Source organism: Micromonospora sp. DT68 (assembly GCF_049847245.1).
GTDB classification, from domain to species: domain Bacteria; phylum Actinomycetota; class Actinomycetes; order Mycobacteriales; family Micromonosporaceae; genus Micromonospora; species Micromonospora profundi.
Window position 1 is genome coordinate 20,664 of record NZ_JBNCNZ010000007.1, and the last position, 57,432, is coordinate 78,095.

Here is a 57,432-nt window from a genome sequence, read left to right on the forward strand (position 1 = left end):
GCTCCTCGCGCTCACCGGGCTGGCCTTTCGTTCGCGACTGCGGGGCTCCGCTGCGCTGCGCTCCTCGCGCTCACCGGGCTGGCCTTTCGTTCGCGACTGCGGGGCTCCGCTGCGCTGCGCTCCTCGCGCTCACCGGCCCGTCCGCTCGACCCGCGCCGAACGGGCATCCTTGCGCACCTCGAAGCGGACCGGGATGCGTTCGGCAAGCGCCGGGACGTGGGTGACCACGCCGACCATCCGGTCACCCCGGGCGGCCAGGTTCTCCAAGGTCGCAGCGACAGTGTCCAAAGTGGCGGCGTCAAGGGTGCCGAAACCCTCGTCCAGGACGATCGACTCCAGGCTCGCCGCTGTCGTCGACATGCCTGCCAACTGCTCGGACAGCGCGAGGGCCAACGCCAGCGACGCCTGGAACGTCTCACCGCCGGACAGGGTGCGCACACCGCGACGCAGTCCGGCGTCGTGCTGGTCGACCACGAAGAACTCACCCTTGTCGTGCACCAGCTCGTACTGGCCGGAGGACAGCTCCCGCAGGATGCCCGACGCGCCGTCGACAAGCAGATCCAACGCCTCGGCCAGCAGCCACCGCTCGAAGTTGTTGGCCCGCAGGTGCCCGGCGAGCGCGCGCGCCACCTGAGCCTCCCGCTCGTGCCCGGCCCGCTGCTCCCGCAGCGCCCCGGCCTGCTCGCGCCGCTCGGCCAGCCGGCGCCGGTCACCCTCGGCCCGCTCCACCGCCACCGTCGCGGCACGCACCGGATCGTCGGCGACCGGCACATCTGCGGCGGCGAAGATGGCGGCGATGCCCTGCTGCACCGCGTCGGCAGCCGCCTCGGCCTCCGCGACGACGCTGGCCCGAGCCGCCCGGTCGGCGCGCCGGCGCTCCACCTCGGTGCTCGCCCACCCGGTCAGCGCCGTCCACGCGGCTGCCACGTCGTCCCGGTCGGTGGCGGGCGGTCCGAACCGGGCCAGCCCGTCGCGGGCGGTGTCGAAGGCCCGCCAGGAAGCACGCAACCGCTCCTCGGCGGCGTCCACCCCGGCGCGGGCCTGACGGGCGCTGTCCCGGCCGGCCCGCACTGCGGTCGCCGCCTCGTCAAGGGCGCGCCGCAGCCGGGCGTGCTCGGCCAACTCCCGGTGCAGCACTGCCGGCTCGGCCGCGCCGGCGAGCTGCCCGTCGAGGTCGGCCAGCCGGGCGTCCACCTGCTCCTGCCGGGCACGAGCCTGCACCAGCAGCCGCTCCAGGTCGCGCGCCGCCGCGTCCCGCTGCTGCACCGTCGCCTGGGCGGCCTTGGTGGCGGCCCGCGCCGCCTTGCCGGCCGCAGTGGCGGCGGCCACCGCCGAGTCGGCCGGGACCGCAGGCACCTGCGCCACCGGCTGCTCGCAGACCGGGCAGGGCGCGCCCGCGTGCAGGTGCGCCCGCAGGCTTACCGCCAGGTCGGTGGCCTTCGCCTCCTCGTGTGCCCGGAACGCCGCCTCCAACTGGGCGTCGGCCCGTTCGGCGTCCGCGCGGGCTGCGGCGAGCGCGGCCACAGCCGCCGTGTGCTCGTCGTGCGCCGCGCGCACCGTCGCCCGGACCGTCTCGGCCTCGCCGGTCAGCCGGCCCCGATCGTCGTACGCCCGCAGCAGCAGTCGAAGCGCGCTTTCGTCCCCGGCACGGGCCAGTTCGCCGCGCAGCTTCTCCTCCCGCTCCTCGGCAAGCGACACGGCGGTGGCAGCCGCCTCGGCCTCGGCCCGTGCCGCACTCACCGCGCGGGCGACCTCGGCAACCCCGCGCGGCGCCTTGATCCCGGTCAGCACTGTCAGCTCGTCGTCAAGCGCGGTCAGCGCCGCCGCCGCCTCTCGCGCCCTCGCCCGGGCCGCCGCCAACTCCGGCACAGCGGCGGTCACCGCACCGGCCAACTCGACCATCCGGTCGACCCGGGCGTCGGCCTCGGCCAACGCCTCGTCGTCCACACCCGTCAGGCCGGCGAGCAACTGGTCGACCGCGTCAAGCCGGGCCTCCGCCTGCGCGGCGCGCGCCGACGCCCTCTTCTGGACGTCCTCGTAGACGCCCAGGCCCAGCAGGTTGACCAGGATCTGCTGCCGGGTCGCCGGCTTGGCGTGCAGGAAATCGGCGAACTGGCCCTGCGGCAGCACCACGCAACTGGTGAACTGCTCGTACGGCAGCCCCACCGCCTCCAGCACCGCCTGCTCCATCTCGGCGGGCGTACCGGCCACCACCTCGCCGAGGTCGTCCGGGCTCAAACCGGTGTCCAGCTTCGTCACGTCGAACCCGGCCGGCATCAGCTGCAATCCGGCGTTCGCGGTCTTGACGTTGCCCCGGCCGTCCCGGCGCACCACCCGGGTCGCCACGTACCGGGCGCCGCCGGACTCGAACACCAGCCGCACCCGGGCCTCGGCGGCCGACGGCGCGAGCGCGTTGGCAAGCCCTCGCGGGCCACCCCAACGGGGAACCATGCCGTAGAGGGCGAAGCAGATGGCATCCAGCACAGTGGACTTACCCGAGCCGGTCGGGCCGATCAGGGCGAAGAAATCGGCGTCGGTGAAGTCGATTGTCGTCTCGTCGCGGAAGACCGTGAAACCGGCCATGTCCAATCGCATCGGACGCATCAGTGATCGACCTCCTCGAAGAGCTCGTCGAAGAGTTCCCGGACACCCTCGTCGGAGTGCCCCCGGCTGTCCAGGTAGTCGGCGAACAACTCCCGGGGCGAGCGTCCCGAGCGTTGCGCGATGCGGGCGCCACTGCCCGGCGTGGCGAGCAACTCGGGATCGATCCGGATCTCCAACGCCCGGGGGAGAAGTTCCTGGATCTCCTCGCGCAGGCCGGCGCGGGGCTGCTCCCGCACGAACACGCGCAGCCACGCGTCCGGCGCCTCGATCTCGGCGAGCTGGGCCAGCGTGCCCCGCACTGTGCGCAGCGCGCTCGCCGCCGTCACCGGCACCTCCCGGATCCGGGCGGCGGTGGTGGCGGTGACCTCGACCAACGTTACCGAGGGGACGTTTTCCTGCTCGCCGAAGTCGACAGCGAGCGGGCTGCCGCTGTAGCGCACCGGGCACGGGCCCTCGACGCGCTGCGCCCGGTGCAGGTGGCCCAGCGCCACGTAGTGCGCGTTGGCCGGAAAGACTGTGGCCGGCACCGCGTAGCCGAGCACCGTGTGCGCGTCCCGCTCGCCGCCACCGGCAGCGGCCCCGGTCACCGTCACGTGCGCGGTGACAAGATGCACACGGTCCGGCTCAGTGAAGCCCTCGGTGAGCCGGGCCAACACACGGCCCAGGTGATCGGCGTACGTCTGGTTGGCCTCCGCGGCGGTCAGCTCGTACATCTCCAGCGCGCGGATCGCGTACCGCTGGGACAGGAACGGCAGCGCCGCCAGCTGCCACCGCTCCCCGTCGGCGGTGGTGCCGTCGATCACGTGCTCGTCCGGATTTTCCCGTACGCCGCCACGTAGCGTGATGCCGGCGGCCTCGGCCCACGGCCGCAGCGCGTCAAGCGCCGGACCGTTGTCGTGGTTGCCGCCGATCGCCACCACGTCCGCGCCGGTACGCCGCAGCGCCGTCAACGCACGCGTGACCAACCGGGTCGCCTCGGAGGTGGGCGCGGCCGTGTCGTAGAGGTCACCGGCGACGATCACCAGATCCGGCTGCTCGGCGCGGGCGATGTCGATCACCCCGGCCAGGACGGCCTTGTGCTCCTCGGCCCGGGACTGCCCCTTGAGCACCTTTCCCACGTGCCAGTCGGAGGTGTGCAGGATCTTCATAGCTGCGCTGGCCCCTACCTAGAACGGGATGTCGTCGTCGGTGCCGCCGCCGGAGCCCACCACGGCGAACGGGTCGGCGGACTGGGTGATCGAACGCAGCGTCTCCGATGGTGCCCGGCCCGCCTCGGAGACCCGGGTCGCCCACGCCGGGAAGGGGAACTCCAGGCACAGCGGCACCGGGATGTCCGGCTGGTTGACGAACATGGTGCCCGGCTTGGCCAGCAACGCCCGCTGCCGCTGCGCGGGCGGCAGGAACCCGTACTCCGGGCGGGACGCCTCGGCCGGGTCGAGCCGGCCGACCACCCGGATCGCCGAGTTCGTGACGATGCGCCGCTCCACCTCGCTCGCCGTCTGCTGCGCGCCGATCAGGATCACCCCGAGCGACCGGCCCCGCTCGGCGATGTCGAGCAGCACCTCCTTGATCGGGGACGAGCCTTCCCGTGGGGCGTACTTGTTGAGCTCGTCCAGGACGACGAAGAGCAGCGGCTTGGCGGTGCCCGACTTCTCCTTGCGCTCGAACTCGCTCTTGAGCGTCACACCGACCACGAACCGCTGCGCGCGGTCCGGGAGGTTGTGCAGGTCGACCACTGTGACCTGGGCCGACTCGCTGGTGTTGATCGAGTGCGGGCGGCGGGTGGCCAGGTCGCCGCGGATCAGCCGGGCCAGGTCCTTCTTACTGCCGATCAACCGCCGGGCGAACGCGTTGACGGTGCCCAGACCGACCGCGCTGCCCGCCCAGTCGGAGCGGGTTTCGTCGTCGTTGAGCTGGTCGACGATGTGGTCGACCAGATCGCCGTAGGAGCCGAGCCGCACGCCGTCGATGCTCACCCCGCCGTCTGCCGGCTGCGCGTAGCGGGCCAGGTGCGCGGTGACCGAGTGGACCACCATCGTGTACTGCTGGCGTTCGTCGTCGGCGTCGGCGAACACGTACGGCAGGAGACGGTCGGCGCAGAACTCGCTTAGCGTCCAGTAGAAGCTGTCGACGCCGGTGAGCCGACTGCTCACGTCGGGAGTGCCCGACGAGTCGCCGGGGCGCGGCGGGGCGTACACCCGCACGTCGGGGAACGCGCCGGCGCTCAGCCCAAGCTTCGCGTACGCCGCGCGGGTCGGCTCGTCGAGCCGGGTGTTGGGGTGGTCGAGGAACAGCAGGTCCTCGCCCTTGACATTGAAGATCAGCGCCTTGGCGTTCACCGCGTCACCGCCCAGCACCCCGGAGCGGAACACCGAGTAGAGCAGGAACGTGGCGAAGCTCGTCTTGGTGGCCACTCCGGAGATGCCGGAGATCGAGACGTGCGCGCCACGGCTGCCGTCGAGGAAATCGGCGTTGAGGTAGACCGGCACCCCGTCGCGGCCCATGCCCATCGGGATGCGCCGTTCCATCCGGTCGAAGTGCAGCGCGCGTGCGCGTGCGTCGCCCTCGGCCCGGTGTACCACCGCGCCAGGGGTCGGCGGCACGTAGAGCTCCGGGTCGACACGCGTTGTGGTGACCTCGGCCGCCTCCTGCACCTGCGCCGGCAGCGTGCCGTCGGCGATGGCGAAGACGTCCGAGTCGAACTGCGCGCCCTCGTGGCGGGCACGGACCTGGGTGACCACCCCGGCGATCGTCACCGGCTCCCGGTCGGGCAGGTCCCGTCGGGTGACCACCACGTCGTCGAGCTGGAGGTAGCTGCCGGGCGCCACGGCCGTCCAGAACTGCAACGGGGTCGCGTCGGCGGTGCCCAGCACCCGGCCGACCGCCTCGCCCGGACTGTCGAGGTCGCGGTCGGTCATCGGGCGAGGTGGGTCGGTCGGGCAACACGGTCGGCGCGCATGACGTGCATCCTGCCCGAGGAGTACGACAGGTCGCCACGCGACGCGGCGGACGACACGATGCCCCGTCACACTCACGACTGTGGGTGTGCGGCCGGCGACAGCCCGTACCCCTCTTGCGCCGTTCCTACGGGCGGGCGTGGCGGAGCATGAGGACGCCGTCGTCGGCGGCGAGCACGTGCCGCAGCGGCAGGTGCCGGGGCGCGCTGGCGTCGCCCGCGGTGATCCGGCCGGCGCCGGGGCCGGCGAGCAGTGGCGCGACGGTGAGGCAGAGTTCGTCGACAAGGTCGGCGGCGGTGAGCGCGCCGAGCAGGTGCGGGCCACCCTCGCAGAGCACCTGGGTCAGCCCGCGCCGATGCAGCTCGGCCAGGCCGGCGACCAGGTCGACCCGTCCGGTGCCGCAGCGCAGCAGGTCGACGACGTCGGTCAGGCCGGGCGGCGGCTCGGCCCCGGAGTGGGTGAGCACGATCGGCCGGACCGGCGCGTCGGCGAAGGCCGCCTGCGCCGGGTCCAGGTCCAGCGAGCCGGAGACGACCACAAGCGTCGGGTACGCGGCCAGCCCGTTCGCCCGTCGCCAGGCGCGGCGATTCTCGCTCAGGCGGACCGCGCGGTAGCCCTCGTGCCGCAGGGTGCCGGCGGCCACCACGAGGGCGTCGCAGAGCATCCGCAGCAGGCCGAACACCCGCTTGTCCGGCGCGCCGGAGAGCCCTGCGGAGTAGCCGTCGACGGTGACCGCGCCGTCGAGGCTGGAGACGAAGTTGACACGTAGTCGGGGCTGGTCGGCGCGGCCGTAGAGGGCGGTGAGCGTGGCGTCGTCGAGTGGCTCGGTCGACGGCTCGGGCCAGAGGCGTCGAATCGGGATTCCGACGGTCATTCGCCGGCCGGACCAGTGACGGGAGGGGTCGGTTGGGCGGTACGGTGCTGGCAGTCGCACCAGTTCCGGCCCGGGCAGTCGTCGTGTCGCCGGGCCCGGCACGCTCGGCAGATCATGCTGGCAGCCTAAGCCGCGGGGAGGACAGGACAGCATGCCGCGTCAGATCTTCCAGCTGAAGATGTCCGTCGCAGGTGTCCGCCCGCCGGTGTGGCGCCGGGTGCTCGTCCCCGCCGGCTACACGCTCGACAGGCTGCACCGGGTGGTGCAGCACGCGATGGGTTGGCGGGACTGCCATCTGCACTCGTTCGAGATCGACGCCGTGCAGTACGGCGAGCCCGATCCGGACGGGGACCTGGCGCTGCACGACGAGTTGGACGTGCGGCTGGACGCGGTGCTCGGCAAGGGCAGCCGGTTCTCCTACACGTACGACTTCACCGACTGGTGGGAGCACGACCTCGTCGTGGAGGACGCGCTGACCGCCGACCCCGACGAGCGGTACCCGATCTGCCTGGACGGCGAGTGGGCCTGCCCGCCGGAGGGCATCGGTGGCCCGGTGGGCTACCACGCGTTGCTGGCTGCCCTGTCGGATCCGACGCATCCGGAGCGGGTCATGCTCAGCGACTGGGTCGCCGACGGCTTCGACCCCACGTTTTTCGACCCGGCCGTCACCACGACGTTGCTGCGTCGCTTCTGCTGACGGTCCTGGGCGGCCTCGCCAGGGTATGCATGCCCTTGATCAGCCCTGGGAGTGCCCGCCTGAAACAGGGCGGTAACGATCTGGGAACGCTCCCAATGGTCTATTGACACCCCCGGACCGTGCCGGCAATCTCATGGGAGCGCTCCCGGAGTGGTGCGGGTCACCCGCCGCGCGCCGGGTGCGATCCGTGGCAGCGCCCACCGGGATTCGCCACCAGCACCCCCACCACACCCGACTAAAAGCCTCACCACCGAAAGAGGGGTTACAGATGCGCCTCACCACGCGGCGTACCCGCCTGGCGGTCGCTGCCCTGGCCGCGATCACCGCCGTCAGCGGTCTTACGGCATGCGGCAAGGACGACGACAAGCCGGCGGCCGGCGAGAAGCCGGCCAAGCTGATCGTCGACACCTTCGGCGAGATGGGCTACGACGAGCTCGTCAAGCAGTACGAGAAGGACACCGGCATCAAGGTCGAGCTGCGCAAGACCGCGCAGCTCGGTGAGTACCGGCCGAAGCTGGTCCGCTACCTGGCCACCGGCAAGGGCGCGGCGGACGTCACCGCCCTGGAAGAGGGCATCCTCAACGAGTTCAAGCCCAACGCGCGCAACTGGGAGGACCTCGCCCCGCTGGTCGCCGACCACTCGAAGGAATACCTGCCCTGGAAGTGGGAGCTGGGCAAGGCGCCGGACGGCCGGCTGATCGGCCTGCCGACCGACGTCGGCAGCCTCGCCGTCTGCTACCGCAAGGACCTGTTCCAGGCGGCCGGCCTGCCCACCGAGCGTGACCAGGTGTCGGCGCTCTGGTCGGACTGGAAGGGCTTCCACGACGCCGGTCTGAAGTACAAGCAGGGCAGTGGCGGCAAGGCGTTCATCGACTCGATCACCGCCGTCTCCAACGGTGTGCTCTTCCAGGGCAACGGGGACCTGTTCTACGACAAGGAAGACAACATCATCGCGGACACCAGCCCCGCGGTGAAGAACGCCTGGGACACCGCCACCTCGATGGTGGACATCTCCGCCAAGGCGTCGACCTGGTCGCCGGAGTGGTCGGGTGGCTTCAAGCAGGGCACCTTCGCGGCCACCTTCTGCCCGTCCTGGATGCTCGGCATCGTGTCGGACAACTCCGGTCCGGCCAACAAGGGCAAGTGGGACGTCGCGTCCGTTCCGGGCGGCGGCGGCAACTGGGGCGGCTCGTGGCTCGCGGTTCCGGCGCAGAGCAAGTACCCGAAGGAGGCGGCGAAGCTCGCCGAGTACCTGACCAACGCGAAGAGCCAGGTGGAGGCCTTCAAGGCCAAGGGCCCGCTGCCCACCAACCTGGAGGCGCTGAAGGACCCGGCGTTCCTCGGCTACACCAACGAGTACTTCAGCAACGCGCCGACCGGCAAGATCTTCGGGGAGAGCGTCGCCAAGATCCAGCCCGTCCACCTGGGTCCGAAGCACCAGGCGGTGAAGGAGAACGCGCTCGAGCCGGCCCTGCGGGCGTTCGAGAACGGGCAGGCCGACAAGGCGAAGGCCTGGGAGCAGTTCACAAAGGACGCCAAGACTCAGGGTGCCTTCTGAGTGATTCCCTGCCGGTGGCGTTCGGGGTTTCCCGGACGCCACCGGCCGGTCCCCTCCGCGTAGCACCCTGCGCGAGGGCCCCCGGGCCTCGCCGGAAAAGGAAATTCGCATGAGCCTGTCGGCCACGACGGCGCCGCCGTCGCCAGCAGCACCTCCTTCTCGCGACGTCTCTTCCCGACGTCGCCGGGGAAGGCTTCTCAACCGTCTCGATGTCAAGTACTCGCCGTACCTCTACATCGCCCCGTTCTTTCTGATCTTCGGCGCGTTCGGGTTGTACCCGATGCTGCGTACCGCCTGGATGTCTCTGCACGACTGGGACATGATCGGCGATCGCTCGTTCATCGGCTTCGACAACTACACCCGGCTGATGTCCGACGAGTACTTCTGGAACGCGCTGGTCAACACGTTCGGCATCTTCGCCCTGTCGACCATCCCGCAGCTGCTGCTCGCCCTCTTCCTGGCGAACCTGCTCAACCGGACCCTCCTGCGCGCCAAGACCTTCTTCCGGATGGCCATCTTCATGCCGAACGTGGTGTCGGTGGCCGCTGTCGCGATCGTCTTCGGGATGCTGTTCCAGCGGGAGTTCGGCCTGTTCAACTGGCTGCTCAGCTTCGTCGGTGTCGACCCGGTCGACTGGGACGGGCAGCGGTGGAGTTCCTGGACCGCCATCTCCTCCATGGTCAACTGGCGGTGGACCGGGTACAACACCCTGATCCTGCTCGCCGGCATGCAGGCGATCCCGAAGGACCTCTACGAGGCTGCGGCGATCGACGGCGCCAGCCCGTGGCGGCAGTTCTGGCAGATCACCCTGCCCATGCTCAAGCCCACCTTCATCTTCGTGGTCATCCTGTCCACGATCGGCGGCATGCAGCTCTTCACCGAGCCCCTGCTCTTCGGCAACGGCAACATCATCGGCGGCAACCAGCGGGAGTTCCAGACGCTTGCCATGTACATGTACGAGATGGGCATCGTGAACCTGAACACCGCCGGCTACGGAGCCGCGGTCGCCTGGGCGATCTTCATGATCATCGTCGTGGTGTCGCTGTTCAACTTCCTACTCGTCCGCCGCTCGGCGAAGTGAGGAGAGATCGATGATCTCGGCTTCCCAGCGCCTGTGGCGCACCAGCCCGCTGACCTACATGGCGCTCGTCCTGGCAGCGCTGCTGTCGATCTACCCGTTCTACTACATGGTGGTGATCGGCACTCGCAGCCTGGACAACATCAACGACGTGCCGCCGCCGCTGACCCCCGGCGGGGCGTTCGGTGACAACTTCGGGCGGGTGCTCGACAACGACGCCGCCAACTTCCTCACCGGCATGATGAACTCGATCATCGTCTCCTCGGTGGTCACCGTGTCGGTGGTGCTCACCGGTTCGCTGGCCGGGTTCGCCTTCGCCAAACTGCGGTTCCGGGGCAGCAACGCCCTCCTGCTGGCGATCATCGTCACCATGATGATCCCGACCCAGATGGGCCTCATCCCGCTCTGGGGCATGATGCAGGACCTGGGCTGGTACGACACCCTCTACGCGGTCACCGTGCCGTTCCTGGTCAGCGCGTTCGGCGTGTTCATGATGCGGCAGTACGCCAGCCAGGCGATCTCCGACGAGCTGATCGAGGCCGGCCGCGTCGACGGTGCGAGCACGTTCCGGATCTACTGGAGCATCGTGCTGCCCGCGCTGCGTCCCGCCGCCGGTGTCCTCGGTCTGCTGACCTTCATGGAGACCTGGAACTCGTTCCTCTGGCCGTACGCCATCCTCACCCCGGAGAACCCGACCCTCCAGGTCTCGCTCTCCTTCCTCTCGTACGCCTACTACACCGACTATTCCCAGGTGTTCGCCGCCACGGCGATCGGCACCATCCCCCTGGTGATCGTCTTTCTCGTGTTTGGCCGCCAGATCATTGGCGGGATCATGGAAGGTGCCGTCAAGTCGTGAGCAACCCCGCCAGCCCACCCGCCGTCGACGTCCTCGACGAACGCCCGGGGCTGACCTTTCCACCCGGTTTCCTGTGGGGTGCCGCGACCGCGGCATACCAGATCGAAGGGGCTGCGGCCGACGACGGCCGTACCCCCTCGATCTGGGACACGTTCAGCCACACCGACGGCCTGGTGGTCGCCGGGCACACCGGCGACGTGGCGTGCGACCACTACCACCGGCTCGGCGGCGACGTCGCGCTGATGGCGGAGATGGGCCTCAAGTCGTACCGTTTCTCGGTCTCCTGGCCCCGGGTGCAGCCCGGCGGTACGGGCGCTGCCAACCGGCAGGGCCTGGACTTCTACAAGCGCCTCGTCGACGAGTTGCTCGCCAACGGCATCGAGCCGTGGCTCACCCTCTACCACTGGGACCTTCCCCAGGAGTTGGAGGACGCCGGTGGCTGGCCGTCGCGGGACACCGCCGCCCGGTTCGCCGACTACACGACGCTGATGGCGGACGCGCTCGGTGACCGGGTGCGCTACTGGACGACGCTGAACGAGCCGTGGTGCTCGGCGTTCCTGGGCTACGGCTCGGGCGTGCACGCGCCGGGCCGGTCGAACGGGGCGGACGCGGTCCGCGCCGGACACCACCTGATGCTCGGGCACGGGCTTGCCGTGCAGGCGCTGCGGGCGGCACGGCCCACTGCCGAGGTGGGTGTGACCGTCAACCTCTACCCGGTCGACCCGGCCAGCGACGCCCCCGCCGACGTGGACGCGGCCCGGCGGATCGACGGGCTGGCCAACCGCTTCTTCCTCGACCCGCTGCTGCGCGGGTCGTACCCGGCGGATCTGGTGTCCGACCTCAGTACGGTGACTGACTTCGATCACGTGCACGACGGCGACCTGGCGATCATCTCCACGCCGCTGGACCTGGTCGGGATCAACTACTACAGCCGGCACGTCGTCGCGGCTCCTGCCGAGGGCGCCGAGCCGGAGCCGTACTGGCGGGCACCGTCCTGCTGGCCGGGCAGCGAAGACGTCCGGTTCGTCAGCCGGGGCTTCCCGGTCACCGACATGGGCTGGGAGATCGACGCCCCGGGCCTTGTCGAGACGCTGCGTCGGGTGCACGAGGACTACACCGACCTGCCGCTCTACGTCACCGAGAACGGCTCCGCGTTCGTCGACGAGGTCGTCGACGGGCAGGTCGACGACGTCGACCGGCTGGGCTACTTCGACGCCCACCTACGCGCCGCGCACGAGGCAATCGATGCAGGGGTGCCCCTGAAGGGCTACTTCGCCTGGTCGCTGATGGATAATTTCGAATGGGCCTGGGGTTACACAAAGCGTTTCGGCATGATCCATGTCGACTACGACACCCAGACCCGGATCCCCAAGTCCAGCGCCAGGTGGTACGCCTCGGTGATCCGACGCAACGGTCTGGCCGCACAATAGGCTCGGGCCAGCCATCAGGGCGGTCCTGGTGTCCACCTCCCGCAGGTGGCGCCAGGCCCGCCCGCCGTCGGAGGAGCAGACGATGACAACGCAGCGCACCCGGTCGCTCGGGCGCCCGACCCTCGACGCGGTCGCGGCGCGCGCCGGCGTGGGTCGGGGCACGGTCTCCCGCGTGGTCAACGGCTCGCCTCAGGTCAGCCCGGAGGCCCGGGCCGCGGTCCAACAGGCGATCGCCGAGCTGGGGTACGTCCCGAACAGGGCGGCCCGCGCACTGGTCACCCAACGAACCGACTCCGTGGCGCTGGTGGTGTCCGAATCCGGCGAGCGGGTCTTCACCGAGCCGTTCTTCGCAGGCATCGTGCGGGGGATCAGCTCCGGGCTGCTGGAGACGCCCATGCAGCTCTGGCTGGCGATGGCCCAGTCACCGGTGGAGCGCGAGCGCGTCGAGCACCACCTGACCAACCAGCACGTCGACGGCGTACTCCTGTTGTCGTTGCACGACTCGGACCCGCTGCCGACCCTGCTGGAGGAGCGGAACCTGCCCGCCGTGCTCGGCGGCCGGCCGGCCCGGATGCTGCAACCCGGCGCGCAGCCGGCCTGGTTCGTCGATGTGGACAACGTTGGCGGAGCGCGGCAGGCGGTGGAGTACCTCACCGGCCAGGGCCGCCGTCGGATCGCCACAATCGCCGGCCCGCAGGACATGGGGGTGGGCCTGGCCCGGTTGGCCGGCTACACCGAGGCGGTCAAGGCCACCGGGTCCGGCGTCAACCCGGACCTGATCGCGTACGGCGACTTCAGCGAGGGCAGCGGCGCGACAAGCATGCGCCGGCTGCTGAACGCCTGCCCGGATCTGGACGCGGTGTTCGTCGCGTCCGACCTGATGGCGTTCGGTGCGCTGCGTACCCTGCGGGAGTTCGGCCGAAGGGTCCCCGAGGACGTCGCGGTGATCGGCTTCGACGACGCGCCGGTCGCCCGGCAGGCCGACCCGCCGCTGTCAACGGTCTTCCAGCCGGTGGAGGAGATGGGCCGGCAGATGGCCCGCCTGCTGGTGGCCCGCATCCGTGGCGAAGACATCCCCGCCCAACACATCCTCCTGGACACCCAGCTGATCCACCGAGCCTCCGCCTGACCCACCTCGCCCTGCGCTGCCCCGCCCTCGCGCTGCCCCGTCTCGCCCTCACCCTCGCGCTGCCCGCGCTGCACTGCCCCGCCCGGCCCCACCGCTCGGGTGATCATGAGGTTAGCGGGAGCGTTTCGGGCAAAACGTCCCGTCAACCTCATGATCGTCGGGGTGGGGGCGGCGTGATCGTGCTCGATCCTTGTTGTAGTGATGTTGGGGGTGGGGGAGGCCACTACATCCAGGATCGTGCGCGGCGCGGGCGGCACGCGCGATCGTGCGCGGCACGGGCGGCGCGGGCGATCGTGCGCGGCGCGTGCGGCAGGGGTGGCTCGGGCTGCGCGCTTGGCACGTGGGTGTGCGGCAGGCGGCGGGCTGCGTTTGGGTGCGCGGGATTAGGCGGGGGTGGGGGTCCAGCGGCGGAGTTCGCGTTTGGCTAGGGAGTTGCGGTGGACCTCGTCGGGGCCGTCGGCCAGGCGTAGGGTGCGTGCCTGCGCCCACAGGGCGGCCAGCGGGGTGTCCTGGCTGACGCCCGCGCCGCCGTACCCCTGGATGGCCTTGTCGATCACCCACTCCGCCATCGCCGGCGTGCCGATCTTGATGGCCTGGATCTCGGTGTGGGCGCCCTTGTTGCCGACGGTGTCCATCAGCCACGCCGTCTTGAGCACCAGCAGGCGGGCCTGTTCGATGCGGACCCGCGACTCGGCGATCCACTCCCGGACGACGCCCTGCTCCGCGAGGGGTCGGCCGAACGCGATCCGCTCGTTGGCCCGGCGGCAGAGCAGTTCCAGTGCCCGTTCGGCCATGCCGATCAGCCGCATGCAGTGGTGGATGCGGCCCGGTCCGAGGCGGGCCTGGGCGATGGCGAAGCCGGTGCCCTCGGCGCCGATGAGGTTCTCCGCGGGCACCCGCACGTCGGTGAAGTCGATCTCGGCGTGCCCGCCGTGCGAGCCGTCGGTGTAGCCGAAGACGTGCATTCCCCGGCGCACCGTCACCCCTGGGGTGTCCCGCGGGACCAGCACCATGCTCTGCTGGCGGTGCCGCTCGGCTGCGGGGTCGGTCTTGCCCATCACGATGAAGATCTCGCAGCGCGGGTCCATCGCCCCGGACGACCACCACTTGCGTCCGTTGATCACGTACTCGTTGCCGTCGCGGGTGATCCGGGTGGCGATGTTCGTGGCGTCGGAGGACGCGACGTCCGGCTCGGTCATGCAGAACGCGGAGCGGATCTCGCCCTCCAGCAGCGGCATGAGCCACCGCTTTCGCTGCGCCTCGGAACCGAACTCGGCGAGCAACTCCATGTTGCCGGTGTCCGGTGCCGCGCAGTTGACCGCCTCCGGTGCCAGGTGCGGGCTGCGGCCCGTCAGCTCGGCAAGTGGCGCGTACTGGAGGTTGGTCAGGCCGGCGCCGTAACGCGGGTCGGGCAGGAACAGGTTCCACAGGCCGCGCCTGCGGGCCTCCGCCTTCAGTTCGGCCAGCACCGGGGTACGCGACCACGGGTCGCCGGCTGCCACCTGCTCGGCGTGCACGGCCTCGGCCGGGTAGACGTGCTCGTTCAAGAACCGGGTCAGCTCGTCGCGCAGCTCCTCGGTCCGGGTGTCGTACGAGAAGTCCATCACCGCTCCCTGGCGGCGGTCAGCCCGTGCGCGACCAGCGGTGCCACCATGTCGCCGATGCGGTCGAAGCCCTCGCCGAGCGTCTGGCCGAGGGTGTGCCGGTAGTGGATGCCCTCGCAGATCACAGCGAGCTTGAAACAGCCCAACGCCACGTGCCAGTGCAGCGGGCCGACGTCGACGTCGCTGCGGCCTGCGTACCTGTCGATCAGCTCGGCGCCGGTGGGGAACCCGGCGTGCGGGCCGAGCCCGTCGGCGACCGGGTTGCCGGCGGCCGTCTCGCTGCCACCCAGCACGTCCCAGTACGTCAGCAGCAGGCCCAGGTCGGCGAGCGGGTCGCCGAGGGTGGCCATCTCCCAGTCGAGGACGGCGTGCACGGCCACCGGGTCGGCCGAGGCGAGGAGGTTGTCGAGCCGGTAGTCGCCGTGCACGATCCGGCCGGCGTTGGCGCCCTCCGGTGCGGTCGCCGCCAACAAATCCCGCAGCTCGTCGATGCCGGGCAGGTCGCGGCTGCGCGAGCGGTCGAGCTGCCCGGCCCAGCGGCGGATCTGCCGGGCCAGGTAGCCGTCCGGGCGGCCGAAGTCGTCAAGCCCGACGGCGGCGGGTTCGACGGTGTGCAGCGCGGCGAGCGTGTCCATCATCGCCATGGCCAGTGCGCGGCGTCGGTCGTCGCCGAGCGGGTCGGTCTGAGCGCGGGTGCGGAACACCTCGCCGGGCACCCGTTCCATCAGATAGAACGGCGCGCCGATCACCTCAGGGTCGGTGCAGAGCAGCAGCGCGTCGGGCACCGGCACCGCGGTCGGGGCCAGCGCCGAGATGACCCGGAACTCGCGGCCCATGTCGTGGGCTGTCGCCAGCACGTGCCCCAGCGGGGGCCGGCGGAGCACCACCTCGCGGTCGCCGAGGCGCAGCAGGTAGGTGAGGTTGGATTTGCCGCCGGCGATCAGTCGTGCCTGCAACGGCCCCGCCGCCAACCCGGGCCGGTGCTCCGCCAGGTAGCCGGCGAGTCGATCGAGGTCGAGGCCGGCGGGGGAGGCCGGAACCGCGCCCGTTCGGGGCACATCGACGGCCGGATCGGTCATCCGACTAGTTGATGGCAGCCCGCTCACGTTGTCAAGGTCAGATTTTCCCCTCGGGACATGCCCCTGCAACAGGGGCGAAATGGTCACCTCACAGGCTGTAACCAGCCTGCCGGCCCTCGCCGGCCCGCCGAGCGGAGGGACAGACATGTTGCTGCGAGTTCGGGTCACCCTGCCGGACCGTCCGGGCACCCTCGGCCAGGTCGCCCGCACGCTGGGTGTCTCCGGCGCGGACATCGTCCAGGTGGTGGTCCTCGAACGCCTCGGCGGGCGCGCTGTGGACGACTTCACTGTGGTCTGGCCGGGCGCGGCCCGGGTCGAGCGGCTGCTGGCCGGCCTCGCGGCGATCCCCGGCGTACGGGTGGACGGTGTGTGGCGGGCGATCGGCGCGCCCACCACCACCGGGCAGGACGCGGAGCTGCTGGCCCAGGTAGCGGCCAACCCGGCCGACGGTCTCGCGACCCTTGTCGACGCGGTGCCGGGGCTGCTGGCGGCGGACTGGGCGGTGGCGGCCGTGGTGCCTGTCGACTGGGCTTCGCGGACGGGAGGCGGCGGTGCCACGGTGGGGCACGCGAGTTGGCGTGCGCCCGTACCCCCGCGGTTGCCGGAGGTGACGCCGCTGCGCGGCCGGTCGGTGACCACGCCCGACGGAACCCACCACGCGATCACGCCGTTCGGCCGGGCCGGCCTGGTGCTGGTGGTGGCCCGGGAGTACAGCGAGACGCTCTGCGCCGCGAACTTCCACAGCACCGAGGTCGACCGGCTCACCCAGCTCGTGCGGGCCAGCGCGGTGATCCTCGGCGACCGGCTGGACCTGGTGGGCGCGCCGCCGGTGGTCGCCGGCCCCTGACCGGTCGGAGATTTCCGGGCTCGACACCGCCGGGCAATCGGGCGGCAACAGCCGGGGACGAGGCTCTGACGTGGGGAAGGGAGCCAACCATGACGTTGTGGCGGATCAGGGCCACCGTGGACGACCGGCCGGGTTACCTGTCGGTCCTCACGGCGAGCCTGGCGCTGCGTGGGGTCAACATCCTCACCGTGCAGGTGCAGCCCACCGAACAGGGCGCGGTGGACGATTTCCTCGTCGACGCACCGGACACGCTCGACGAGGCCGAGCTGATCGCCGCCGTCGAGCGGGGTCGCGGCCGGCACTGCTGGGTGGCGCGCAGCGAGGCGCGTGGCCTTGTCGACCAGCCCACCCGGATGCTCGGGCTGGCCAACCGCCTGGTCCGCGACCCGGACGCGGCAGGCGAGGCGCTACGGGCTTTGCTCGGCGCCGACTCGGTCAGCTGGCGGCCGGCGTCGGCAAATGCCGAGCGGGGCATCGTCGACGCGACGATGCTGCTGGCCGACCCGGCGGGCGGCTCGTTCACGTTGCGGCGGGCGGCACCGGCCTTCACCCCGGCGGAGTACGCGCGGGCGCAGGCCCTGGTCGAGCTGGCCGCGACGGTGGCGCGTCGGGCCGCCGAGCAGGTCACATTGGTGCTGCCCGACGGCGCCGAGGTCGCCGTCCGTCCGGCCTGCGCGGACGACCTGTCGGGCGTTCTGGAGTTGCACGAGGGCTGTTCCCCGCGAAGCCGGCAGCGGCGTTACCTGGGCGGAGCGTCGCTGCCCCAGCCGGCCCGGCTGCGCCGTGTGCTGGAGCCGAACCGGGGGTTGACACTGCTGGCCACGGCGGCGGCCTCCGACGGTGCGGCGGAGTCCGTTGTCGCCATGGCCAACCTGCTCGGCGAGGGCGACGAGGCCGAGGTGGCGCTGCTGGTACGCGACGACTGGCAGCGGCGTGGGCTCGGTTCGGCGCTGCTGCGCCGGCTGGCCCGGCACGCCGACGCGGCCGGTTACGAGGCGCTCGTGCTGCACGTGCAGGCCGAGAACACCCCGATGCTGCGTACGCTGCGGCGGCTGGACCGCCCCACGGTGACCGAACGCGACGGCACCCTGCTCAACCTCACAGTGCCACTGGCCGCAGAAAGGAAGGGCACCCTTTTAACGCCTGGTGCATAGGAAGGGCCCCTTGTTAACCGCCGGGGCGGCTTACGGCCGGGTCAACGCGCGGGGGGCTCGCGGCGGCCCGACAGGCAGAACCGGTTGCCCTCTGGGTCGGCGAGGACCACGTACGGCGGTTCGGTCGGGTGGGGATCCGTGGGGTAGTGGCGCCAGTCCACCCGCTGGGCGCCGAGCGCGAGTAGCCGGTCGAGCTCCTCATCGAGGCTGCGTTCGCCAGCGTCCAGGTCGATGTGAAGCCGAGGAAACTCCTGCACCGCGCTCTCGCTGAGGTCCATGGCGATGGCCATGCCCGACGTTCCTGGCGGCGGCTCCAGCACTATCCACTCGTCACCGTCATATCGAGGTGCCCGGCGGCGGTAGCCGAGGGCTGCGGCCCAGAACCGTCCCGCGCGCTCGGGGTCGGACACGCCCAGGGAGAGCTGTTCGATCATCGCCACCGCTCGACGGTACGCGACGCTGCGCTGTTAATGCGGGCCCCCTGCTCTACATCAGGCGTTAACAGGGGGCCCTTCCTTGCATTAGGTGGCGGGGTAGCTGTTGTAGTCGGGGAAGTTGCCGTACAGCCGGTCGTCGCCGCCCACTGTGACGGCCTGCACCAGCAGGTCGCCGCCGACGAACGCGCCCTTCCAGGACGCGCCCCGACCGCCGAACGGCTCGTCCCGGTCGCCGCGCGAGCGTGGCTTGTTGATGCCCACCTTGAACGCCTGAAGGTCCACGGCGAGCTTGCCTGCCTCGTCGGTGTCGTCGCAGGCCAGCGAGGCGACGAGCGCGCCGTTGGAGGCGTTCATCGCGGCCAGCAGCTCGTCGGTGGTGTCGACCACGACGATCGTGTCGACAGGCCCGAACGGTTCGGCGTGCATCAGCCGTGACCGGCCGGGCGGGGCGAGCAGCACCGACGGCGCGACGTACGCGGAGGTGTCCTGACCCTGGAGGAACGGCGCGCCGGTCAGCTTGCCCCGGTGCAGGGGCACCGCACCGCCGCGGACCGCCTCGTCGACCTTGCGGTGCAGCTCGTCGGCCTTGGCGGCGCTGATCAGCGGCCCGAAGTCCAGCTCGGGGAGTGGGTCGCCGGCGGTCCAGTCGTCGCCGACGGCCAGCGGGTGGCCGAAGCGGACCGAGCGTACGACCGGCAGGTACATGTCGAGGAACTCGTCGACCAGGTCGCGCTGGACCACGAACCGGGGGTACGCGGTGCAGCGCTGCTTGCCGTACTCGAAGCCCTTCTTGAGGTGGGTGGCGAGCAGGTCCCACTGGGAGAAGTTCCAGATGCCCCAGGCGTTGAGCCCCTCCTGCTCGATGAAGTGCCGCTTGTCGCTGTCGAGCAGCGCGGCGGCGACCTTGCCACCGTTGGACCGGCCGCCGACGAAGGCCACAGCGCCGATCTCGGGTGCGCGGACCAGCACTTCGGACAGTTCCTCGCCGCCGCCGGAGACGAGGGTGGCGGGCAGTCCGGCCCGGCGCATCAGCGCGTGCGCAACGGTCAGGCAGACCGCGCCGCCCTGCGACGGGGTCTTTGCGATGACCGCGTTGCCGGCCAGCAGTTGCACCAACTCGGCGTGCACCAGGACGCTCATCGGGTAGTTCCAAGAAGCAATATTGCTGACCGGGCCGGGCAGCGGTTCACGGCCGTCGGCGAGCATCCGGTCGATCTCTTCGGAGTACCAGCGGACGCCGTCGAGTGCCCGGTCGACGTCGGCGCAGGCCAGCCGCCACGGCTTGCCGATCTCCCAGACCAGCAGCAGGGCGAGCAGGTCGCGGTGCGCGGTGAGGGCCTCCAGCGCGTCGGCGACGCGGGCCTTGCGGTCGGCCAGTGGGGTCGCGGCCCAGGCCCGGTGGGCGTTGGCGGCGTACGCGACGGCGGCGCGGGCGCTGTCGGCGTCGAGCCGGGGCAGGTTGATGATGACTGTGTTGTCCACGGGCGTGCGGGCGGGTGCGGGGCGACCCACTGCCCGCCAGTCGCCTTCGATGAGGTTGTGCAGCGTGGTGACGCCGTCGACGTCGGCGCCGAACGCCTCGGGGGTGGCGGCCACCGCGCGGGCGAGGACGTCGGACCAGGCGGTGCCCTCGGCGAGTCGTAGTGCCATCGCGTTCTCCTCTGGTTGCCGGGGGAGCGGCGGCGTCGATGGCACCGCTGGTGATCGGTACTGTCTCGCGGCGAGTAGCGGGTCAGCAACAGTACGTTCGTATGGCAGGGGCTCGATGGCCCGTGCGCCTGCGTCATCGAGGTGGACGGATGGCTTCCGAGCTGCGGTTCCACTCGTTCTTCAATCGACATCCATCGATAATGTGAGATAGCTCAGGGTGACTGCCGGCGGTTACCCGTGAGTACGAGAAACTGGGCCGCTTCCCAACCGGCCACGCGCCCGATACATTGTCGCTTATCCATGGGAGCGCTTCCACGGCTGCCCGTGGTCACACCGCCACCCCCGCTGTCGCCGGTGGCCGTGCCGCCCCACGCCGTCCCGCGTTGGTGCGACCACCGGCGGCGCCTCCGACAGGAGCCTGCCATGCGTCACCTGACAGGGCCGTCCACCGGCCACCCCGGCCGGTCTCCGGTCGCTGACCAGCCCTGGCCCCGGCGGTTGCTGGCCGCCGGTGTCGCATTGCTCACCGGGCTGTCCCTCGCTGTCGCCGCGCCACCGGCCGGACCGGCGTCCGCCGCGCCGGCGTTCAACTACGCCGAGGCGTTGCAGAAGTCGCTGCTCTTCTACGAGGCGCAGCAGTCCGGCCGGCTCCCTGACTGGAACCGGGTCTCCTGGCGGGGCGACAGCGCACTCACCGACGGCGCCGACGCGGGGCTCGACCTCACCGGCGGCTGGTACGACGCTGGTGACCACGTCAAGTTCGGCTTCCCGATGGCGTTCAGCGCCACGATGCTGGCGTGGGGCGCGGTGGAGTACCGCAGCGGCTACACGTCCTCCGGGCAACTGCCGCACCTGCTCAACAACCTACGGTTCGTCAACGACTACTTCATCAAGGCGCACCCGTCGGCCAACGTCCTCTACGGGCAGGTCGGCAAGGGCGACGACGACCACAAGTGGTGGGGTCCGGCAGAGGTCATGCAGATGGCGCGACCCGCGTACAAGATCGATGCGAGCTGTGGCGGCGCGGACCTGGCCGGTGAGACGGCGGCCGCGATGGCCGCATCCTCGATGGTGTTCCGGCCCACCGACGCCGCCTACGCCGACAAGCTCCTCACGCACGCCCGGCAGCTCTACACGTTCGCCGACACCGTGCGGAAGTCCTACCACGAGTGCATCACCGACGCGACCAGCTTCTACCGCTCGTGGAGCGGCTGGCAGGACGAGCTGGTGTGGGGCGCCATCTGGCTGTACCGGGCCACCGGCGACGCCACCTACCTCGCCAAGGCCGAGAGCGAGTACGACAAGCTCGGCACCGAGAACCAGACCACCACCCGCTCCTACAAGTGGACGATCGCCTGGGACAACAAGCAGTTCGGCGCGTACGTGCTGCTGGCCAACCTGACCGGCAAGCAGAAGTACGTCGACGACGCCAACCGCTGGCTGGACTACTGGACCGTCGGGGTCAACGGCCAGCGCGTGCCGTACTCGCCCGGCGGAATGGCGGTGCTCGACTCCTGGGGTGCGCTGCGCTACGCCGCCAACACGTCCTTCGCCGCGCTCGTCTACAGCGACAAGACAACCGACACCACGCGCAAGACGCGCTACCACGACTTCGCCGTCCGGCAGATCAACTACGCGCTCGGCGACAACCCGCGCAGCTCCAGCTACGTCATCGGGTTCGGCGCCAACTCGCCGCGCAACCCGCACCACCGCACCGCGCACGGCTCCTGGTGGGACAGCCAGACCGTGCCCGTCGAGACCCGGCACACCCTCTACGGCGCGCTTGTCGGCGGCCCGTCCTCGCCCAACGACGCGTACAGCGACAGCCGGTCGGACTACGTGATGAACGAGGTCGCCACCGACTACAACGCAGGCTTCACGTCCGCGCTGGTCCGGCTGACCTCCGAGTACGGCGGCACGCCGCTTGCGAACTTCCCGGTCGCCGAGACGCCGGACATCGACGAGCTGACCGTGGAGACCACTGTCATGCAGGCCGAACCCCGGGCCACCGGGCTCAAGGCGATCGTCTACAACAAGTCGGCGTTCCCGGCCCGCGCGCTTACCGACGGCAAGTTCCGGTACTACTTCCGGCCCGACGGCACCGGTCCGGTGCAGGTCACCGCCGGCTACACGCAGGGCTGCCCGTCCCCGACCACCGCCAAGCAGTTCAGCGGCGACATCTGGTACGTCGAGGTGGACTGCACCGGGCACACCATCGCACCGGCCGGGCAGTCGCAGCACCGGATGGAGGTCCAGTTCAAGATCGGTGTGCCCGAGGGTGGCACCTGGGACCCGACGAACGACCCGTCGTACCAGGCCACCGCCGGGCCGAACCGTAAGGTGCCGCTCTACTCCGGCGCCACCCGCGTCTGGGGCGACGAGCCGGGACCGGTCGTACCGGACACCACAGCGCCGAGCGTGCCCGGCACCCCCGTCGCCTCCGCCGTCACGTCGAGCGGGCTCACGCTGACCTGGGCCGCGTCCACCGACACCGGCGGCAGCGGCCTGGCCGGCTACGAGATCACCCAGTCGCAGACGGGCAGCGACGCGCTGGTGCTGCGTACCGCCACCACGAACACGCTCGCGGTGGCCGGACTGCTGCCGGAGCGGACGTACCAGTTCACAGTGCGGGCCCTCGACGGCGCCGGCAACCGGTCCGCGTCGTCGGCCGCCGCCAGCGTCACCACGCCGGCCGGACCGGCACCGGACACGACAGCGCCCACCGCGCCCGGCACCCCCGTCGCCTCGGCGGTCACCGCCACCGGGCTCACCCTGACCTGGGCGGCGTCGACCGACAACGTCGGTGTCACCGGCTACCGGGTCTACCGCGAGGCCGGCGCCACCGACACGCTCGTCGGCTCACCGACCGGCACCACGGCGGCGGTCACCGGCCTGACCGCCTCCACGGCGTACCAGTTCTACGTCGTGGCCGTCGACGCGGCCGGCAACACCTCCGCGGCGTCCGCACCGGTCTCGGTGACCACCGCGCCCCCGCCGGTCGGCGGCACCTGCTCGGTGGGGTACGTGACGAACGACTGGAGCACCGGCTTCACCGCCACGGTGACGATCACCAACACCGGCACCACAGCGCTCAACGGCTGGACGCTGCGGTGGAGCTTCACCGGCGGACAGACCGTCAGCCAGGGCTGGTCGGCGACGGTCAGCCAGAGCGGCGCGGCGGTCACCGCCACGAACCTCTCCTACAACGGCGCGCTCGCGCCCGGAGCGTCGGTGAGTTTCGGCTTCAACGGCAACCACAGCGGCAGCAACCCGAAGCCGACGGCCTTCACCGTCAACAACACCGCCTGCACCATCGCCTGACTCAACGACGCGGCGTGGCCGGTTGCCGCGACCAACCAGGCCACGCCGCGTAACGCCAACACATTTCCGAAACTTTTCCGAAACCTCGCTGGCCGGACCGGCCGCGTGGTATAAACATCGATTGAGCTAAATATTCTACTGAGACGTCCGGTCGTCCCGCCTCGGCGTTCCGGGTGTTGGCCAAGTAGGGAGGCCAAAATGCAAACGAGCCCACCCGTTCATCCCGGCAGAACTCGGCGACGGCGATCGCATGTCGTCCGAGCGCTGCTCGCCGGCACGTTCAGCGTCGTGACCGTGGCCGCCGTCGCGGTGATGATGCCCTCGGCGAACGCCGCTGCGTCCACGCTCGGCGCGGCCGCCGCACAGTCGGGCCGGTACTTCGGCACCGCCATCGCGGCGGGCCGGCTCGGCGACTCGACGTACAGCACGATCGCGGCACGTGAGTTCAACATGATCACCGCCGAGAACGAGATGAAGCCGGACGCGACGCAGCCCCAGCGGGGCCAGTTCAACTTCAACTCCGGTGACCAGATCTACAACTGGGCGACCCAGCGTGGCCTTAAGGTCCGTGGGCACACCCTGGCCTGGCACGCGCAGCAGCCGCCGTGGATGCAGAGCCTGAGCGGCAGCACCCTGCGGCAGGCGATGATCGACCACATCAACGGAGTGATGGGCCACTACCGGGGCAAGCTCGCCGCGTGGGACGTGGTCAACGAGGCGTTCAACGAGGACGGCAGCCGCCGCAGCTCCAACCTCCAGGGCACCGGCAACGACTGGATCGAGGTGGCGTTCCGCACCGCGCGGGCGGCCGACCCGTCGGTCAAACTCTGCTACAACGACTACAACATCGAGAACTGGTCGTACGGCAAGACACAGGGCGTCTACCGCATGATCCAGGACTTCAAGTCCCGCGGCGTGCCGATCGACTGCGTCGGGTTGCAGACCCACTTCACCGGCGGCAGCTCGCTGCCGAGCAACTTCCAGACCACGCTGTCCAGCTTCGCCGCGCTCGGCGTGGATGTGGCGCTGACCGAGGTCGACGTCACCAACGCCTCCACCACCCAGTACGCCGGGCTTACCCAGGCGTGCCTGAACGTGCCGCGCTGCATCGGCATCACCGTCTGGGGCGTACGCGACAGCGACTCCTGGCGCTCGAACGAGAGCCCGCTGCTCTTCGACGGCGGCGGCAACAAGAAGGCCGCCTACAACTCCGTCCTCAACGCGCTCAACGCGGCCACGCCGACGACGAGCCCGACGACGAGCCCGACGGTGACCCCGACGGTGACCCCGACGACGACCCCACCGCCGAGTGGTGGCGCCGGCCGGATCGTCGGGGTGCAGTCGGGCCGGTGCATCGACGTGCCCAACGCCACGCAGACAAACGGCACCCGGGTCCAGCTCTACGACTGCCACGGTCAGTCGAACCAGCAGTGGACGTACACCGCGAACAAGCAGCTGCGGGTCTACGGCAGCAAGTGCCTGGACGCGAACGGCGCGGCCACCGCCAACGGCACCGGCATCATCATCTGGGACTGCAACAGCGGGGCGAACCAGCAGTGGAACATCAACTCCAACGGCACCATCAGCGGCGTCCAGTCCGGCCGGTGCCTGGACGTCTGGGGCACCGGCAACGGCCAGCAGGTCCAGCTGTACGACTGCCACGGGCAGACCAACCAGCAGTGGCGGACCGACTTCGGCGGCACCACGCCGACGTCGACGCCGACTCCGCCGCCGACCACCACGCCGCCGCCGAGCGGCTGCGCGCTGCCGTCGACCTACCGGTGGTCGTCGACCGGCGCGTTGGCCAACCCGCAGAACGGCTGGGTCTCACTCAAGGACTTCACCAACGTGGTCTACAACGGCAAGCACCTGGTCTACGGGTCGTACGTCAACAGCAGCGGTCAGTACAGCTCGATGAACTTCACCTCGTTCACCAACTGGTCCGACATGGCCTCGGCCGGCCAGAACGGGATGAGCCAGGGCACCGTGGCGCCCACCCTGCTGTACTTCGCCCCGAAGAACATCTGGGTGCTGGCGTACCAGTGGGGACCGACCTCGTTCAGCTACAAGACGTCGAGCGACCCGACGAACGCCAACGGCTGGTCCTCGGCGCAGACGCTGTCCACCGCCACCCTGCCCGACGCCCCGTACGGCGTCATCGACCAGACGCTCATCGGTGACGACCAGAACATGTACCTGTTCTTCGCCGGGGACAACGGCAAGATCTACCGGTCGAGCATGCCGCTCGGGAACTTCCCGGGCAGCTTCGGCTCGACCTACACGACGATCATGACGGACACGACGAACAACCTGTTCGAGGGCGTCGAGGTCTACAAGGTGGCCGGCCAGAACCAGTACCTGATGATCGTCGAGGCGATCGGGAGCCAGGGACGCTACTTCCGGTCGTTCACGTCGAACAGCCTGAGCGGCTCGTGGACCCCGCAGGCCGCCACCGAGAGCAACCCGTTCGCCGGCAAGGCCAACAGTGGCGCGACGTGGACCAACGACATCAGCCACGGTGACCTGGTCCGCACCAACCCCGACCAGACCAAGACCGTCGACGCCTGCAACCTGCAGTTGCTGTACCAGGGCAAGAACCCGAGTGCGGGGGGCGACTACAACCTGCTGCCGTGGCGGCCGGGTGTACTGACCCTCCAGCGATAGGTATCACTGGATTCGCAGCACAGTGGCGTGCCCGGCACCGCACGGTGCCGGGCACGCCCGCCCGGGATCTGCGCTGCCCCTCGGCGTGCCAGCCTGCGCACCCCGAAGTGCGAAGTGGCGCTCCCACCAGCCCGCCGACGTTGCCCGCCGGCTCCCCGACGGACACCCGTGCCGGGACGGCTGACGCGCCCGCTCACTCCACGAGATCGTCGGCGAGCAGGTCCATCAGCAGGGCGTCGTGCCAGCGGCCATCCGCGCCGCGCTCGTAGCGCCGCATGATGCCCACCGGACGGAAACCGACCTTCGCGTACGCGCGGATCGCCGCGCTGTTCGCCGCCGCCGGGTCGATCGTGAACCGGTGGTGGCCGTACTCGTCGATCAGGTGCCGGGCCAGGGTGCGGATGGCGTCCACACCGAGCCCCGCGCCGCGTACCGCCGGATCGAGGAAGATGTCCAGGCTGGCGTGCCGGTAGTCCGGGTCGGATTCGGCGTACCACTGGATCGCGCCGATCACCCGGCCGTCGTGCTCGATGGCGTACAACGTCAGATCGTCGTCGGCCAGGTCGGCGCGGACGGAGTCGGCCAGGTCGTCACCGCCGCGCCACCACCGGCGTACCTCCGGATCGGCCCGGACCGCCGCGAGGGCCGGCACGTCGTCGTCGGTCACCGGACGCAACGTCACCGCTCGCCCCCGCAGCACGCCTCAGCCCCGGATCTCGCCGTGCTCGACGCAGACCGCCGACCATCCGACCGGAAGCACCTGCACCTTCATCCGACGGCGGCAGTGCGCGCAGTAGCGCGGCGGCTCCAACGCCCGGGCCGCCGCGCACGGCTCGTGCCCACCGGCCGCCGCGTCCTCACCACACCTGTCGCACCAGCGGGGTGCCGTCACCGTCTCGACAAGCTCGGTCACGTCGTCCTTCCCGGATGTCGTTCCTACAGCGTCGCGGACAGCGCCTTCACCGGCATCTTCAGCTCGTCGAGCAGCTCAAGGTCGGCGTTCGCCGATCGACCCAGCGTCGTCAGGTAGTTGCCGACGATCACCGCGTTGATGCCGCCGAGCAGGCCGGCCCGCGTACCCAGGTCACCGAGGGTGATCTCGCGGCCACCCGCGTACCGGAGGATGGTGCGCGGCATGGCCAGCCGGAACGCGGCGATGGCCCGCAGCGCGTCCTTGCCCTCGACCACCTGGCGGTCACCGAGCGGGGTGCCGGGGCGGGGGTTGAGGAAGTTCAGGGGCACCTCGTGCGGGTTGATCTCGGCGAGCTGCGCGGCGAACTCCGCCCGCTGCTCGACGGTCTCGCCGAGGCCGAGGATGCCGCCGCAGCACACCTCCATGCCGGAGTCGCGGACCATCCGCAGCGTCTCCCAACGCTCCTCCCACGAGTGCGTGGTGACCACGTTGGGGAAGTACGACCGGCAGGTCTCCAGGTTGTGGTTGTAGCGGTGCACGCCCATGTCGACAAGGTCGTCGACCTGCTCCTGGGTGAGCATGCCCAGCGACGCGGCGACCTGGATGTCGACCTCGGCCTTGATGGCGGCGACGCCCTCGCGCATCTGCTTCATCAGGCGGGCGTCCGGGCCACGGACGGCGGCCACGATGCAGAACTCCGTCGCACCTGTCTTCGCGGTCTGCTTCGCGGCCTCGACAAGCGACGGGATGTCCAGCAGGACCGAGCGCACCGGGGAGGTGAACAGGCCGGACTGGGAACAGAAGTGGCAGTCTTCCGGGCAGCCGCCGGTCTTCAGCGAGACGATGCCCTCGACCTCGACCTCCGGGCCGCACCAGCGCATCCGCACATCGTGGGCGAGCTGGAGGGCGGCGGGCAGGTGCTCGTCGGGCAGGTTCAGCACGGCGAGGACGCCGGCCTCGTCGAGACCGACACCGTCACCCAGGACCTGGGTACGGGCCTGGTCGAGGATCTCTGGCATGGCTCGTACCCTACAAGGCGCCCCGGTCAGCCGGAATGGCCCGCTCGCCGGTCGCTCCCAGGGCCCGGCGGTACCCGCCCGGCAGGTGGCCGCGCAGGTCGGCGATGGGTGGATCCGTCGAGTTGGTGGGGACGGGTGGTAATTTCGCCCGGCGGGTGTCGGCGTGGCCGGCACCGGACGGCGGCGAAGGGGTGACGGTGGCGGACTGGCTGGCGGCGCTCGACCGCCGCGCGGAGTTGCGGGCCAAGGCCGGCCTGACCCGGCGACTGCATCCGCGTCCCGCCGACGACGGAATGACCGATCTGGCCGGCAACGACTACCTCGGCCTGGCCACCCACCCGGAGGTCACGGCCGCGGCGGCGGCGGCGCTGTCGGCGTACGGGCTGGGAGCGACCGGGTCGCGCCTGGTACGCGGCTCGACCGACGCGCACCAGGCGTTGGAGGACGAGCTGGCGCAGTGGCTGGGCGCCGACAAAGCTCTCGTCTTCTCCTCCGGATACCTGGCGAACCTCGGTGCGCTGCGGGCCCTCGTCCAACCTCGCACGCTGCTCGTGTCCGACGCGCACAACCACGCGTCGCTGATCGACGGCTGCCGGATCTCCGGCGCGGAGACTGTCGTGGCCGCGCACGCCGACGTGACGGCCGTGGCCGCAGCCCTCGCGGTGGCGCCGGGCCGCCCGGCGGTGGTGGTCACCGAGTCGGTGTTCTCGGTCGACGGTGATCTCGCCCCGCTGGCCGAGTTGCACGCGGTGGCCCGCCGCTACGGCGCGCTGCTGCTCGTCGACGACGCGCACGGGCTCGGCGTGACCGGGCCGTCCGGCGCGGGCGCGGTGGCCGCCGCTGGGCTGGCCGGGGAGCCGGACGTGGTGGTCACCGCCACCCTGTCCAAGGCGCTCGGCGGCGCGGGTGGGGTGGTGGCCGGGCCGGCCGAGTTCGTCAGGCACCTTGTCGAGACCGGCCGTACGTTCATCTTCGACACCGCGTTGCCGCCGGCGGTCGCTGCCGGTGTGCACGCGGCGCTGCGGCTGGCCCGCGACGGCGACGACCTGCGGGCCGAGTTGGCCGACCGGGTGGCGTTGGCGGTGGGCCGGTTGCGGGCGGCGGGGCTGACGGTCTCCACGCCGGACGGGGCTGTGGTCTCGGTGACCGCTCCCGGCCCGGAGGCGGCGACGGCCTGGGCCGCTGACTGCCGCGACCGGGGTGTCGCGGTGGGCTGCTTCCGGCCGCCGTCCACTCCGGACAACCGTTCCCGGCTGCGCATCACCGTCAGCGCAGGGGTGCCGCGCGCGGATTTCGAGCGGGCGCTGGAAGCCATAGTGGACTGTGTCCCGTGAGCGCGAGGAGTGAGCCGGGTTTGCGAGCCCCGCAGTCGCGAGCCGAGGTTGTGCAGTGAGCGCGAGGAGTGAGCCGGGTTTGCGAGCCCCGCAGTCGCGAGCAGAGGCGACACAGTGAGCGCGTGGGAGGGGCCGGTGCTTGTCACAGGCACCGACACCGAGGTGGGCAAGACCGTGGTGACCGCGGCGATCACGGCTGCCGCGCAGGCCGCCGGGTTGCGGGTGGCTGTGGTCAAGCCGGGCCAGACGGGTACGGCCGGCGGGGAGCCGGGTGACGTGGACGTGGTCAACCGGTTGGCGGCTCCGCTCACCGGTCGCACTCTTGCCAGTTTTCCGGATCCGCTGGCTCCGTTGGCTGCCGCCCGGGTGGCGGATCTGCCGCCGTTGGAGTTGTACACGGCCGTGGACGCCGTCCGGGAAGAGGCGGACAAGCACGATCTGGTGCTTGTCGAGGGGGCCGGTGGTCTGCTGGTGCCGATGGGGCTGCGCCCGTCGGGGGAGCCGTGGACGATGGCGGATCTGGCGGTGTCGTTGGGTGCGCCGGCGGTGGTGGTCGCCCGTGCCGGGTTGGGCACGCTCAACCACACGGCGTTGACTCTTGAGGCGCTGGACCGGCGGGCGGTGCCGGCAGGCGTGGTGATCGGTGCCTGGCCGTCGTCTCCGGAGTTGGTGCACTGGTCGAACCTCACCGACCTGGTGCCGAACATGCTCGGTGCCGTGCCCGATGGCGCTGGCGCGATGGACCCTGGGGTGTTTCGTCGTTCCGCGCCGGGCTGGCTCACTCCGGCCCTGCACGGGGTGTTGGACGACTGGCGGGTGTGGGCCGAGGAGAGCAGCTGAACACCTGACTTTCGTCGGTGTCCGCCCAGGTCGGGCGTGGGTAGCGTGACGGCGGTGAGGCTTCTCGACTCTTCGGTGCCAGGTTCGCCGGATCAGCGGCGGCGCCTGCTGCGGGACGTATTGCTGTGGGCGGTCGTCGCCGCGCCGGTCGCGTACGCCGGGGTCACTCCGCCCCATCCGCGGTACGCGTTGCCGTTGCTTGTCGGCAAGGTGCTGCTGCTCGGCGCGGCGGTGGTGGTGAGCCGGCGCACGCCGTTGGTCGCCCTGGTGCTCGTGGTGCTCGGGTCGCTCGTCGACGGCAACTTCGTGTTCGCCATCCCGATCTTCAGTTATCTCGCTGGGCGGCGCAGCGCTTCGGCGGGCCCGGCGGTCGTGACCTTCGTGCTGATCGCGGCTGCTGGTACGGCGCTCAACCTGGGGCTGCTGGGCACGGGTGCGGCCACCTGGTTCCTGCTGGCCTCGGTGCTGCTCTTCGCTGCGGTGTTTCCCTGGTTGGTCGGTCGGTACCGGCGTCAGCAGCGGGAGTTGGCCGAGGCCGGTCGCCGTCACGTCGACGCGGTGGCCAGCGAGCAGCGTGGTGCCGCCGAGCGGATCCGGCTGCGGGAGAGGGCCCGGATCGCCGGGGAGATGCATGACTCCCTCGGTCACGACCTCAGTCTGATCGCGGTACGCGCCGCAGCTCTGGAGGTCGCCGCCGACCTCGACGAGCGGCACCGGGTCGCGGCGGGGGAGTTGCGGGCCAGTGTCTCCGCCGCCACCGAGCGGCTGCACGAGATCATCGGAGTGCTCCGCGAGGAGGGTGGGGCATCGGTTCGTCCGAGCGGGGAAAGCGTCTCCGAGCTTGTCGAAGGCGCCCGGGAGGCTGGCATGGCGGTACGGCTGGATGCCGCCCCGGTGGTCGCGGAGTTGCCGGCGATGACAGGCCACGCTGCGCACCGGGTCGTCCGGGAGGCCCTGACCAACGCCGCCCGGTACGCGCCGGGTGCCCCGGTCGACGTACGCCTGGGTCGGGACGGTGACCGGGTGGAGGTGACTGTCGTCAACAGTGTTCCGCCGGCCGGGCCGTTGCCGGCTCCGTCGTCGCGGGGCAGCGGGCTGCTGGCGCTCGCCGAGCGGGTTCGCCTGGCCGGTGGGACCTTCGACGCCGGCCCGCGGGCCGACGGCGGGTTCGCCGTACGGGCGGTGCTGCCGGCCATCGCGACGCCGGCAGAGTCGCTGTCGGCAGGGCCGTCGTCACTGGAGGCACTATCGACGGCCGCGTCGCCACCGGAGGCGCTGGCCGCCCTGTCGCCGGTGGAGGCGGCCGGGGCGGCGTCCTGGTCCGGTGACCGGCCGGGTGCCGTGGAGGGGCCAGTCGACGCGGAGCGGCGGCTGCACGACGCCCGTCGACGAGTTCGACGCAGTCTGCTCGCGGCGGTCGGGGCGCCGGCAGGTTTCGCCCTGGTGCTCTCGTTCGTCTACTACCCGGTGGCGACCGCCGGAACGGTGTTGGACCAGGCGACCTTCGACGAGCTGCGTGTCGGTACGGCCCGGTCGGAGCTGGCGGGGCTGCCCCGGCGACAGCTGGAACGTCCGTCCGCTGTCTACCGGGCCGACTGCGAGTACTACACCGATGGCAACTTCCCTCTCGCCGAGCCGACGTGGCGGCTCTGCTTCACCGACGGCCGGCTGGTCAGCAAGGAGCGGATCGCGTAGTGAACACCGACACGGCACTGACGCTGCCGATCCGGGTTGTCCTCGCCGACGACGAGGCGATGATCCGGGCCGGTGTCCGGGCGATTCTCGCCGCCGATCACTGCATCGAGGTGGTCGCCGAGGCCGGTGACGGGCGGGCGGCGGTGGAACTCGTGCGGGCGCACCGACCCCATGTGGCGTTGCTGGACATCCGGATGCCCCGGCTGGACGGGTTGACCGCCGCCGCCGAGATCCGCCGGGTCGCACCGGACACCGCGACGATCATGCTGACCACCTTCGGTGAGGACGACCATGTGGCCCGCGCGCTCGGGCACGGCGCGAGCGGGTTCCTGCTCAAGGCAGGCGACCCGCGGGAACTGATCGCCGGGGTGCACGCGGTCGCCGACGGCGGTGCCTATCTGTCGCCCCGGGTGGCCCGCCGGGTGATCGAGTTGGGCGCCGGCCGGCTGGCCCGCCGACCCGCCGCGCGGGACCGTACGGCCGGGCTTACCGAGCGGGAACGGGAGGTGCTGGCGCTGGTGGGGGCGGGGCTGTCAAACGCCGAGATCGCCCGCCGGCTGCACCTTGTGGAGGGCACCGTGAAGAGCTATCTGACAAGCATCTTCACCCGGTTGGACGTGCGTAACCGGGTGCAGGCGGCGATCGTGGCGTACGAGGCGGGGCTTGTCGACGGGTGAGCGGGGGCCGGGTCGGGCCCCCGCTCACCGGTCAGGCGTCGCGGCGGCGCAGCGCGGCCCGGCCCAGCAGGAGCGCCGCGCCGGCCCACCCGGCGAGCAGCAGCAGACCGACCGCGCCCGGGTAGGGCTCGGTGTCGCCAGCCATGAAGTGCCCGCCTGCCACGCCGGGGAAGACGTCGGCGATCCGGTTCAGCACGGCGATGTCCGGCTCCATCAGCGACAGCGGCACGATCATCAGGATGGCGAACAGCACGGTGATCGTGAGGACCGCGCTGCGCAGTGCCGCGCCGAGCCCCAGCGCGAGCACGCCGACAAGCGCCAGGTAGGTCGCCACCGCCACGATGTCGCCGATCGTGTCGGCGGCCGGCGCGCTGCCCCATTCGCCGAGCGTCGGTCGCGCGACCAGGGCGCCGACGCCACCGAGCAGCAGCCCGAGAGCGAAGGTGACAGCTCCGGCGACCACGGCCTTGGCAAGCAGCACGCGACCTCGTGCCGGGGTGCACTGCAACGTGGTCCGGATGGTGCCGCTTGTGAACTCGGCGGTGATCGCCAGCAGGCCCAGCGCCAGCACCGCGTACTGGGTCAGCTCGACGGAGTCGATCACCACGCTGCCGACGGTGACGATTCCCCTGTCGTCGAGCGGGTCGTCGTTCGTGTTGTCGTTGGCCGCGTAGATGGCCAGTTGGAGTGCGCTCGCGGCCATCACCACCAGCCCGGCCAGCATCGTCCACCAGGTGCTCGGTACCGAGAACAGCTTGGTCCACTCGGCGGCCACCGCACCGCGGAACGCGGCCGGGGCGCCCTGGGACGCGGTCGGCTCGGCGGCGGGGCGGACACCCGCGACCGTGTTCGTGCTCATCGTGCGCCACCTCCGGTTCGGCCGCCGGCGTACTCGACGCTGTCGGCGGTCAGGTCCATGAACGCCTGCTCCAGCGATGCGCCGTGCGGGCTCAGTTCGTGCAGCCGGATCCCCAGCTCGTACGCGAGGTCTCCGACCCGGTCGGCGGTCGTGCCGGTCACCGTCAGCTCGTCGTGGTCGGCGGCCTCGACTGTCGCCCCGGCTGCGGTGAGGCGCGCGGCGAGAGCGGCCAGCCCGTCGGCGTGCGGGCTGCGGACCCGGACGGCGACAGTGCTGCCGGCGACCACGTCGCCGATCGGCGCGTCGGCGAGCAGTCGTCCCCGGCCGATCACCACGAGTTGGTCGGCGGTCAGCTGCATCTCGCTCATGAGGTGACTGGAGACGAAGACAGTGCGCCCTTCGTCGGCCAGGGAGCGCATCAGCTGCCGGACCCAGCGCACCCCGTCCGGGTCGAGCCCGTTCACCGGCTCGTCGAACATCAGTACCGGGGGGTCGCCGAGCAGCGCGCCGGCGATGCCGAGCCGCTGGCCCATGCCGAGGGAGAGGGTCCGTCCGGCCTTACCGGCGGGGCGTCCGTCCAGCCCGACGGTGTCCAGCACCTCGTCCACCCGGCGGGCGGGGATGCCGTTGCTGCGGGCCATGGCCAGCAGGTGCGCGCGGCCGGACCGGGCCGGGTGGATGGCGCGGGCGTCAAGCAGCGCGCCGACCTCGTGCAACGGCCGGCGCAGATCCCGGTACGCGCGCCCGCCGACGAGCGCCTGCCCGGCGGTGGGGCGGTCCAGCCCGAGGACCATTCGCATGGTGGTGGACTTGCCGGCGCCGTTGGGGCCGAGGAAGCCGGTGACCCGGCCGGGCGCGATGTCGACTGTCAACGCGTCGACGGCTGTGGTCTCCCCGAACCGTTTCGTCAACCCACGTAATGTGATCATGCGCTGACGCTAGGCGTTCGGCCGGCTGCTCCACCGCGCCCGAACGGCACCACAGCACCCTGACTTTGGTCAGGTCGGCGACGACTCGATCACCTGATGTAGTCGGTAAGCAGCGCGGGTGTGAGCCCGGCCCGGTGGATCGCCTTCAACGCCGCCAGCAGGTCGTCCATGAGGGCCGGCCGGAAGTGCATGAGCAGCACGTCGCCGGGCTGGACGACCTTCTCCGGCGTCTGGTAGCGCACCTTTCCCTCGTGAACCGTCTCGGACCAGTGCAGGACGGCCTTCGCGCCGCAGTCGTGTGCGGCCCGCAACGTGGTGGCGTCGTGGTTGCCGAACGGGGCACGGAACAGTGTGGGTCGCTTGCCGAACAGCGACTCCAGCTTGTCGGCAGCGCCGCAGATCTCCTGCCGCTGGTACGCGTACGACCGGCCGGCCAGGGAGGTGTGCGAGATGGTGTGGTTCTCGATGATCCCGCCGACCGCCTCGATCTGCCGGAAGTAGTCGGTGTGCTCCTGTGCCGCTGGTGAGTTGAGGAACATCGTGACCGGGATCCGCGCCTCCCAGATGAAGTCGATCACCGCGGGCGGCCGGGCCAGCCCACCGTCGTCGATGGTGATGAAGGCGACCTTCTGGTCGATGGGCAGGCGGTGCCAGTTCGGCGCCGGACCGTTCGGGGGGAGCTGCACCGGCTGCGGCGGCGGCGCCTCGGGAAAGGTCGGCACCTGGGACACGTACCACTCAAGGGTTCCGGGGGTGGGCGTCGGGGACGGTGAGGCCGACGGCGTGGGGAGCGGGGCGGCCGACGTCGGCGTGCCGGTAGGGACCCGCCGGGCCTGCAACACCGGGCCGGCTGTGCAGGCACTCAGCGCCAGCAGGGCCAGAAGTGGTACGGCGGCGAGGATCCGGCGAGCAGGGGTCGCTGACACGCCCGGAAACCTACCGAGTTGATCAGGATTCGGTGAGCCCGGTGTTAGCCGGAGCGCGCCGGATCACGAACGCGTCGGGCATCCGGAAGGTCAGATTGTCCGGACACCACGGTGGGCGGATCACCGTCACCCCGTCGAGCAGTGGCGCGGCCTCCGCCACCACGACTGCCGCCTCCATCCGGGCCAGCACGTCCCCGACGCAGCGGTGCGCGCCGGCGCCGAACGCCAGGTGCCGGCGCGATCCGCGCTGGCCGGGGCGGAACTCGTCGGGTGACTCGACGACCGCCGGGTCCCGGCCGGCGCGGGCCAACCACAGCACCAGGCTCGTGCCCGCCGGCACCGGCTGCCCGGCCAGCAGCCCGTCGGTGGTGGCCACCCGGCGCCAGGTCACGATCGGCGGCTCCAGCCGCAGCCCTTCCTCCACCACGTCGGCCACCGCCACCTCGCCGCTACGCAGCCCGGCCCGCACGGCGGGTTCGCCGGCCAGCCGGTGCAGCAGCAGGGTGAGGAACTGCGACGTGGTCTCCTGGCCCGCGACCAGCAGGAAGAAGAGCGCGCCGACCACCACGTCCGGCGGGTGCCCGGCCGTACGCAGTTCCGCGGCCAATCCGCCGCCGGTGGTCGCGAAGTCGCGCAGCACACTGTGGAACCGGCCCACCTCGGCGGCGAGCGCCAACTGACGGTCGGCGTCCAGCGGCGCCCAGAACAGCTCCAGCGCGGCGCGGGCGAACTCCTTGACCGCGCCGACCGGCGTGTCGGGCAACTCGACAAGCCGGGCCAGCACCAGCAACGGCAGGTCGGCGGCGAGATCCGCGTACAGGTCGACGGGCTGCCCGCCGTCCAGCGCGGCGGTCAGCCGGGCGACCCGGTCGCGGACCAGCGCGGTGAGCCACTGACGCTGCGCCGCGACCCGGGTGGGGTGCAACGCGGCGGCGACGATCGCCCGGATCTGCGGATGACTGGCACCGGAGTTGTTGGCGAGCGTCGGCGGCAGCCGGAACCGGTGCCCGGCGAGCACCCGCAGCGCTGTCACAGGCATTGGGGTCACCGCGTCCAGCGCGTTGTCCGGCCGGTAGGTCGCCGGGTCGGCAAGCACCTGACGGACCAGCGCGTGCCGGGTCACCACCAGATGGCGTACGCCGACGTGGTCGACCACCGAGGCGACGTCCGGCCAGGGTGACTCGACCGCCGACGCCCAGCTGCGGAACAGCACGCCGACACGCTAGCTGGCGGCCCCCGGCAGGCCGGCCCGCAGCTGCCAGACGGTGGTGCGCTTCACCCGCACGCTCTCCAGTGCCTCCGTCACCGGCACGTCGAAGCTCGCCAGCTCGTCGAAACGGTCCCGGGGCAGGAACGCCCGCCCGGGGTCACCGACGAGCGCCGGGGCACCGGCTCGGGCGGCGCGCAGCAGGAACCGCAGCACCCGCCGGGCCATCGCCTCGCTGTAGAAGACGTCCCCGGCGAGCACCACCTCGGCGTCACCGGCGTCGCCGTCGAGGATGTCGCCGAACTCGGCGTCGACGCGTACCCCGTTGGCCTTGGCGTTGAGCGCGACCGCCGCCACCGCCAACTCGTCGACCTCGACGGCCCGCACGGACGCCGCGCCGGCCCGGGCGGCGGCGATGGCCACCAGGCCGGAGCCGGAGGCGAGGTCGAGCACACGGCGGCCGGCCACCAGCTCCGGATGGTCGGTCACGTAACGGGCGAGCGCCTGACCGCCGGCCCAGGCGAAGGCCCAGAACGGTGGCGGCCGGTCGGTGGAGAACTCACCCTCGGTCAGCTCCCACAGGCCGATCGGTTCGTCCGCCTGGTGCAGCCGCACCTCGGGAACGAACGCCACAGGGGCGAGCCGGGCGTGCAGCCGGACGAAGGTCGTGGAGAGTTCGGACACGCTGGCGATTGTCCCAGCGGCCGACCGCCGGGCGTGTCGCGGGGCCGGGTGACCGGTTCACCACGTTCGGTGATAACACGCACTGTCTCTGCCGCCCGGTGCGAACACACCCGTCTGTTCGGGTCGACCGCGCGCTCCTAGCGTTGCGTGGTGGAGACGACCGAACGGAGGGCGGCAGTGGTGACGGTGTGGCGAAAGGCGCTACAGGTCGGGGTGGTGCTGGCCTGTCTGAGCGGGGTGGAGCTGGCCATGGCCGCTCCGGCGCAGGCGGCGTTCGCCACCGAGTTGAGTGGGCTGCCGGCCCAGTTCACCGCCGGCGACCAGGTACGGACGCTCTCCGCAGTGGTCTCGCGGACCGACCGGCGCGGCGGCTGCGTCAAGGTCCGCTGGTCGATGGTGCTGAGAGTGCAGGGCATCCGGCTCGATCAGGTGAAGATGGACCGGGTGGAGGAGACCGGCGAATTCCCGCTGGAGATCCGTACCGACGGGGACGTCGCCCGGCTCACCGACCGGCAACTCGACCCGGGCACGCTCTGCCCGGGCCGTACCGTCACCGCCCGTTACCGGGTGGCCTTCGCCGAGGACGTCACCCGGGGCCGGGTCACCCTCGCCGCCGAGGCGTACGACGTGAACCTGCGCCTGTTGGCCCGGCAGACGGCCACCCGTTCCGTGGTGGGGGTGGCACCCAGCCCGTCGGCGCGTCCCACCGAGACGCCGCCGGAGCCCACCGATCCCGCGAGCGAACCCGCCGACGCCAGCACCCCTGACGACGAGCCCGTCGTGGAGCAACCGGTCGACGCCGCCCCACCGGCCGCCGGCGCGGGCCGACCTGTCGCGCAGACCGGCGGGTTCGGCGTGGTGCAGGCAGCGTTCCTGCTCGGTGCCCTGCTGCTCTCGCTCGGGTTGGGCCTGCTGCTGCGGCTGCGCCACCTCACCAGGGCCGCACCCGCCGGAGCCGGCGAGCAGCCGGCGGACCGACTCTGGGAGCGGCCGAATCCGCCCGACCGGTGGCGACCGTTACGCCGCTGACCTGCGGATCTTCGGCGGCGGCTCCCCGCCACTGAACCGAGGGCGTCGGGGCCGGCGGAGGTCCGCCGGCCCCGACGGTGTCACTTCGAGAACGCCTGGAACTCGGCGATCCGGACCTGGCCGCGGGCCGGGCTGGCGGTCGCGCAGTCCGTCGTCGTGGCCGGGTCGTCGTCCTGCTCACCCGCGTAGTGCGGGCCGCCGGTGCACTGGCTGGCCAGTACCTCCAGCCGCAGGTGCGTGGCGAGCGTGGTGGGCACGGCGAACGTCCGGAGGTTGATGTCCCGGCTGTACGCCCGGTACGCCCCACCCGGGAACGCGTCGTCAGCGCTCGTGTAGATCCGCTGCCAGCGCGCCGGATCCGCGCAGTCGGTGGTCTTCGCGTTGCACGCCGACACCGCGAACGACCGCAGCGCGCTCAGCGCGTTCTGACTCCCGGTGTCGGCGTCCCCGGCGATCGCGGGGCGCAACATCGCGCTGACGTTGACGCGCTTGACCGCCTGCGGGGCGTCCCCGGGCAGCGCCACTGTGACCTGCTTGCCGGCCACCCCGTCCAGGGAGGCCCAGTTCGTCGCCTCGGTGTCGTCGGCGATCCGGTCCAGGTTGACCCCGTCGCCGCTGATCGTGGCGCCGGACGCGGTGGACGCGAGGTTGCGGCTCATCCGCAGGTCGACGTACCCCTGCTTGCCGGCAGTGGCGACCACGCTGAGCCGCTGGTGACCGAAGCCGGGCGCGACGGCGACCAGGTCGTACGTGCCGGCCACCATCTCCACGGTGTCCGGGATGGGCGTGGCCGGGTCGGTGTCGGCGATCGGCACGGCCCGCGCCTCGTACGCCCCGACGTACACCCGGATGGGCGCGTCGGCGCTGTCGCCGCGCGGACGCAGGGTGAGTGTGGCGTTGCCGCCGCTCGGAGAGGCGAAGCTCGGCGTCGGATCGGTGTCGGCGGCGCCGTTGGTCGCGGCGTCCCGGCCCATTCCGGAGCGGGCGAACTCGGCCCAGATCAGGTCCTGGTTCGCCCCGCCGAAGCGGAGCAGGTCGGCGGTGAGCATGTTGTCCCGCATGTCGAGCATGCTGACCTGGCTGGCGGCCTGGAGCAGGAACGAGTCGAAGACCAGCTGCGACCAGCGCCGGTTGCCCGGGCACTTGTCGGCGGCGACCTTCCCCAGCGCGCACTCCAACTGTCGCTGCGGCGTGCCGAGGCCGTACCGCTTGACGAGCGCGGACCGGACCCGGAAGTTCGTGGCGCCCCAGATCTCCCCGTCGGCGTGCACGGCCGGGCCGCCGGTGTTGTAGCCGATGTCGGAGTAGTTGAGCGGGCTGCGGCTCAGGTCGTAGTTGCGGATGCCGCTGACCAGGTTGCCGGTGACGTACCCGCCGGTGACGAACGGCGACTCGCCGGGGGCGCGCAGCCCGTGCTGGAAGAGGTACTCGGCGGCGAGCAGGTCACCCCACGACTCGCCCATGGCCCCGCCCTGGTGACCGCTGATCCCGCTGTCCGGGCCGGCGATCATCCGGTTGGTGATCGCGTGGGTGTACTCGTGGCCGATCACCGTCATGTCGTAGTCGCCGTCGACGCACGGCGGGTACGGGCCGCCGGCCTGCGGCTGCCACAGATACATGTTCGTGGTCGGCGGCAGCCCGTCGCGCGGGGTGCCCTGGTTGGCGTTGTTGCGGTTGCCGGTCAGCGCGCCCTGCTGCGCGCGGCCCTGCTCGGCGTCACCGCCCAGCCCGTCCGGCGTGAGGTTCACCGCCTGGAGGTTCCACGCCGACTCGGTGAAGCCCAACTGGTACGACCAGTCGTGCATCCGGTTGTGCATGGCGAAGAGGTTGGCGATGGACGCGTCCGCGTCGTTGCGCTGGGCAGAGGTGAACACCTCCGGGTTGCACTTCGCCTGGTGCCACTGGTCGGTGAACGGGTACTCGTAGCGGCGGTCCGGGCTGGTGGGCGCCGGGACGGCCGGAGTGCCCGCACCCCAGGAGAGCACTGTGTTCGCCGAGTTGCCGCGCGAGGTGAAGGTGGGCGTGCCGGTGGCCGCGTCGACGTCCCACGGCTGACCGGTGGCGGGGTCGCGGAACGCCGACTGGCAGCCGGGCGCCGGGTCGCCGCACCAGCGCACCCGCGGGTCCTGTCCGGGGCCGAGATCGCGGGGCGGGGTGGCCGGGAAGACCGCCCAACTCGGGTTGTCCGAGTCGTAGTCGACGAGATCCTCGCGGACCAGCACCTGGCCGGTGATGCCGTCCACGTAGCTGGTGAACGCCGCCGGGTGATCGGCGTCCGCGCCGATCAGCGTCACCTCGTAGGCGGCTCGCGGTCCTTCCAGCGGGGTGGGCACTGCCACCTCGCGCACCGTGTGACTGGCCACCGCGTCGGCGGTCAGCTTGGCGTCGGCGAGCGCGGCGGCGTACGCCTGGTCGGCGCTGCGGGTGGCCGGCGCGGGCGCGCTCGTGTCGCGGGCCAGCGACGAGCTGACCGAGAGCACCGATCCGGCGCTTACCGCGAGGGTGACAAGGCCGTCCGGCCCGGCCGGTAGGTCGCCGAAGCGCTGCCGGAGGGTCACCACGGCACCGGTGCCGATCGGCCGGACCAGTACCCGCTCCAGGTCGGCGACAGTGGCGGCGTCCATTCCGAACAGGTCGCGGTTGGCGGCCAGGTACGCGCGGGCGGCGGCCTCCGGGTCGGAGGGCAGGCCGGTGGCGAGTGGGGCGTGGCCGGGGCCGAGCGCCTGCGGGGTGCCGAGCTTGTTCCACCGCACGTCGGGGTCGGCGGCGCGGGCCAGGCCGCGTTGGCGGGCGTCGGGTGCGGCAGTACCGGCGCGGTTGTCGACGTCGGCGCTCTGGTGGCCCTCGGCGAACGGCCCGGACGACCGCTGGGCGGATGGCGCTGCGCTGGTGGGGGCCGCGGTGCTCGCGCCGGTGGGCAGCAGCGCGGCGGCGGTCGCCGTCGCCGCCAGGACGGCGATGAGCCGGCGTCGACGCCGGCTCATCGAGGGTGACCACTGGGATCGTGGCACGGGACCTCCTCGTGGGAGTGGAATGGCCGGCGGGCCGCCGGCCGGCGTTGCGCGGTGACGCATGCGCATCTGTGGATATCAGCCGGTCGAGGGCGCGGCAAGGCCCGGCCGCCGACGCGCCGGGTATTTGCGCGGGTCGGGGCTTACCGTGAGGTGTTTCGACGCCCGACCGACGCCCGACCGCCGACGCGCTCAGCGGGCCGTGCTCGGCCGGCGGGCCGTGCTCAGTCGGCCGGCACCCAGTCGGGGTCGCGGCCGAAGGCGGCCAGCAGGCGGTCCTGCTCGTCGGCGTCGGCGGAGAGCCGCACCGCGTCGTGGACCAGGTTGTTGCTCCGATAGGTGTCGACCTGGCCGGCGAACCACCTGGCGCACACGTTGACCGCGTCGGGTTCCAGGCGAGGCTCGGCGCCGATCGCCACCGCCAGGTCCCAGCCGTGCACAAGGTGCTCGGCGAGGAGCTGCTGGATGTACTCGGCGGCGGGGGTCGCGCCACTGGAGAGGTGCACGGTTCGGTCGATGGTGCCGGGGTGGGTGGCGGCGATCTCCGCCTGTGCTGTCGCCTCCCGCGCCGCCGTGGCCGGGTCGTCGCCGAGCTGGTCGCCGTCGAACCGGTCGCCGACCTCGTCGATGGTGCGGCCGGCGAGCAGCGGGACGCTCCACCTGTCCTCGCTCACCACGTGGTTGACGAGCGCGCGGACGTCCCAGCCGGGGCACGGTGTCGGGTCGGACCACTGGCCGGGCCCGACCTGGTCCACCCGGTCGACGAACTCGGCCAGGCTCCGGCAGTACGCCTCCAGCAGATCCATGGTGCCGATTGTTCCGGTCGACGGGGCGCTCCGAGCCGTTTTGGCTGGCCCGGGTGGGGGAGCAGGCGTGCTCAGTCCAGCACGACCGGGTCCAGGCCCAGCTCCCGGGCGGTGACCAGCCGGACCCACTCGCCGAACTGCCGCCGGGAGATCACCCGCTCGTGCACGGCGAGCTGCACGGCGAGGCCGTCCATCACCGCGCTGATCCGCCAGGCGGCCCCGTCCGGGTCGGCGCACTCGAAGGTGCCGTCGGCCACCCCGGCGGCGATCACCGCTGCGAGGTCCTGCCGCCAGCGCAGGTCGAGTCGGCGGGAGACCTTCTCCATCTCGGGTGTACGCAGCGACTCGGACCAGCCGTCGATCCACATCGACCAGGAGGTGGCCCGCCCGGCCGGGGTGTAGAGCTTCAGGATGCGGCGGAGCTTGGTCAGCGGCGGGGCCGACGAGCGGGTCACCGCGTCAAGCCGAGCCAGATCCTGCTCGACCGCGTACGCGAACGCCTGCGCGAGCAGCCGTTCCTTGGTGGCGAAGTGGTAGAAAACCAGCGCCTGGCTCACGCCAGCGGCCTGCGCCACGTCGGCTGTCCGGGTGTTGGCCAGACCGCGCTCGACGATCACGTCGCACGCGGTGCGCAGCAGGGCATCCAGGCGGATCTCGGCCGCACGTCTCGTCACGACCGTTACCGTAGCCCATCCATCCGAACACGAACAGTGACCATCGCCGTCCCATTCACCCAGTAGCAGTCGGAAGCCGGACACTTACTTAGCGTGTCTTTTGTCGTTCTTCGGGAGGTGTCCGTCGAGGCCCCAGGCGCTTGTCGATGCCCCGAGCCCGTTGCTGAGCTGCGCCTCAGCGATCTCGGCCCGTCTGACGCCGGAAGGTGCGGAGGGTGACGATCGAGGAGCTTCCAGACCAGCCACCTAGGAAGCCTGCCGGTGATGACCGGTTCGAGCACATCTTCGCCCGCCGACCGGCAGGACGCGCCGAGGTGACCCCGAGTTGGCAGTCGTTCGACGGCTCGGCTAAAGTTCTCATCCGTCACCCGGGAACGTCCGGGGGCGTGCGGACGTAGCGCAGCTGGTAGCGCATCACCTTGCCAAGGTGAGGGTCGCGGGTTCGAATCCCGTCGTCCGCTCGGAGATGCCGCCACGCATGACGGGGGCAACCTCGGTGGGGTGGCCGAGAGGCGAGGCAACGGCCTGCAAAGCCGTGTACGCGGGTTCAAATCCCGTCCCCACCTCGGTAACAAGCACGGGCGATTGGCGCAGTGGGAGCGCGCTTCCTTGACACGGAAGAGGTCACTGGTTCAAACCCAGTATCGCCCACAGGATGGATAGGCAGTCAGATCAGCCCGTTACCGGATTTCCGGTAACGGGCTTTCTGCTGCGCCAGCCGCACCGGCTCAGAACGTCAGCAGCCGGAACTCTGCCACCTGTCGGAAACCGAGGCGGCGGTAGACCGGCTCGCCGATGGGTGACGAGGTGAGGGCTGCGGTGCGGGCGCCCCGCTCGCGGGCCACGTCGAGAGCGGCCCGGGTCATGGCCGCGCCGATGCCCCGCCGTCGTTGCTCCGGCTGCGTACCCACGAAGTAGAGCATGGCCAGGCCGTGGCTCAGCCAGGCGACAGCCGTCCCGACGATCCGGCCGTCGTCGAGGCGGCCGGCCAGTCTGATCACCGTGCCGTCGCCGGCGAACGCCTTCTCCCGCTCGATGGTCGCCGGCACGTCGTGCGGAGCGATTCCGGACACCCGGGCGTAGGCCGAGACGAACGCCGCCAGGTCGGTGGTTGCGGTGATGTGCAACCCGGCCGGCGGCGCGGCATCGGCTGCCTCCGCGATCGGCGTGGTCATGATCGGCATGCGGGCGATCTCGGTGGCGCCGACGGAGACCAGGCCGTCGGCGGTGCCGGCGTTGCTGTCTGGGCCGACCCACCAGATCCGGGGTACGCCGTGCAGGCGCTCCCGGGCCTCGGCGAGCGCGTCCCGCGGTGTGCGCCCCGCGACGCGCAGCACCCCGTTGAGGGGCGCGTGCGGCACGTCGCTGCGGTAGGTCGGGAGGTCGTCGCCGCCGACCACGCCGACGTTCCATCCGAGCAGGTACGCCCGATGCGCTGCCAGCACAGTGTCGAGAGCTTCCACGACTCGCGATCGTAGCGCGCCCCGCCCGACGCGTTCACCTGCGCAAACCCGCCGCCGGGGAGGCCTGCGCGGGGCAGCGCGGAGCCCGGATCACGCGCGAACGGGTCGGCCGTCTCGATCGAGGCGGCCGACCCGCAGGGCGATCCTCACAGTGGAGGGGCGACGTCCCGCCGCTCCTCGACCCGCCGGTATTCCACCGGCTGCTCCTCGGTGGTGACCACCTGACGGCGACGACCCCAGATCAGCGTGGTCATGATGAGGCCGAGCACGCCGGCGCCCATCAGGATCCAGCCGACCACGTCGAGGTCGATGCCGCCGACGCTGGCGTCGAGCGCGAAGGTGAGGATCGCGCCGAGCGCGATCAGGAAGATGCTGGTGCCGATACCCACGACAGCCTCCTTAAGGGGGTGTGGTGCGCTGTCGAGGTTCATCAGTACCCCGAGGTTGAGCAGAGCAATCGCCAATGCTTGAGGGGGCCGCGCCGGGCGATCTTGGCATCGGGTAGAGTTCGACTGTCACCGGCGCTTGTCGGGGACGTGCGGACGTAGCGCAGCTGGTAGCGCATCACCTTGCCAAGGTGAGGGTCGCGGGTTCGAATCCCGTCGTCCGCTCGCGATTCGCCTCTCAGGGCCTGGCTCCTTGAGGCAGGCGGTCACCACGGGCGATTGGCGCAGTGGGAGCGCGCTTCCTTGACACGGAAGAGGTCACTGGTTCAAACCCAGTATCGCCCACCACATTCTTTCTGATCAAAGGGCTGGGCCTTCGGGTCCGGCCCTTTGTCCGTCGGCGACGCCCGCATCCGTTCGGCGTGAGCGGGGTGGCATCGGTTGAATGACCTAACCTCGCCCCTCGACGGCCCTGGCATGACGATCATCCGGCCGTGTCGACACCGCCCAAAGTGGTGGGAGACCGCTCCACCCACGCAGATACGACGGTCACCAGCGGCGTGATCCGCAGAGATGGATGACTGATTCCCGGTCGGCTGCGCGCTGCGAAGGTCGATCCACCGCCGCAACGGTGGGATTGCTACCTGGCCGAACGGTACTCGCGTATTCGGTCCTTCCTGGAGGGTGTTACCGATGATCAGTTTTCGGATGTCCAAGCTTCTGCCGACCGCGCGGCGGAGGGCGGTCGTGGCAGCGGCCACCGCCGGTGTCGTGGCGGTCGCGTTGGTAGCCGGTTCGGCAAGCGGGGCCGGGCAGCGTCCGACGGCGAAGAAGCCGACGATCGTGCTGGTGCACGGCGCGTTCGCCGACGCCTCCAGCTGGAACGGCGTCGTCAAGCACCTCAAGCGGGACGGCTATCCGGTGATCGCCCCCGCCAACCCTCTGCGTGATCTGCAGAGCGACGCGGAGTACGTGCGTTCGGTTGTCGACAGCGTTTCCGGGCCGGTGGTGGTGGTCGGCCACTCGTACGGTGGCTCGGTGCTCAGCGAGGCGGTCGCGGGCGACCGGGACGTCAAGGCACTGGTCTTCGTTGCCAGCTTCATGCTGAAGCCCGGCGAGAGCACGTCCGACCTGTCCGGGATGTTCCCCGGCAACGAGTTGGCGGTTTCACTGGACGAGGTGCCCTTCCCGACGTCCGGTGGCGGCTCCGGCACCGACCTCTACGTCCAGCAGCGGAAGTTCGGCGCGGTCTTCGCCGGCGACGTTCCGCGGGACATCGCGGACGTGATGGCAGCCACCCAGCGGCCGGTCACCGCGGCGGCGTTGAACGGTAAGGCGACGAAGGCCGCCTGGACCAGCATCCCGTCGTGGAACATGATCGCCATCGACGACCTTGCCATCCCGGTGAAGGCCCAGCGCTACATGGCCAAGCGGGCGGGCGCGCACACCGTGGAGATCAAGGCGTCGCACGCCGTCACGGTGTCCCGGCCGCAGGCCGTGGCGAACCTGATCGACAAGGTGGCGCGCTCGACGAGCCGTTGACCCTGAGTCGACAGTCCACACGCCGCCCGGCTGGATGACCCCGGCCGGGCGGTGCTGCCGTCGACCCCGCCGGGGCGGCCGCACACCCGAGGGTTCTGCCACGGGCAGATCCGCTACCGGTTTGCCGCCCCTTGCCGGAAGGGTGGGGCGGATGAGGCTGCTGATGCTGGGCGGTACGGGTTTCGTGGGCGGGGCGACGGTCGCCGAGGCGGCCGGTCGCGGCTGGTCGGTGACGGTGTTCAACAGGGGTGTGCACGGCACGGTTCCTCCCGGCGTACACCGGTTGCGGGGTGACCGGACCGCGCCGGACGGCCTCGCGGCTCTGGCGGGCGGCGAGTGGGATCTGGTTGTCGACACCTGGGACGGCGCTCCGCGCGAGGTGCGGGACGCGGCCCGCGCGCTGGCCGGCAGGGTCGGGCACTACACCTACATCTCCAGCGGATCGGTGTACGTGGCGCCCCCGCCGGTCCAGGCAGGCGAGGAGGCACCCACTGTGGATGCCTCCGCCGACGCCACCGACGGCGACTACGCGCAATGCAAGGCGGGTGGGGAGTTGGCCGCGACGGAGGTCTACGGCGAGCGTGCCCTGCTGGTCCGCGCCGGGCTCATCCTCGGCCCAGGGGAGGACATCGGCCGGTTGCCGTGGTGGCTGCAACGGGTGGCCCGCGGCGGCGACGTGCTGGCGCCCGGCCCGGCGGACCTGCCCGTGCAGTACATCGACGTGCGGGACCTGGCCGGTTGGACGCTCGACCGGGCCGCCGAAGGGGTCGGTGGCGCGTTCAACGTCATCAGTCGTACCGGGCACACCACGATTGGCGAACTACTGGCGTCGGTCGTCGCGGCGACCGGCTCCGACGCCCGACTGCTGTGGACCGACCCGGAGCCCATCCTGGCCGCCGGTGTGGTCCCCTGGAACGACCTGCCGATCTGGATTCCGCCAGGTCACGAGTTCCGGTGGTTGCAGGAGCGCGGCGTGGAGAAGGCGTACGCGGCGGGGCTCACCTGCCGCCCGGTGGCCGACACGGTCGCCGACACCTGGCGGTGGTTACGCGCCGTCGGGTCGGTGCCGCCCCGCGCCGGCCGCCCGGCCCGGGTTGCGGTGGGGCTGGACGCGGCGCGGGAGGCGGCGTTGCTCGCCTGACCGGCTGGGCCGGCGGCGCCCGGTCTCAGGCCTGCACCACAGGCAGGTCCAGCACCTCGTCGACGCTCCGACGCGGAGTGGGCCGACCCGGCTGGCCGTACCCGATCCGCAGCACCATCTGCGGTGTGCCGAACCGCCCCAGCGACAGCCGCAGCTGCTCCCGCGCGGTGGGCACCTCGATCGGCTGGGACAGCATCGACACGCTGAGCCCGGCGTCGGTGGCGGTGAGCAGCAACCGCTGCATGGCCTGGCCCGCGATCACCTGGTCCACTGCTGTGTTGCCGACCGAGCCGAGCACCCCCACCAGGGGTTCCGGCTCGAAGTCCCGCCCAGGTGCCCGGTCCCGGCCGCCGAAGCCGCGCGTCGGCAGTACGTCCTGCGGCTCGCCCTGCGGGCCGCCGGCCCGGACGGGCACGCCGTCCGGCGCGGGCTCCCGGCGCAGCCACGCCTCGCGTTCGGCAAGGTAGGCGGGGTCGCGCTCCAGCACCCGGTGCGCGCTGCGGGCGATCTCACCGAAGGCGGCCACCGCGCTCACCCCGATCACCAGCTCCAACCAGCCCTGCTCGGCGCGGGCCGCCTCGCCGAGGCGCCACCGGACGTCGGCAGGCACCGGGTCCGGCCAGAACGGCAACCGGTTGCTGAACCGGCGGGGGATGGCAGAGTGCAGGCTCTGCTCGGCGGGGGTGGGGCGGCGCGGAACGTCGGGCACCAGCCGGGCCAGCAGGTCCGGTTCGGCGGGGTCGGGGCGCAACCGCACCTGGGCCGGCGTACCGGCGACGGCAAGTGCCATCCGCAGGTTGAACAGCGCCGCGCCGCAGGCGATCCGGACACCCCACCCGCTCGGGTCGGTAGCCGGCAGCCGGCGGGCCGGGTCGGCGAGCACCTCGATGCCGCCGTCGCGCAGCCGCAGCCGCCACGGCTGGGTGTTGTGCAACGACGGTGCCCGAACCGCGTCCACGGCGGCGGCCCGTAGCTGGTCCGCTGTGTAGCCGACGTCCATGGCGATGCTCCCTTCCCGGTGGGCCGACGGCGAGGAAACGCCGTGACCGGTGACGTCTCTACGGTCCGTCGGTGGGGTGCCCGCTGAGCAGGGCCTTACGTCCCGATCCGGTGGGCCCGACCGACCCTGCCGGGCTTTCGGACGCGCCGCACTAACGTGTTACGGCGGGTCGGGACCTTCGGCCCGTGCAGCCGGCCCTCGGCGCCTGTAGAAACGAGGGATGATCCGCGTGTTCCTCCTCGACGACCATGAGGTCGTCCGTCGTGGCCTGGCCGACCTGCTCCAGAGCAGCGGCGACATCGAGGTTGTCGGCGAGTCCGGCTCCGCGCAGGAGGCGGCCCGCCGCATTCCGGCGTTGCGGCCCGACGTGGCGATCCTCGACGCCCGCCTGCCCGACGGCAACGGCATCGACGTGTGCCGGGACATCCGCGCCGTCGACTCGTCCATCAAGGGCCTCATCCTCACCTCGTACGAGGACGACGAGGCGCTGTTCGCGGCGATCATGGCGGGCGCGGCCGGATACGTGCTCAAGCAGATCCGCGGCACCGACCTGGTCGACGCCGTACGCCGGGTGGCGGCCGGGCAGTCGCTGCTCGACCCGGCGATCACGACCCGGGTGCTGGAGCGCATCCGCAACGGCGTCGAGGAGCCCCGCGAGCTGAAGTCGCTCACCGAGCAGGAGCGGCGGATCCTGGAGTACGTGGCGCAGGGGCTCACCAACCGGGAGATCGCCGGAAAGATGTTCCTGGCGGAGAAGACTGTGAAGAACTACGTGTCAAGCGTGTTGGCAAAGCTGGGTCTGGAGCGCCGCACCCAGGCGGCAGTGCTGGCCACCCGCCTGCTCGGCAAGACGCCCTGACCCGTCCGGTGCCGCTGGGCTGACGAGCACACCTTCGGCGCGGGTCAGTCGCGCAGCGGCACCGACCAGCACACCTCGGTGCCGTGCGGATTGACCGGGCGGATCGTGAAGGAGCCGCCGAGGCGGTCAGCCCGTTCCCGCAGGTTGACAAGCCCACCCCGGGCGACGGCCGGGTCGCAGCCCACCCCGTTGTCGGTGACCGTGACGGAGACCTGGCCGTCGGCGACGCGGACGGCGACGGCCACCTGGGTGGCCTGCGCGTGGCGGACCGCGTTCGACAGCGCCTCGCGCAGCACGGCGATGAGGTCCGGGCGGATGGCGTCCGGGACGGCGCTGTCCACAGGCCCGGTCAGATCCAGGCGCGGTCGGTGGCCCAGTGACTCGGCGGCGGCCTCGACCGCCTCGCGGATCTCGGTGCGCAGCGCGGCGGACATCGGCGTACGCAGCTCGAAGATGGTCCGGCGGATGTCGCGGATGGTGGCGTCGAGATCGTCGACGGCCGCGTTGATCCGGTTGGCCACCTCCGGGCGGCCCATCGGTGCGGCGCTCTGCAATTGCAGGCCGGTGGCGAAGAGCCGCTGGATCACCACGTCGTGCAGGTCCCGGGCGATCCGCTCGCGGTCCTCCAGGACCACCAGCAGCTCCCGCTCCTCCTGACCGCGCGCCCGTTCCATCGCCAGTGCGGCCTGCCCGGCGAAGCTGCCCAGCAGTGCCACGTCCTCCTTGCTGGTGCCGCCGCCGCGCTCCGCCGGGTGGGCCACGATCAGCACGCCGTGCAGCGTCTCGGCGGTGGCCAGCGGCGAGATCGTCGCTGGGCCGGTGTGCAGCAGCGCCGGCCACGGCGCGGCGTGCGCCAGGTCGTCGACCTCGGCGTGCCGGCCCTCGGCCACCGCCGTGCCGAAGCTGGTGTCGGCGGCCGGCAGGACCGTGCCGACAAGCGCCCGGGCCTGCTCGTCGGCGCCGTCGACCACCTCCACTGTGAACTGGTCGGTGTCGGCGTCGTGCAGCAGCACCAGCGCCAGCTCCGCCTCGGCGACCTCCCGGGCCCGCCGGGCGACAAGCGTCAACGCGTCGGTGCGGCGGACCTCACCGAGGAGCACGGTGGTGATCTCGGCGGTGGCGGCCAGCCAGCGTTCCCGCCGGTGCGCCAGGGCGTACAGGCGGGCGTTCTCGATGGCCACGCCGGCGGCGGCGGCGAGCGCGACGACGATTTCCTCGTCGTCGTCGGTGAACTGCGCGCCGCCGTTCTTCTCGGCCAGGTAGAGGTTGCCGAACACCTGCTCCCGGATGAGCACCGGCACGCCCAGGAACGTGTGCATGGGCGGGTGGTTGGCCGGGAAGCCGTAGGACAGCGGGTGCTGCGTGATGTCCGGCATCCGCAACGGGCGGGGATCGTCGATGAGCAGGCCGAGCACACCTCGCCCGTGCGGCAGGTCACCGATCTGAGCGTGCTGCTCCGGCGTGATGCCGTGCACGATGAAGTCGTGCAGCAGCCGGTCCGGGCCGACCACGCCCAGCGCGCCGTACCGGGCGCCGACAAGCTCGCAGGCCGCCTGCACGATCCGTTGCAGGGTGGTGCGCAGGTCCAGGTTGGTGCCGATGCCGACCACCGCGTCCAGCAGCGCCCGCAGCCGTTCCCGGCTGGTCATCACCTCGCCGACGCGGTCCAGCATCTCCTGGAGCAGCTCGTCGAGGCGTACCCGGGACAGCGGGCTCAGCCCGAGCGACGGCGTCACCGGAACTTCCGGGCGGTGCGGCGGGTCGGTGCTGGTCACCCGAAGATCATACGGCCGTGGGCGGCGCCGCTGTCGCGTGCCTCAGCCCAGCTCGTCGCGCACCGCTGAGGTGTCGACCACCTGGTCGGCGGGCAACCGCGGTGTGTGCGGCGGGCCGGCCACCGCCGGGTCGGCGATTCCCAATCGCAGCACGATGTACGGGTAACCGATCCCGGCGAGCATCTGACGCAGGGTCTGCCGGGTGGCCGGAACCTCCACCACAGCGCTGAGCGGCACCACCGACACGCCCAGTCGGGTGGCCGTCAGCCAGGCTGCGGAGAGCGCCTCACCGGCACGCAGCCAGCTGTCCGGCTCGTCCTCGTCGCCGTGCAGCAGCGCGTACGCCGCCGCCCGGTCGTGGCCGGGGCCGACGGGCAGGCTGCCGGGGCGGCCGAAGTCGCGGCCCGGCACCGTGGTCTGCGGCGGCTGGTCGGGCAGCACCTCGGGCGGCAGACCGGTGCCGCTGCCGGCCTGGCTGGTCCAGTACGCCAGCTCGGCGCGCAGCTCCTGGTCCTCGGCCTCGACCGTGTCGGCGCGCCCGGCGGTGGCCGCCAACTCCAGCACCTGGTCCTGGTTGAGGATCTGCAGCCGGCAGCCCTCGGCGGTGACCGCGCGGGTGATCTCCCCGATCGCGGCCGTCGGCACCGGCTCGTCGCTCACCGGTCGCCGATCGGTGTGCCGCACCGACATGCACTGCACCATCCGCATGGCGTCCGGATCGGCGGTGGTGCGGCTCAGGTCGGTCAGCCGGGCCAGCAGCTCGGGGTCGCCCGGGTCGGGCATCCGCTGCACCACAGCGCGCCAGCCCTCTGCGGCGAGTGCCACCCGGGCGTGTTGCAGGGCGGCGCCGCAGCTGATCGCTAGCAGCCGGCCCTCCGGGTCGGTCGCCGAGAGTCGCCGGTCCGGGACCGTACGCAGCTCCAGCGCCTCGGGCAGCACCCGCCACCGCCACGGCTGCGTGTTGTGCACCGAGGGCGCGTGCCCGGCGGTCGCGGCGGCCTCCGCGAGTGCGGTGGTCAGCTGACGTTCCTGACTCATTCTCACGACCTTTCGTCTCCTACCATCGTGCCTCACCACCCGGTACCCGCGTGGCTCGCCGCCCCATCCTGTGACATGCGCCGGCGTCCCGCACGGGCCGCAGGTCCCGACCCTGTCGGGTCGTCAGGTGGCCCCGACGGCATCCGGATTGCCCGCGTCGGGCTTGCGAAAAGTCCAGTGCCCGGCCCGTGGCGGCCCTGGCCTGCGACGATGCGAAGGTGAGCGCGGAGTCGACCGGATGCGTGCCGGAACAGCCGGCCCGACGCCGCATCCGCCGCTGGTGGGCGTGGGCGCCGCTGGTCGGGCTCACCGTCGCGGTGCTCGTGGGTGCCCTGTTGCGGCTCGTCGGCCGGGTCGGCGCGGCCGACGTGGTCTGGGCCGCCGTCACGGTGGCCGCGCTGCTGCCCGCGCTCTGGTCGATGCTGCGGGCGCTGTGGCACCGGCACTTCGGCGTGGACGTGATAGCCGTTCTGGCCCTGGCCGGGGCGCTCGGGGTCGGGGAGTATCTGGCCGGTGCGGTGATCGCGGTGATGGTGGCGACCGGACGGTCGTTGGAGGCGTACGCGCAGCGCCGGGCCACCCGCGACCTGCGGGCACTGCTGGAACGCGCTCCGCGTACCGCGCGTCGCAGAGGGCCGGACGGCGCGATCGAGGTGGTGCCGCTGGACCAGGTGGCGGTGCAGGACCGGTTGCTTGTCGGCCCTGGTGACGTGGTGCCTGTCGACGGGACCGTCGACGAGCCGGTCACGCTCGACGAGTCGGTGGTGACCGGGGAGGCGCGGCTGGTCCAGCGGGCTGCCGGCGAACAGGTGGCAAGCGGTGTGGTCAACGCCGGCGCCGGGTTCAGCATGCGGGCCACGAAGAGCGCTGCGGAGAGCACCTACGCCGGGATCGTCCGGCTGGCGCAGGAGGCGACCGCCCGCAAGGCCCCGACGGTCCGGCTGGCCGACCGCTACGCCGCCGCGTTCGTGCCGTTCACGCTGGTGCTGGCCGGCTTGGCGTGGCTGCTCTCCGGCGAGGTGGTCCGGGCGGTGGCGGTGTTGGTGGTGGCCACCCCCTGCCCGCTGCTGCTGGCCACCCCGATCGCGATCGTGTCCGGGCTGTCCCGGGTGGCCCGCCGGGGGGTGCTGGTCCGCGACGGTGGCGCGCTGGAGCTGCTCGGCCGGGCACAGACCCTGCTCGTGGACAAGACCGGCACGCTGACGGCGGGGCGTCCGCGCGCCGCCGAGACGGTGGCAGCGCCGGGCGGCGACCGGGACGAGGTGCTGCGGCTGGCCGCCTCCGTCGAGCAGCTCTCCCCGCACGTGCTGGCCGCCGCGCTGGTGCGGCAGGCCGCTGAGCGGGGGCTGCGGTTGACCGAGCCGACCGAGGTGACCGAGGAGCCGGGCGTGGGGGTCAGCGGCCGGGTCGACGGGCGGCTGATCCGGGTGGGGCAGTTCAGCGGCGAGCTGCCCGACTGGGCGGACCGGACGCGGGCCCGTACCGAACTGACCGGCTGGTCCACGGTGTGGGTCAGCGACGACGACGGCCCGCTCGGCGCGATCCTGCTGGAGGACCCGGTACGCCCCGACGCCCGCCGGACCGTACGCCGGCTGCGCGCGGCGGGGCTGCGGCGCATCGTGATGGTCACCGGTGACCGGCCGGCCACCGCCGCCCAGGTCGCCGAGGCGGTCGGGGTGGACGACATGCTCGCCCGCTGTACGCCGCAGGAGAAGGTGGCCCGCGTCCGTACCGAGGCCGAACGGGCGGTCACCGTGATGGTCGGTGACGGGGTGAACGACGCGCCGGCGCTCGCCCAGGCGCACGTGGGCGTGGCGATGGGCGCGACCGGCGCGAGCGCCTCGGCGGACGTGGCCGACGCGGTGCTCACCGTGGACCGGCTGGACCGGCTCGCCGACGCCGTGGAGATCGCCCGGTACGCCCGCCGGATCGCCGTGCAGAGCGCCACCGTCGGGATGGGGTTGGCGGTGCTGGCGATGATCGCGGCGGCCATCGGGCGGCTGCCTCCGGTGGCTGGCGCGTTCCTCCAGGAGGGCATCGACGTGCTTGTCATCCTCAACGCACTGCGGGCCCTTCGCGGCGGCCTGCGGCACCGGGACGTCCCACAGCGGACCCGGGAACTGCTCGGCCGCTTCGCCACGGAGCACCAGGGGGTCCGCGACGTGCTGGCCGGCCTGCGCGACACCGCCGACCTGGTCGCCACCGACCCGGCCTCGCCGAGGTGCCTGCCGGCGGTACGGGAGACGCACCGCCGGCTCACCGACGAGGTGTTGCCGCACGAGGCGGCCGAGGAGCAGCAGTTGTATCCGGCGTTGGCGGGCCCGCTGGGCAGCGGTGCGGCGACCGCCACGATGAGCCGTGCGCACGTGGAGATCCGCCGACAGGTCGACCTGCTCGGGGCGCAGCTCGCCCAGACCACTGGCGACCGGCTGCGCCCGGACCAGGTGCCCGACCTGCTGGCCACCCTCTACGGGTTGGACGCGCTGCTGCGGCTGCACCTGGCCCAGGAAGAGGAGGAGTTCTTCTCGCTCGACCCGTCCGACCCGCAGCCCGAGCCCCGCTGAACCGTCGGGCCGGGCGGGATCAGCGTTCCCGGACCACAGCCACAGGGCAGCCCGAGTGCTGGATGAGCTGTTGGCTGACCGAGCCGAGCAGCATCCCGGCGAGCCCGCCCCGACCCCGGCTGCCCACCACCACGAGCCGCGCGGTGCGGCTCGCCTCGATCATCATCGCCGCCGGGCTGCCCGGGACCAGGTCGACGGTGATGGCCAGTTCGGGAAATGTGCGCCGCCACGGCTCCACTGCCTGCTCGACGGCGGCCTGCTCGCCCGACACGCCGGCAGCCGCGCCCGGCCCCTCGGTCCAGGCGTGCAGCACGCGCAGCGGCACCCGCCGCTGCGCTGCCCGTTCGGCCGCGAAGCCGAGCGCCACGAGCGACTGCTCCGAGCCGTCCACGCCGACCGCTACCGGCCCGTCCGACCCGCCGGCGGTCCCGTCGCGGACCACCACGACGGGGCACCGCGCGTGCGCGGCGACCGCCACCGCCGTCGACCCGGCCAGCAGCCCACCGAACCCGCCGTGGCCACGGCTGCCGAGCACCAGCAGTCCGGCGTCGGCCGAGCGTTCCTGCAACACCAGCGCGGGCGGGCCGTCGTACACCTGGCCGGTGACTGTCAGCCCGGGATGCTGTGCCGTGGCGTCCGCCGCGGCCTTGTGGACCAGGTCGTCGACCTGTCGCCGTGCGGTGTCGTCCGGCCAGATACCGGGCGCCACGCCCGGACCGACCCAACTGGCCACTGTCAGCCACTCGAAGACGTACGCCAGCCGCACCGGTTGGCCGCTGTGCTCGGCCTCCTCAAGCGCCCAGTTCAGGGCCACCGAGGCGTCGGTGGAGCCGTCGTAGCCGACCAGGATCTCCGCGTCACGCACGTCGTCCTCCTCAACGATTCGTCGGGTCGGTTTCGCGGACCCAGCGCCACTCCGCCACCTGCGGATCGTCCTCGCCGTGCTCGCGGGTGTAGTCCCGGGCCGCGTGCCGGGCGTCGACCATCCTCTGGCGCAGGTGCGCTGCGCGGGCGGCCAGCCCCGGCACCCGGTCGATGACGTCGATGACCAGGTGGAACCGGTCCAGGTCGTTGAGCATCACCATGTCGAACGGTGTGGTGGTGGTGCCCTCCTCCTTGTAGCCGCGCACGTGCAGATTCTCGTGGTTGGTACGCCGGTAGGTGAGTCGGTGGATCAGCCACGGATAGCCGTGGTACGCGAAGATGATCGGCCGGTCCGGTGTGAAGATGGTGTCGAACTCGTTGTCCGGCAGGCCGTGCGGGTGCTCGGTGTCGGGTTGCAGGCGCATGAGGTCGACGACGTTCACCAGTCGTACCTTCAGGTCCGGCAGGTGCTGGCGCAGCAACTCGGAGGCGGCAAGCGCCTCCAGTGTGGGGACGTCACCGCAGCAGGCGAGCACGACGTCGGGCTCGGTGCCGCTGTCGCTGCTTGCCCACTCCCAGATGCCCAGGCCACGACGGGTGTGCTGGACGGCCTCGTCCATTGTGAGCCAGTTCGGTGCCTTCTGTTTGCCGGCCACCACCACGTTGATGTAGTGCCGGCTGCGCAGGCAGTGGTCCATCGTGGCGAGCAGGGTGTTGGCGTCCGGTGGCAGGTACACCCGCACCACCTCGGCCTTCTTGTTGACGACGTGGTCGATGAAGCCCGGGTCCTGGTGGGAGAAGCCGTTGTGGTCCTGCCGCCAAACATGGCTGGAGAGCAGGTAGTTGAGCGAGGCGACAGGCTGCCGCCACGGGATCGCCCTTGTCACCTTCAGCCACTTGGCGTGCTGGTTGACCATCGAGTCGACGATGTGGATGAACGCCTCGTAGCTGGTGAACACGCCGTGCCGGCCGGTAAGTAGGTAACCCTCCAGCCAGCCCTGGCACAGGTGCTCGGAGAGCACCTCCATGACCCGGCCGTCGGGCGAGAGGTGGTCGTCGCCGGGCACCGTGCCGGCCATCCAGGCGCGGTCGGTCACCTCGAAGGCGGCGCCCAACCGGTTGGAGGCCACCTCGTCCGGGCCGAACAGCCGGAACGTCTGCGGGTTGGCGGCGATGACGTCGCGGATCCACGGGCCGAGCACGCCGGTCGCGCCGGCCGTCGCCGTGCCCGGTTCCGCGACGTCCACGCCGTACGCCCGGAAGTCGGGCAGGTCGAGGTCGCGCAGCACGAGGCCGCCGTTGGTGACCGGGTTGGCGCTCATCCGCCGGTCGCCGCGCGGCGGCAACGTCCGCAGCTCCTCCACGGGGGCGCCGGTGGCGTCGAACAGCTCCTCGGGCCGGTAGCTGCGCAGCCACCGCTCCAGCTCGGCGAGGTGCCCCGGGCTGTCGCGGACCTTCGACAGCGGCACCTGGTGGGCGCGGTAGGTGCCCTCGACCTGGACGTCGTCGACCTCACGGGGCCCGGTCCAGCCCTTCGGCGTCCGAAGAATGATCATCGGCCAGCGGGGGCGTTCGACAGCGCCGCCGGAACGGGCCCGACGCTGGATCGCGGCGATCGCGTCCAGCGCCTCGTCCATCGTGGCCGCGAGCATCTGGTGCACGAGAGCCGGCTCGTCGCCGGCCACCACGTACGGCTCGTAGCCCGAGCCCCGCATGAGGTCCAGCAGGTCCTCCTCGGGGATCCGGGACAGCACCGTCGGGTTGGCGATCTTGTAGCCGTTGAGGTGCAGGATCGGCAGGACCGCCCCGTCGCGGGCCGGGTTGAGGAACGCACTGGAAAGCCAACTGCCGGCCAGGGGCCCGGTCTCCGCCTCGCCGTCGCCGACCACGCACGCCACCACGAGATCCGGGTTGTCGAACGCGGCGCCGAAGGCGTGGCTCAGCGCGTACCCCAGCTCGCCGCCCTCGTGGATCGAACCCGGCACGTCGGCTGCGACATGGCTCGGGATGCCGCCGGGGAAGGAGAACTGCCGGAACAGCTGGGCCATCCCCGCCTCGTCGTACGCCACGTCGTGGTAGCGCTCGGACCAGGTGCCCTCCAGCCACGTGTTGGCCACTATGGCGGGGCCGCCGTGCCCGGGGCCGGTGATCAGCATGGCGTTGAGGTCACGTGCCACGATCACCCGGTTGAGGTGGGCGTAGATCAGATTGAGCCCGGGGCTGGTGCCCCAGTGGCCGAGCAGCCGCGGCTTGATGTC

Annotated in this window: 45 protein-coding genes and 5 tRNA genes (1 of these 50 cut by a window edge); 24 read left to right on the forward strand and 26 right to left on the reverse strand. The window is 71.7% G+C overall.

The genetic code is table 11. The annotated features are described in order from the left end of the window. Window positions 1-129: 129 nt before the first annotated feature. The 4 genes from ACPXB1_RS14680 to ACPXB1_RS14695 all read right to left on the reverse strand — a co-directional run bounded on the left by ACPXB1_RS14680 (window position 130) and on the right by ACPXB1_RS14695 (window position 6,435). A complete protein-coding gene (locus ACPXB1_RS14680; RefSeq protein ID WP_425735407.1) occupies window positions 130-2,604 on the reverse strand; it encodes an AAA family ATPase in 2,475 nt (824 codons plus the stop codon). Further along, window positions 2,604-3,752 carry an exonuclease SbcCD subunit D gene (locus ACPXB1_RS14685; protein ID WP_355629073.1) on the reverse strand — a complete coding sequence of 383 codons (1,149 nt, stop codon included), beginning with the start codon at window positions 3,750-3,752 and terminating at the stop codon, window positions 2,604-2,606. The genes ACPXB1_RS14680 and ACPXB1_RS14685 overlap by 1 nt, the downstream gene beginning before the upstream one ends. Window positions 3,753-3,770: 18 nt before the next feature. Then, window positions 3,771-5,522: an ATP-binding protein gene (locus tag ACPXB1_RS14690; protein WP_355629076.1), complete on the reverse strand. Its 1,752-nt coding sequence runs from the start codon at window positions 5,520-5,522 to the stop codon at window positions 3,771-3,773. Window positions 5,523-5,688: 166 nt separating this feature from the next. After that, complete coding sequence (locus ACPXB1_RS14695) at window positions 5,689-6,435, reverse strand: pyrimidine reductase family protein (protein ID WP_425735408.1); 747 nt, start codon at window positions 6,433-6,435, stop codon at window positions 5,689-5,691. A 151-nt stretch (window positions 6,436-6,586) separates the two neighbouring features. Here ACPXB1_RS14695 and ACPXB1_RS14700 point away from each other — a divergent pair, with 151 nt between their 5' ends. From ACPXB1_RS14700 to ACPXB1_RS14725, 6 genes are all read left to right on the forward strand, one after another. Next, entirely contained in the window at window positions 6,587-7,132 is a 546-nt protein-coding gene (locus tag ACPXB1_RS14700; protein WP_355629082.1) for a plasmid pRiA4b ORF-3 family protein, read from the forward strand. Between the two features lie 268 nt (window positions 7,133-7,400). Further along, window positions 7,401-8,690, forward strand: a complete 1,290-nt coding sequence (locus ACPXB1_RS14705; protein ID WP_355598139.1) for an ABC transporter substrate-binding protein — start codon at window positions 7,401-7,403, stop codon at window positions 8,688-8,690. 109 nt (window positions 8,691-8,799) lie between these two features. After that, complete coding sequence (locus ACPXB1_RS14710) at window positions 8,800-9,771, forward strand: carbohydrate ABC transporter permease (RefSeq protein WP_355598137.1); 972 nt, start codon at window positions 8,800-8,802, stop codon at window positions 9,769-9,771. Between the two features lie 10 nt (window positions 9,772-9,781). Further along, on the forward strand, window positions 9,782-10,624 hold the full coding sequence (locus ACPXB1_RS14715) for a carbohydrate ABC transporter permease (RefSeq protein WP_355598136.1): 843 nt from the start codon (window positions 9,782-9,784) through the stop codon (window positions 10,622-10,624). After that, window positions 10,621-12,054, forward strand: coding sequence for a GH1 family beta-glucosidase (locus ACPXB1_RS14720; RefSeq protein WP_053653529.1), 1,434 nt, complete (start codon window positions 10,621-10,623; stop codon window positions 12,052-12,054). Before ACPXB1_RS14715 ends, ACPXB1_RS14720 begins: the two co-directional genes overlap by 4 nt. A gap of 82 nt (window positions 12,055-12,136) precedes the next feature. After that, entirely contained in the window at window positions 12,137-13,183 is a 1,047-nt protein-coding gene (locus ACPXB1_RS14725) for a LacI family DNA-binding transcriptional regulator (RefSeq protein WP_053653530.1), read from the forward strand. 383 nt (window positions 13,184-13,566) lie between these two features. Here ACPXB1_RS14725 and ACPXB1_RS14730 read toward each other — a convergent pair whose 3' ends face one another. Beyond that, entirely contained in the window at window positions 13,567-14,787 is a 1,221-nt protein-coding gene (locus ACPXB1_RS14730) for an acyl-CoA dehydrogenase family protein (RefSeq protein WP_425735409.1), read from the reverse strand. Beyond that, a complete protein-coding gene (locus tag ACPXB1_RS14735; RefSeq protein ID WP_425735410.1) occupies window positions 14,787-15,866 on the reverse strand; it encodes a phosphotransferase family protein in 1,080 nt (359 codons plus the stop codon). The genes ACPXB1_RS14730 and ACPXB1_RS14735 overlap by 1 nt, the downstream gene beginning before the upstream one ends. Before the next feature lie 145 nt (window positions 15,867-16,011). On the opposite strand from ACPXB1_RS14735, the gene ACPXB1_RS14740 reads away from it, so the two are divergent. Both ACPXB1_RS14740 and ACPXB1_RS14745 read left to right on the forward strand, forming a co-directional pair. Continuing rightward, entirely contained in the window at window positions 16,012-16,713 is a 702-nt protein-coding gene (locus tag ACPXB1_RS14740; RefSeq protein ID WP_053653660.1) for an amino acid-binding protein, read from the forward strand. 89 nt (window positions 16,714-16,802) lie between these two features. Continuing rightward, window positions 16,803-17,867 (forward strand): GNAT family N-acetyltransferase, encoded by a 1,065-nt coding sequence (locus tag ACPXB1_RS14745; protein ID WP_355597146.1) that lies wholly within the window; start codon window positions 16,803-16,805, stop codon window positions 17,865-17,867. A gap of 41 nt (window positions 17,868-17,908) precedes the next feature. Here ACPXB1_RS14745 and ACPXB1_RS14750 read toward each other — a convergent pair whose 3' ends face one another. Further along, window positions 17,909-18,301, reverse strand: coding sequence for a VOC family protein (locus ACPXB1_RS14750; RefSeq protein WP_355597160.1), 393 nt, complete (start codon window positions 18,299-18,301; stop codon window positions 17,909-17,911). Window positions 18,302-18,388: 87 nt separating this feature from the next. After that, window positions 18,389-19,954: an aldehyde dehydrogenase family protein gene (locus tag ACPXB1_RS14755; RefSeq protein WP_425735411.1), complete on the reverse strand. Its 1,566-nt coding sequence runs from the start codon at window positions 19,952-19,954 to the stop codon at window positions 18,389-18,391. 423 nt (window positions 19,955-20,377) lie between these two features. Between ACPXB1_RS14755 and ACPXB1_RS14760 the strand changes: the two genes are divergently transcribed. Together ACPXB1_RS14760 and ACPXB1_RS14765 are read left to right on the forward strand one after the other, a co-directional pair. Next, on the forward strand, window positions 20,378-23,275 hold the full coding sequence (locus ACPXB1_RS14760) for a glycoside hydrolase family 9 protein (protein ID WP_355597142.1): 2,898 nt from the start codon (window positions 20,378-20,380) through the stop codon (window positions 23,273-23,275). A gap of 198 nt (window positions 23,276-23,473) precedes the next feature. Further along, window positions 23,474-25,939: a non-reducing end alpha-L-arabinofuranosidase family hydrolase gene (locus tag ACPXB1_RS14765; RefSeq protein WP_053653535.1), complete on the forward strand. Its 2,466-nt coding sequence runs from the start codon at window positions 23,474-23,476 to the stop codon at window positions 25,937-25,939. 193 nt (window positions 25,940-26,132) lie between these two features. On the opposite strand, the gene ACPXB1_RS14770 is transcribed toward ACPXB1_RS14765, so the two are convergent. From ACPXB1_RS14770 to bioB, 3 genes are read right to left on the reverse strand one after another with little or no spacing between them, the layout of a single operon-like run. After that, window positions 26,133-26,639, reverse strand: a complete 507-nt coding sequence (locus ACPXB1_RS14770; RefSeq protein ID WP_053653536.1) for a GNAT family N-acetyltransferase — start codon at window positions 26,637-26,639, stop codon at window positions 26,133-26,135. 3 nt (window positions 26,640-26,642) lie between these two features. Continuing rightward, window positions 26,643-26,852, reverse strand: coding sequence for a hypothetical protein (locus ACPXB1_RS14775; RefSeq protein ID WP_053653537.1), 210 nt, complete (start codon window positions 26,850-26,852; stop codon window positions 26,643-26,645). Between the two features lie 23 nt (window positions 26,853-26,875). Further along, window positions 26,876-27,871, reverse strand: a complete 996-nt coding sequence (bioB, locus tag ACPXB1_RS14780) for a biotin synthase BioB (RefSeq protein ID WP_053653538.1) — start codon at window positions 27,869-27,871, stop codon at window positions 26,876-26,878. A gap of 197 nt (window positions 27,872-28,068) precedes the next feature. Between bioB and ACPXB1_RS14785 the strand changes: the two genes are divergently transcribed. The 4 genes from ACPXB1_RS14785 (at window position 28,069) to ACPXB1_RS14800 (ending at window position 32,417) form a co-directional block, all read left to right on the forward strand. After that, window positions 28,069-29,205, forward strand: coding sequence for an 8-amino-7-oxononanoate synthase (locus ACPXB1_RS14785; RefSeq protein ID WP_053653665.1), 1,137 nt, complete (start codon window positions 28,069-28,071; stop codon window positions 29,203-29,205). 135 nt (window positions 29,206-29,340) lie between these two features. Then, window positions 29,341-30,045: a dethiobiotin synthase gene (bioD, locus tag ACPXB1_RS14790; RefSeq protein WP_053653539.1), complete on the forward strand. Its 705-nt coding sequence runs from the start codon at window positions 29,341-29,343 to the stop codon at window positions 30,043-30,045. Window positions 30,046-30,099: 54 nt separating this feature from the next. Next, a complete protein-coding gene (locus ACPXB1_RS14795; protein WP_355597138.1) occupies window positions 30,100-31,740 on the forward strand; it encodes a sensor histidine kinase in 1,641 nt (546 codons plus the stop codon). Between the two features lie 23 nt (window positions 31,741-31,763). Beyond that, window positions 31,764-32,417, forward strand: coding sequence for a response regulator transcription factor (locus ACPXB1_RS14800; protein WP_355597158.1), 654 nt, complete (start codon window positions 31,764-31,766; stop codon window positions 32,415-32,417). 31 nt (window positions 32,418-32,448) lie between these two features. Here the strand turns inward: ACPXB1_RS14800 and ACPXB1_RS14805 are convergent, their stop codons facing one another. The 5 genes from ACPXB1_RS14805 to ACPXB1_RS14825 all read right to left on the reverse strand — a co-directional run bounded on the left by ACPXB1_RS14805 (window position 32,449) and on the right by ACPXB1_RS14825 (window position 37,022). Further along, window positions 32,449-33,276, reverse strand: a complete 828-nt coding sequence (locus tag ACPXB1_RS14805; RefSeq protein ID WP_355597136.1) for an ABC transporter permease subunit — start codon at window positions 33,274-33,276, stop codon at window positions 32,449-32,451. Continuing rightward, a complete protein-coding gene (locus ACPXB1_RS14810) occupies window positions 33,273-34,205 on the reverse strand; it encodes an ATP-binding cassette domain-containing protein (RefSeq protein WP_355597134.1) in 933 nt (310 codons plus the stop codon). The genes ACPXB1_RS14805 and ACPXB1_RS14810 overlap by 4 nt, the downstream gene beginning before the upstream one ends. Before the next feature lie 89 nt (window positions 34,206-34,294). After that, on the reverse strand, window positions 34,295-35,131 hold the full coding sequence (locus tag ACPXB1_RS14815; protein ID WP_355597132.1) for a polysaccharide deacetylase family protein: 837 nt from the start codon (window positions 35,129-35,131) through the stop codon (window positions 34,295-34,297). Between the two features lie 22 nt (window positions 35,132-35,153). After that, window positions 35,154-36,344 (reverse strand): cytochrome P450, encoded by a 1,191-nt coding sequence (locus ACPXB1_RS14820; RefSeq protein ID WP_425735412.1) that lies wholly within the window; start codon window positions 36,342-36,344, stop codon window positions 35,154-35,156. A 9-nt stretch (window positions 36,345-36,353) separates the two neighbouring features. Then, entirely contained in the window at window positions 36,354-37,022 is a 669-nt protein-coding gene (locus ACPXB1_RS14825; protein ID WP_355597130.1) for a class I SAM-dependent methyltransferase, read from the reverse strand. A gap of 150 nt (window positions 37,023-37,172) precedes the next feature. Here ACPXB1_RS14825 and ACPXB1_RS14830 point away from each other — a divergent pair, with 150 nt between their 5' ends. After that, the gene (locus tag ACPXB1_RS14830; RefSeq protein WP_231639976.1) at window positions 37,173-38,051 is read left to right on the forward strand and encodes a hypothetical protein; all 879 of its coding nucleotides are present in this window, start codon (window positions 37,173-37,175) and stop codon (window positions 38,049-38,051) included. 80 nt (window positions 38,052-38,131) lie between these two features. Here ACPXB1_RS14830 and ACPXB1_RS14835 read toward each other — a convergent pair whose 3' ends face one another. From ACPXB1_RS14835 to ACPXB1_RS14845, 3 genes are all read right to left on the reverse strand, one after another. Further along, window positions 38,132-41,062 (reverse strand): M36 family metallopeptidase, encoded by a 2,931-nt coding sequence (locus tag ACPXB1_RS14835; protein ID WP_355597128.1) that lies wholly within the window; start codon window positions 41,060-41,062, stop codon window positions 38,132-38,134. Between the two features lie 224 nt (window positions 41,063-41,286). Then, window positions 41,287-41,868 carry a TIGR03086 family metal-binding protein gene (locus ACPXB1_RS14840; protein ID WP_355597126.1) on the reverse strand — a complete coding sequence of 194 codons (582 nt, stop codon included), beginning with the start codon at window positions 41,866-41,868 and terminating at the stop codon, window positions 41,287-41,289. A gap of 71 nt (window positions 41,869-41,939) precedes the next feature. Beyond that, complete coding sequence (locus ACPXB1_RS14845) at window positions 41,940-42,542, reverse strand: TetR/AcrR family transcriptional regulator (RefSeq protein WP_355597124.1); 603 nt, start codon at window positions 42,540-42,542, stop codon at window positions 41,940-41,942. Between the two features lie 388 nt (window positions 42,543-42,930). Between ACPXB1_RS14845 and ACPXB1_RS14850 the strand changes: the two genes are divergently transcribed. The 3 genes from ACPXB1_RS14850 to ACPXB1_RS14860 all read left to right on the forward strand — a co-directional run bounded on the left by ACPXB1_RS14850 (window position 42,931) and on the right by ACPXB1_RS14860 (window position 43,193). Then, window positions 42,931-43,003, forward strand: a tRNA-Gly gene (locus tag ACPXB1_RS14850). Between the two features lie 34 nt (window positions 43,004-43,037). Next, window positions 43,038-43,108: transfer RNA gene (locus ACPXB1_RS14855), tRNA-Cys, on the forward strand. Between the two features lie 13 nt (window positions 43,109-43,121). Further along, window positions 43,122-43,193 (forward strand) — tRNA-Val (locus ACPXB1_RS14860). Between the two features lie 77 nt (window positions 43,194-43,270). On the opposite strand, the gene ACPXB1_RS14865 is transcribed toward ACPXB1_RS14860, so the two are convergent. After that, a complete protein-coding gene (locus tag ACPXB1_RS14865; protein ID WP_355597122.1) occupies window positions 43,271-44,005 on the reverse strand; it encodes a GNAT family N-acetyltransferase in 735 nt (244 codons plus the stop codon). A gap of 146 nt (window positions 44,006-44,151) precedes the next feature. Continuing rightward, window positions 44,152-44,394, reverse strand: coding sequence for a DUF6458 family protein (locus ACPXB1_RS14870; protein WP_355597120.1), 243 nt, complete (start codon window positions 44,392-44,394; stop codon window positions 44,152-44,154). Window positions 44,395-44,543: 149 nt separating this feature from the next. Here ACPXB1_RS14870 and ACPXB1_RS14875 point away from each other — a divergent pair. The 4 genes from ACPXB1_RS14875 to ACPXB1_RS14890 all read left to right on the forward strand — a co-directional run bounded on the left by ACPXB1_RS14875 (window position 44,544) and on the right by ACPXB1_RS14890 (window position 47,074). Then, window positions 44,544-44,616 (forward strand) — tRNA-Gly (locus tag ACPXB1_RS14875). Between the two features lie 48 nt (window positions 44,617-44,664). Beyond that, a tRNA-Val gene (locus ACPXB1_RS14880) sits at window positions 44,665-44,739 on the forward strand. 345 nt (window positions 44,740-45,084) lie between these two features. Next, a complete protein-coding gene (locus ACPXB1_RS14885; protein ID WP_355629112.1) occupies window positions 45,085-45,933 on the forward strand; it encodes an alpha/beta hydrolase in 849 nt (282 codons plus the stop codon). 151 nt (window positions 45,934-46,084) lie between these two features. Beyond that, window positions 46,085-47,074: an NAD-dependent epimerase/dehydratase family protein gene (locus ACPXB1_RS14890; RefSeq protein ID WP_355629115.1), complete on the forward strand. Its 990-nt coding sequence runs from the start codon at window positions 46,085-46,087 to the stop codon at window positions 47,072-47,074. 25 nt (window positions 47,075-47,099) lie between these two features. On the opposite strand, the gene ACPXB1_RS14895 is transcribed toward ACPXB1_RS14890, so the two are convergent. Further along, entirely contained in the window at window positions 47,100-48,074 is a 975-nt protein-coding gene (locus ACPXB1_RS14895) for an Acg family FMN-binding oxidoreductase (RefSeq protein ID WP_355597114.1), read from the reverse strand. A gap of 220 nt (window positions 48,075-48,294) precedes the next feature. On the opposite strand from ACPXB1_RS14895, the gene ACPXB1_RS14900 reads away from it, so the two are divergent. Next, window positions 48,295-48,933 carry a response regulator transcription factor gene (locus ACPXB1_RS14900; protein ID WP_355597112.1) on the forward strand — a complete coding sequence of 213 codons (639 nt, stop codon included), beginning with the start codon at window positions 48,295-48,297 and terminating at the stop codon, window positions 48,931-48,933. A gap of 44 nt (window positions 48,934-48,977) precedes the next feature. On the opposite strand, the gene ACPXB1_RS14905 is transcribed toward ACPXB1_RS14900, so the two are convergent. Both ACPXB1_RS14905 and ACPXB1_RS14910 read right to left on the reverse strand, forming a co-directional pair. After that, complete coding sequence (locus ACPXB1_RS14905) at window positions 48,978-50,651, reverse strand: GAF domain-containing protein (RefSeq protein ID WP_425735486.1); 1,674 nt, start codon at window positions 50,649-50,651, stop codon at window positions 48,978-48,980. A 99-nt stretch (window positions 50,652-50,750) separates the two neighbouring features. Further along, on the reverse strand, window positions 50,751-51,746 hold the full coding sequence (locus ACPXB1_RS14910; protein ID WP_425735413.1) for an Acg family FMN-binding oxidoreductase: 996 nt from the start codon (window positions 51,744-51,746) through the stop codon (window positions 50,751-50,753). Window positions 51,747-51,964: 218 nt separating this feature from the next. Between ACPXB1_RS14910 and ACPXB1_RS14915 the strand changes: the two genes are divergently transcribed. Next, window positions 51,965-54,310 (forward strand): heavy metal translocating P-type ATPase, encoded by a 2,346-nt coding sequence (locus tag ACPXB1_RS14915; RefSeq protein WP_425735414.1) that lies wholly within the window; start codon window positions 51,965-51,967, stop codon window positions 54,308-54,310. A gap of 19 nt (window positions 54,311-54,329) precedes the next feature. On the opposite strand, the gene ACPXB1_RS14920 is transcribed toward ACPXB1_RS14915, so the two are convergent. Beyond that, window positions 54,330-55,175, reverse strand: a complete 846-nt coding sequence (locus ACPXB1_RS14920) for a universal stress protein (protein ID WP_355629118.1) — start codon at window positions 55,173-55,175, stop codon at window positions 54,330-54,332. 10 nt (window positions 55,176-55,185) lie between these two features. Further along, window positions 55,186-57,432: the 3' portion of a phosphoketolase family protein gene (locus ACPXB1_RS14925; RefSeq protein ID WP_425735487.1), read on the reverse strand. The gene runs 147 nt beyond the window's last position; the window shows 2,247 of its 2,394 coding nt (coding positions 148-2,394); the start codon falls outside the window, past its right edge; it ends in the stop codon at window positions 55,186-55,188.

Bases quoted from the DNA above. Each gene is read 5' to 3' on its own strand.
- ACPXB1_RS14680 (WP_425735407.1), bottom strand. From the start codon at position 2,604: ATGCGTCCGATGCGATTGGACATGGCCGGTTTCACGGTCTTCCGCGAC.
- ACPXB1_RS14685 (WP_355629073.1), bottom strand. From the start codon at position 3,752: ATGAAGATCCTGCACACCTCCGACTGGCACGTGGGAAAGGTGCTCAAG.
- ACPXB1_RS14690 (WP_355629076.1), bottom strand. From the start codon at position 5,522: ATGACCGACCGCGACCTCGACAGTCCGGGCGAGGCGGTCGGCCGGGTG.
- ACPXB1_RS14695 (WP_425735408.1), bottom strand. From the start codon at position 6,435: ATGACCGTCGGAATCCCGATTCGACGCCTCTGGCCCGAGCCGTCGACC.
- ACPXB1_RS14700 (WP_355629082.1), top strand. From the start codon at position 6,587: ATGCCGCGTCAGATCTTCCAGCTGAAGATGTCCGTCGCAGGTGTCCGC.
- ACPXB1_RS14705 (WP_355598139.1), top strand. From the start codon at position 7,401: ATGCGCCTCACCACGCGGCGTACCCGCCTGGCGGTCGCTGCCCTGGCC.
- ACPXB1_RS14710 (WP_355598137.1), top strand. From the start codon at position 8,800: ATGAGCCTGTCGGCCACGACGGCGCCGCCGTCGCCAGCAGCACCTCCT.
- ACPXB1_RS14715 (WP_355598136.1), top strand. From the start codon at position 9,782: ATGATCTCGGCTTCCCAGCGCCTGTGGCGCACCAGCCCGCTGACCTAC.
- ACPXB1_RS14725 (WP_053653530.1), top strand. From the start codon at position 12,137: ATGACAACGCAGCGCACCCGGTCGCTCGGGCGCCCGACCCTCGACGCG.
- ACPXB1_RS14730 (WP_425735409.1), bottom strand. From the start codon at position 14,787: ATGGACTTCTCGTACGACACCCGGACCGAGGAGCTGCGCGACGAGCTG.
- ACPXB1_RS14735 (WP_425735410.1), bottom strand. From the start codon at position 15,866: ATGACCGATCCGGCCGTCGATGTGCCCCGAACGGGCGCGGTTCCGGCC.
- ACPXB1_RS14740 (WP_053653660.1), top strand. From the start codon at position 16,012: ATGTTGCTGCGAGTTCGGGTCACCCTGCCGGACCGTCCGGGCACCCTC.
- ACPXB1_RS14745 (WP_355597146.1), top strand. From the start codon at position 16,803: ATGACGTTGTGGCGGATCAGGGCCACCGTGGACGACCGGCCGGGTTAC.
- ACPXB1_RS14750 (WP_355597160.1), bottom strand. From the start codon at position 18,301: ATGATCGAACAGCTCTCCCTGGGCGTGTCCGACCCCGAGCGCGCGGGA.
- ACPXB1_RS14755 (WP_425735411.1), bottom strand. From the start codon at position 19,954: ATGGCACTACGACTCGCCGAGGGCACCGCCTGGTCCGACGTCCTCGCC.
- ACPXB1_RS14760 (WP_355597142.1), top strand. From the start codon at position 20,378: ATGCGTCACCTGACAGGGCCGTCCACCGGCCACCCCGGCCGGTCTCCG.
- ACPXB1_RS14765 (WP_053653535.1), top strand. From the start codon at position 23,474: ATGCAAACGAGCCCACCCGTTCATCCCGGCAGAACTCGGCGACGGCGA.
- bioB (WP_053653538.1), bottom strand. From the start codon at position 27,871: ATGCCAGAGATCCTCGACCAGGCCCGTACCCAGGTCCTGGGTGACGGT.
- ACPXB1_RS14805 (WP_355597136.1), bottom strand. From the start codon at position 33,276: ATGAGCACGAACACGGTCGCGGGTGTCCGCCCCGCCGCCGAGCCGACC.
- ACPXB1_RS14810 (WP_355597134.1), bottom strand. From the start codon at position 34,205: ATGATCACATTACGTGGGTTGACGAAACGGTTCGGGGAGACCACAGCC.
- ACPXB1_RS14840 (WP_355597126.1), bottom strand. From the start codon at position 41,868: ATGGATCTGCTGGAGGCGTACTGCCGGAGCCTGGCCGAGTTCGTCGAC.
- ACPXB1_RS14885 (WP_355629112.1), top strand. From the start codon at position 45,085: ATGATCAGTTTTCGGATGTCCAAGCTTCTGCCGACCGCGCGGCGGAGG.
- ACPXB1_RS14890 (WP_355629115.1), top strand. From the start codon at position 46,085: ATGAGGCTGCTGATGCTGGGCGGTACGGGTTTCGTGGGCGGGGCGACG.
- ACPXB1_RS14895 (WP_355597114.1), bottom strand. From the start codon at position 48,074: ATGGACGTCGGCTACACAGCGGACCAGCTACGGGCCGCCGCCGTGGAC.
- ACPXB1_RS14900 (WP_355597112.1), top strand. From the start codon at position 48,295: ATGATCCGCGTGTTCCTCCTCGACGACCATGAGGTCGTCCGTCGTGGC.
- ACPXB1_RS14910 (WP_425735413.1), bottom strand. From the start codon at position 51,746: ATGAGTCAGGAACGTCAGCTGACCACCGCACTCGCGGAGGCCGCCGCG.